30 protein-coding genes and 2 pseudogenes (1 of these 32 cut by a window edge) are annotated in these 40,729 nt (G+C 34.2%); 23 read left to right on the plus strand and 9 right to left on the minus strand.

What is annotated here, in order from left to right; translation table 11 throughout:
- Positions 1 to 255, minus strand: partial view of an ATP-binding protein gene (locus F6K23_RS00915; protein ID WP_293149626.1) — the 5' portion only. 336 nt of this gene lie to the left of the window's left edge; 255 of the gene's 591 nt are visible here — the first part of the coding sequence; the start codon lies at positions 253 to 255; the stop codon falls past the left edge of the window.
- Between the two features lie 1,714 nt (positions 256 to 1,969).
- Positions 1,970 to 3,610 carry a hypothetical protein gene (locus tag F6K23_RS00920; protein ID WP_293149628.1) on the minus strand — a complete coding sequence of 547 codons (1,641 nt, stop codon included), beginning with the start codon at positions 3,608 to 3,610 and terminating at the stop codon, positions 1,970 to 1,972.
- A 1,517-nt stretch (positions 3,611 to 5,127) separates the two neighbouring features.
- Between F6K23_RS00920 and F6K23_RS00925 the strand changes: the two genes are divergently transcribed.
- Entirely contained in the window at positions 5,128 to 5,754 is a 627-nt protein-coding gene (locus tag F6K23_RS00925) for a chorismate lyase (RefSeq protein WP_293149630.1), read from the plus strand.
- Between the two features lie 1,266 nt (positions 5,755 to 7,020).
- Here F6K23_RS00925 and purF read toward each other — a convergent pair.
- The gene (gene purF, locus F6K23_RS00930) at positions 7,021 to 8,502 is read right to left on the minus strand and encodes an amidophosphoribosyltransferase (RefSeq protein ID WP_293149632.1); all 1,482 of its coding nucleotides are present in this window, start codon (positions 8,500 to 8,502) and stop codon (positions 7,021 to 7,023) included.
- Between the two features lie 550 nt (positions 8,503 to 9,052).
- Here purF and F6K23_RS00935 point away from each other — a divergent pair.
- The 5 genes from F6K23_RS00935 (at position 9,053) to F6K23_RS00955 (ending at position 16,510) form a co-directional block, all read left to right on the plus strand.
- Positions 9,053 to 9,589, plus strand: coding sequence for a cyclic nucleotide-binding domain-containing protein (locus F6K23_RS00935; protein ID WP_293149634.1), 537 nt, complete (start codon positions 9,053 to 9,055; stop codon positions 9,587 to 9,589).
- A gap of 276 nt (positions 9,590 to 9,865) precedes the next feature.
- Complete coding sequence (ribD, locus tag F6K23_RS00940; protein WP_293149636.1) at positions 9,866 to 10,978, plus strand: bifunctional diaminohydroxyphosphoribosylaminopyrimidine deaminase/5-amino-6-(5-phosphoribosylamino)uracil reductase RibD; 1,113 nt, start codon at positions 9,866 to 9,868, stop codon at positions 10,976 to 10,978.
- A gap of 999 nt (positions 10,979 to 11,977) precedes the next feature.
- Positions 11,978 to 13,618 (plus strand): AAA-like domain-containing protein, encoded by a 1,641-nt coding sequence (locus F6K23_RS00945; RefSeq protein ID WP_293149638.1) that lies wholly within the window; start codon positions 11,978 to 11,980, stop codon positions 13,616 to 13,618.
- A 415-nt stretch (positions 13,619 to 14,033) separates the two neighbouring features.
- Positions 14,034 to 15,236, plus strand: a complete 1,203-nt coding sequence (locus F6K23_RS00950; RefSeq protein WP_293149640.1) for an RNA-guided endonuclease TnpB family protein — start codon at positions 14,034 to 14,036, stop codon at positions 15,234 to 15,236.
- A 419-nt stretch (positions 15,237 to 15,655) separates the two neighbouring features.
- Positions 15,656 to 16,510: a DUF6816 family protein gene (locus F6K23_RS00955; protein WP_293149642.1), complete on the plus strand. Its 855-nt coding sequence runs from the start codon at positions 15,656 to 15,658 to the stop codon at positions 16,508 to 16,510.
- Between the two features lie 123 nt (positions 16,511 to 16,633).
- On the opposite strand, the gene F6K23_RS00960 is transcribed toward F6K23_RS00955, so the two are convergent.
- On the minus strand, positions 16,634 to 16,843 hold the full coding sequence (locus F6K23_RS00960; protein WP_293149644.1) for a hypothetical protein: 210 nt from the start codon (positions 16,841 to 16,843) through the stop codon (positions 16,634 to 16,636).
- 742 nt (positions 16,844 to 17,585) lie between these two features.
- Here F6K23_RS00960 and F6K23_RS00965 point away from each other — a divergent pair.
- On the plus strand, positions 17,586 to 17,735 hold the full coding sequence (locus tag F6K23_RS00965; RefSeq protein ID WP_161564986.1) for a hypothetical protein: 150 nt from the start codon (positions 17,586 to 17,588) through the stop codon (positions 17,733 to 17,735).
- A gap of 620 nt (positions 17,736 to 18,355) precedes the next feature.
- Here the strand turns inward: F6K23_RS00965 and F6K23_RS00970 are convergent.
- Positions 18,356 to 18,445 (minus strand): annotated as a pseudogene (locus F6K23_RS00970) (PD-(D/E)XK nuclease family transposase); the annotation flags it as partial.
- Between the two features lie 1,203 nt (positions 18,446 to 19,648).
- Between F6K23_RS00970 and F6K23_RS00975 the strand changes: the two are divergent.
- Positions 19,649 to 20,275 (plus strand): PEP-CTERM sorting domain-containing protein, encoded by a 627-nt coding sequence (locus tag F6K23_RS00975; protein ID WP_293149648.1) that lies wholly within the window; start codon positions 19,649 to 19,651, stop codon positions 20,273 to 20,275.
- Positions 20,276 to 20,346: 71 nt separating this feature from the next.
- Here F6K23_RS00975 and shc read toward each other — a convergent pair whose 3' ends face one another.
- Entirely contained in the window at positions 20,347 to 22,245 is a 1,899-nt protein-coding gene (gene shc, locus F6K23_RS00980) for a squalene--hopene cyclase (RefSeq protein ID WP_293149650.1), read from the minus strand.
- Between the two features lie 1,159 nt (positions 22,246 to 23,404).
- Here shc and F6K23_RS00985 point away from each other — a divergent pair.
- Together F6K23_RS00985 and F6K23_RS00990 are read left to right on the plus strand one after the other, a co-directional pair.
- Positions 23,405 to 23,734, plus strand: coding sequence for an endonuclease/exonuclease/phosphatase family protein (locus tag F6K23_RS00985; protein WP_293149652.1), 330 nt, complete (start codon positions 23,405 to 23,407; stop codon positions 23,732 to 23,734).
- A gap of 84 nt (positions 23,735 to 23,818) precedes the next feature.
- On the plus strand, positions 23,819 to 24,112 hold the full coding sequence (locus F6K23_RS00990) for a hypothetical protein (protein WP_293149654.1): 294 nt from the start codon (positions 23,819 to 23,821) through the stop codon (positions 24,110 to 24,112).
- A gap of 1,745 nt (positions 24,113 to 25,857) precedes the next feature.
- On the opposite strand, the gene F6K23_RS41340 is transcribed toward F6K23_RS00990, so the two are convergent.
- Together F6K23_RS41340 and F6K23_RS41345 are read right to left on the minus strand one after the other, a co-directional pair.
- Positions 25,858 to 26,277, minus strand: a complete 420-nt coding sequence (locus F6K23_RS41340; RefSeq protein WP_293155157.1) for a transposase — start codon at positions 26,275 to 26,277, stop codon at positions 25,858 to 25,860.
- 46 nt (positions 26,278 to 26,323) lie between these two features.
- Positions 26,324 to 27,145: an RNA-guided endonuclease InsQ/TnpB family protein gene (locus tag F6K23_RS41345; RefSeq protein WP_367267573.1), complete on the minus strand. Its 822-nt coding sequence runs from the start codon at positions 27,143 to 27,145 to the stop codon at positions 26,324 to 26,326.
- A 678-nt stretch (positions 27,146 to 27,823) separates the two neighbouring features.
- Here F6K23_RS41345 and F6K23_RS01005 point away from each other — a divergent pair.
- Complete coding sequence (locus F6K23_RS01005; RefSeq protein ID WP_293149656.1) at positions 27,824 to 28,414, plus strand: TetR/AcrR family transcriptional regulator; 591 nt, start codon at positions 27,824 to 27,826, stop codon at positions 28,412 to 28,414.
- Between the two features lie 849 nt (positions 28,415 to 29,263).
- Here the strand turns inward: F6K23_RS01005 and F6K23_RS01010 are convergent.
- Complete coding sequence (locus F6K23_RS01010) at positions 29,264 to 29,797, minus strand: Dps family protein (RefSeq protein ID WP_293149658.1); 534 nt, start codon at positions 29,795 to 29,797, stop codon at positions 29,264 to 29,266.
- A 279-nt stretch (positions 29,798 to 30,076) separates the two neighbouring features.
- Between F6K23_RS01010 and F6K23_RS01015 the strand changes: the two genes are divergently transcribed.
- The 12 genes and pseudogenes from F6K23_RS01015 to F6K23_RS01070 all read left to right on the plus strand — a co-directional run.
- On the plus strand, positions 30,077 to 30,322 hold the full coding sequence (locus tag F6K23_RS01015; protein ID WP_287274330.1) for an Asr1405/Asl0597 family protein: 246 nt from the start codon (positions 30,077 to 30,079) through the stop codon (positions 30,320 to 30,322).
- Positions 30,323 to 30,628: 306 nt separating this feature from the next.
- Positions 30,629 to 31,282 (plus strand): (2Fe-2S) ferredoxin domain-containing protein, encoded by a 654-nt coding sequence (locus F6K23_RS01020; protein ID WP_293149660.1) that lies wholly within the window; start codon positions 30,629 to 30,631, stop codon positions 31,280 to 31,282.
- Positions 31,283 to 31,652: 370 nt separating this feature from the next.
- Positions 31,653 to 32,654, plus strand: coding sequence for a UDP-glucose 4-epimerase GalE (galE, locus tag F6K23_RS01025; protein ID WP_293149662.1), 1,002 nt, complete (start codon positions 31,653 to 31,655; stop codon positions 32,652 to 32,654).
- A gap of 391 nt (positions 32,655 to 33,045) precedes the next feature.
- Positions 33,046 to 33,180: a hypothetical protein gene (locus tag F6K23_RS01030; protein WP_293149663.1), complete on the plus strand. Its 135-nt coding sequence runs from the start codon at positions 33,046 to 33,048 to the stop codon at positions 33,178 to 33,180.
- A 3-nt stretch (positions 33,181 to 33,183) separates the two neighbouring features.
- Complete coding sequence (locus tag F6K23_RS01035) at positions 33,184 to 33,537, plus strand: hypothetical protein (protein ID WP_293149665.1); 354 nt, start codon at positions 33,184 to 33,186, stop codon at positions 33,535 to 33,537.
- A 156-nt stretch (positions 33,538 to 33,693) separates the two neighbouring features.
- Positions 33,694 to 34,398 (plus strand): hypothetical protein, encoded by a 705-nt coding sequence (locus F6K23_RS01040; RefSeq protein WP_293149667.1) that lies wholly within the window; start codon positions 33,694 to 33,696, stop codon positions 34,396 to 34,398.
- Positions 34,399 to 34,412: 14 nt separating this feature from the next.
- A complete protein-coding gene (locus tag F6K23_RS01045; protein ID WP_293149669.1) occupies positions 34,413 to 36,119 on the plus strand; it encodes an asparagine synthetase B in 1,707 nt (568 codons plus the stop codon).
- A 535-nt stretch (positions 36,120 to 36,654) separates the two neighbouring features.
- Positions 36,655 to 36,921 (plus strand): hypothetical protein, encoded by a 267-nt coding sequence (locus tag F6K23_RS01050; protein ID WP_293149671.1) that lies wholly within the window; start codon positions 36,655 to 36,657, stop codon positions 36,919 to 36,921.
- On the plus strand, positions 36,918 to 37,427 hold the full coding sequence (locus F6K23_RS01055; protein WP_293149673.1) for a hypothetical protein: 510 nt from the start codon (positions 36,918 to 36,920) through the stop codon (positions 37,425 to 37,427). Before F6K23_RS01050 ends, F6K23_RS01055 begins: the two co-directional genes overlap by 4 nt.
- Before the next feature lie 408 nt (positions 37,428 to 37,835).
- Positions 37,836 to 39,041 carry a decarboxylase gene (locus F6K23_RS01060; protein WP_293149675.1) on the plus strand — a complete coding sequence of 402 codons (1,206 nt, stop codon included), beginning with the start codon at positions 37,836 to 37,838 and terminating at the stop codon, positions 39,039 to 39,041.
- A gap of 11 nt (positions 39,042 to 39,052) precedes the next feature.
- The gene (locus tag F6K23_RS01065; protein WP_293149677.1) at positions 39,053 to 40,390 is read left to right on the plus strand and encodes a hypothetical protein; all 1,338 of its coding nucleotides are present in this window, start codon (positions 39,053 to 39,055) and stop codon (positions 40,388 to 40,390) included.
- 66 nt (positions 40,391 to 40,456) lie between these two features.
- A pseudogene (locus tag F6K23_RS01070) lies at positions 40,457 to 40,729 on the plus strand (hypothetical protein); the annotation flags it as partial.

The following is a 40,729-nucleotide window of genomic DNA, read 5'->3' on the forward strand; positions in this document are numbered from 1 at the left end:
GATTGAGAAAAAAGCTACATAAGGAGTAATACCATTAATTTCTTCTGTTTCACTTAAACTAATGCCATTATCAAAATATATAAATCCTTTTTCTTGTAAAAGTGGGTATATTTGAATGTTAGAAGCATTGGCATCATAAGAATTAGAGATTAATTCACGAATAACTTCACATGGATCTTTGCGGTTAATAGAAGGTTCAGAAAGAATATGATTATAAGAAATAACAGGATATTTTGGTTGTCTGACTTCTAACATATTAATTTGTATTGATTGACTATTCTAATAATATATTGGTTAAGTATAAATTAGGATATTAGGAAAAAATTATGGCTGTAGAAAACTACTATATTCCTGTTGTTGATTTAGGATTATTTTTACTATAGTAGGGAACAGAGAACAGGGAACAGGGAACAGCAGGAAAAACATTTCTATGTCTTACCGAAAAATTGTGGGTATGCGCCTCCCCTTTTAAGGGGATAATAAAAAAAAGTTTCATTATTAGTCAATCCTCTTCTTTTCAAGGAGAGGTAATTACTCATTATTCATTATTCATTATTAATTGTTGAAGCTTCATCATCAGTCTATGTCAAACACCAACTCGTTCGTGTGTTATAAAACCAAACTCATTTCTAAGTTGCGTAGAATAATATTTTAATCAGGGTTGACTGTAGATCGAGATAGACAAGTTAATAAATTTCATAATTCTGTGCAGCTTTACATAAAATTGGTATAACATTCAATACCTAATACCTGAGACGTCACACCTCACACCTCACACCAATTTGAAAAAAGAATGCTACAAAAAAAGGCTGAAAATTATGCCTAAAAAGAACTTGTCTAATCCTATATATAAGTCACCTATTTCGATTGTTTTTCGTTTTTTCCCGATCTGTTTATTCCAACTTCGGTCTTCCTTCTTACAACTTCGGTGCTGATACTATTTGTAACAAACACTTATCATGCTTGGCATAATACCTAACACCTAATTCTGTGCAGCTTCACATCAAATTGGTATAAGGGACTTCTAAGTGAAAAATATCCCATTGCACTGAATTTAGGAGAACAACAAGTAGAGAATAAAGGGAGTCCAAGAGTTGGATAATTTATTTTTTGCTATTCCCTAACAGGATTATCTGTTAATTGTATTTCTAGTAAAAATACGGGCAATTTTGTTTCTGTAATTTATTTTGAGACAATTTATTATAGTAGTCGAAGGAAAGGGCGCGGACATATCAAAAGCTTAAAACTCAGGCAACGCAAGATTTTTCCTTTTTCCAACTTCAGTCCTTCCTTCTTCCTTCTGCTGTAATACTAGAAATTGCTCCCTAATATCTCAAACAAAAATCAGCGGTCGCTATTCTACATAAGTTAAAAAAACTATCGCCTAATCATAGTTAAATCTGGTGTAAATTTTGATTTTTCCAATAGGGTTCAGTTAATAATTTTTAGGATAAACCTGTGGCATAAAAAGCATATTTTTACCGAAAAATTGTGGGTATGCGCCTCCCCTTTTAAGGGGATAATAAAAAAAAGTTTCATTATTAGTCAATCCTCTTCTTTTCCAGGAGAGGTAATTATTCATTATTCATTATTCATTATTAATTGTTGAACTTGCTTATCAGATTAATTGTTGTTTTATCTAAACTGTATTGATTTATATTCAACCCAATTATGTAACTTTTTTTATGTACCTAATGTAGGATGGCGGAAATAACTGACCAGTTACAAAATCCTAAAACAATTACAAATCAAAAATGATTGACTTTCAGATGTGCGTCTTACATTCTGGAGGTGATGTGTGCGGAACCATTTCCGCACTTTAAAAGCGCCGTAGGAGACCTCGCCAATTAGTACTCGCTTTTAAATGCATGACTTTTAACTTCCGGGTAGCGACACTAATTGATTTTATCTACTATCAGTCCACAACCTAAAACCTAACACCTAACACCTAATACCTTATTTATGGATTCTAACTATACAATTTAGTTTCCAATTCTTGCAAAATTTGCTTTTTATCCTGACTACCTTTTAAGATTCCAAAAATATCTAATTTATGCTCTAATTTTCTTTCTCTACTATCGCCAATTACCCAACTAACTTGATTAATAGCATTCATAATTCCACTATAAGCAACTGCTCCAGAAAAATTTCCCTCCTCAGTAATTCCTAATTTAATTTTCTCCTGATTACTCATTTCCAATGTAGAGGCGATCGCTACTAAACCAACAGCTCCAATTAAAGCTTTTCCTCCTTTTAATACTTTTACTCCTGCTAATACTCCAACACCACCACTCACCACCGCATCATCTGCTTCTTCGATTAACATTCCTTTCTGAATGGCAATATTCCCGAAACTATTTGTAGTTTTTGCTGGATTTTCTGCCTGTTTGACAAACTGTTCTACTTTCTTGAATTTGTTAAAAACTGAGTAAAATTCTTCTCGTTCTAGTCTTTCTAATTCTATTTCTATTTCAAAATATCTTTCTCTTAAAAGTTGATAGACAATTTTGCATATTCTCGGAATTTTTCCCTGCATAATTATCCCATCTAAACTTTCTGAAATCAAATTATCTGCCACTTTTGCACCTTCTTTAATCTGCTGATAGAAGGATAAATATTTCCGACGCTGATTATCATTTATTTCTGGGCTATTGTAAATTAAATCTACAATTAACATATCTATTCTTAACCCAGTTGATGTGGCACTTGCCAATAAATATTTATCTTTCAGCTCAGAGGCGATCGCTGAATTTAAAATCATCGCATTTAACTGTTGAAAATTTTCTAATTTAGGCAAAGGATCTTCTGCTTTAATATATTGATAAATACTCTTAATTTGATATTTTTCAGTTTCACTTAAATTGGCAAATTCTAAAACTTCTTCTACACTTTTATCAATACCTATCCACCGGGAATTTTCACTAGCAATTGTATAGCGTAAACCAATCAAAGAATCTATATTTGAAGAGTTAACAATAAAATCCAATAGATTGAGTGCTGCTAAATCATAAACATATAAACCAGTATTAATTCTGTTATAAGCTTCTAAACACCTAGTTTTACTTCTTTCATAAATTGATGAATGAATTATCAAATTATTCATCCGACGGTCTAGATTTAATTCGGGATTATAAAAAGTATGTAAAACTAGAAAGGCGTCATTTCCTTGTAAACCGCATTTTTTTAATCGTAAAGTAGAGCCTTCAGTACTATTGGTGCGAATTTTCACGTTATAGCTTTTACCTGATTTAAGAGTAACTTTTTGAGTACCTCCCTGACTCGCAACCTGATAAGCAACAAAGATATGATATATTTCTTCTTGTTCTAAATCATTTTCTATTTCTGGCGATGATTCAGAAGATGATTCAGAATTAGTTTTTTGTTTTCCCAAAACATATTCTTTAGCAGTTTCTCTCAAATAATTACCAACATCTGATGTTTTATTACCGATCATTTCTTCTATTTCTGAAGCTTTACTTTTAGCAGTTTCGGAAGCTTTTTCACTGATTGACTGCCCGGCTTTAGATACTTTTTTACCAAGATTTTCTCTAACTGTTGATGCCTTGTTAGTCATTGATTTCCATAAGGATGATGGTTGTTTTTTATTCATAATTTTGATTATTTATAAATTATCTCTCTTGTCTCATACTTAATATCTGAGCAACTAATAGTACAGGGTTCAGTACTAAGTTATACTCAAAGAATATGTAACATTTTAGGATTTAATCGCTGTCAGTCTTTTTTTCTTATACCAAATTTAGACCTAGTCATACCAATTATTAAAAATTATCCTATACTTATGTGAAGTAAGCATTCAGTGGTCAGCCATCAGCTAGCCTCCTCCGGAGGAACTGCGTTAACAGCTATTGATTTCAATTTAGGATAGAAGCTTGATTAATTGTCTTACTATAAAAGTTGTCTTCCTTGCCCTTAAAGTCAGTCGTTAATTTAAACACTGTCCTTAAGAAGAGAGTCTTGTTGCTGATAGCTGACAGCTAATAGCTGTTTGCGCAGCATTCCGCAGGAAATGCTTACTATGTGACACTTCAGTTATTAAGTAATAAGTAAGGTTCAGTAATGTTTTGAGCAATTATTTGTATGAAGTAAAGATATATTATTCGTTATTTACCTACTCCCTACTCTAAAAAATATGTAGCAAAAATGCGTTAAATTTGGTATTACTTACATCTTAATCTGTGTTTTATATCTATAGTAGAAAATTTTATCTCTTGCAGATGTTATAAATATTAATTTTTTTTTATCTTTTTTCATAGACTTATCTTTTAATATTCCCTGTTATTTTGGGTGCATCTCATATTTGCAAAAATACTTTTTTCCTATATATTCCCTATTCCCTATTCCCTATTCCCTGTTGCTTTCCGGAGCTGTTGCTTTCCGGAGCTGTTGCCTAAAAGCGATAAATTTTTGGCTTTATTAATGCATTGAGATGCACCCGTTATTTTATGAAGTTGTTACCTTATAGACAAATTTTTATGAAATTGGTATTAGCGCTATATTTTATTCATATACCCAGTAATTTAATTTTTGTTTACTAATAGTATGAAATATAGCAAAAATATTTCTTGAACTTTAACTTGCTTGACTTGTTTTACAGCATGATATGAATGTGCAGCATTATCTAGGAAAGGAAGAAACAAAAAGCCAATACTAGAAAGTTTTTATCTTCCATTAATACTTCTTAAAGGAATGGCTTGAAGTCCCCCATAAAAGATTTAGAGGCAGTTTAAATACTCCTCTAAATTGATCTACCTCTACCAAAAGACTTTCCATACGCAAACCCTAATTAGGGCTTGCTGATTAAATCTAAAAGCATTGATATATAAAGATATTAGCCAAGGCGTGTACTAAAAAAGTGCAAGGTTTTTGCTCCCTTAAGCTGAAAATGTAAGGATTTTGAGCAGACAAGAGAAAAATCTCAGAACAATTGTTCCAACTACATCCTCTGCAATTCCTCATTCCTCCTGAATTCAGAATTCTGACTTCTGACTCCTACCCTCACCCATAAGACTTCCATAAGCAAACCCTAATTATTTTGATGCTAGTAGAAAGAATTGAGTCGGGACGCTATGATCGAAATAACTAAGTTAAGTTTTGTAAAGAAAAAAATTGACTGCTATTTCACCCAAAAATCCTATTATACAACCCAAGCCTTGGTACTCCCTAGCTCCCTTATGGCAAGGAGGAGAAGAAGTAGTTCGCCAAGGTCTACCCCATTCCCAACTTTCACCTGCATGGCAAATATTACTACTTGGAGATGGCTCTCCCACTCGTCACTTGCAACTTTTGACAACTGAACCCACAGAAGTTGATGTAATTGATATGTGTCCCATTGGCATGAATCTTGATAATGCCCCTGACTTAATTCATGTTGTACCTGGCCCTAGACTGCGACGACAGGTATGGTTGAGAACAACTTCAGGACAAAGGCTAGCTTATGCTGCTTCCTGGTGGGAAGCGAGTCATGTGGATGAGTATTTGCAAAATCGGTCTTTGCCTATCTGGGCTAGTTTAGCTCGTTTGCGGACTGAATTATATCGAGATGTCCAGGGAATTTATTATGGTCATTCTAGAGAATTAGAGTTAGCTTTTGGCGAGTTAGGACCATTTTGGGGGCGACATTACCTATTTTGGCATCATGGCCAACCACTGACATTAATTTATGAAGTGTTTTCACCTTATCTTAAGAAATATTTGGGACAAACAAACGTGACGGATACAGATTCTCAAAAGTAATAGTTGTTAATTTTTTGATCGCCATAAATATTAAGAATCGACAAATTTTGGATGAATTTAGATGTACAAATAGGATCATCTATTTCTACTTATTTCTGAAGTTTAGCTTTGACTTTGAAAGCGTAACTCCTCCGTAGGAGGCACTCATAAATTATTATGGTTCGACCTTAATCTGATATCAAGTCTCATTAATTAGCCATAATAAAAATGTTCTTCTTTTGAGAGAGAATATTTTTTCGGTGCGGAATGTGCAGAAAACAAATTTTCCCTTGTTCCCTACTCCCTAAATTTTTCCGAAGTGGTTATTCAAACAGACATGATACTAGACTTTGTCAGATAGTATAAAAAAACCGGGCATGAGAAGTTTTGTTCAAAATTTTTTTTAATTCACACTCTAAAAGTCTGGGTTTTAGGTCAGGGATTTTTCGATAAAGTTGCAAAAATTTGATCAAATAGTTCTGTTTTGTATCAAGTAGGAGCGTTAAAGATGAATTGAAAAATAGTGGTGTGTCAAAAGAATTTTAACGGATGATAAACTATCAAAAATTTTGATTGATCGGCTTTTCAATTTTGAAATACCCATCATTTTTATTTTGACGGAGCAATATAATTAATAAACAGATTTGGTATATAGTCATTTCAGTTTAGATTGAGACGATAGTTTCTTACTGTGAAAGAGTTTCAGCTAAAAAAGTGTCTCATCCTTAAGTTAAACAACTATAAATTATGATGCTTATGCGCTAAATATTACTTTAGAGCTGATTCCTAAACTTAGTTGAAACTCTTATGTAATCTAACTCTCAGGGATTCAGGCATTACTGAACTATAACTTTCAAAGCCCAAGTATAGTAAGGAACTTAGCCTCTTAATATTTACTTTATAAATCAGCTCTTAAACTTAGACACCCACACGATAATCTTGAAAAAGGTGTGGGTATCTCATACAAAAAGTTTTTATTATTCAGTAATCAATCATCAAAGATTATCACAGTTTGCCATTAAACGAATTGTAATTACAGTAAGTAGTCAGTAATTAGAATATCGGTAGTATAGGACTACAATTATCATTAATTGTTAGGTCTTTGACTGTTTTTCATATTATTTTTTTTGCTACATCATTTAATTGAAGATATATTCAGTATTTATCCTCTGGTTTCCTACTATCTTAACCACAATTGAGACCGGCAAAAATGAATAACATTACTCACTATTTTGTGAATACCAAAATTCTACTTAAGCTATACACAAACCACTGTATTTCACCATTTTAAACTTGGACAGGATTTTCTAGAACAAGTTTAGAACGCTTCAATTTGTCTGGCAAAGGAATAGGATAGTCACCAGTAAAACAGGCAGAACAAAAAGTCTTAGGATCTTCATCCGTTGTTCTTAACATCCCCTCCCAACTCAAGTATGCCAGAGAATCAACACCTATTTGTTCAGCAATTTCTGCAACTGATTTTGTTGCTCCAATTAATTGCTCCTGGTTATCTGTATCGATGCCATAAAAACAGGGATGAGTAACTGGTGGAGAAGAAATTCTCATGTGAACTTCTGTTGCGCCAGAATCTCGCAAAGCTTTAACGATTTTTTTACTGGTGTTGCCACGCACAATGGAATCGTCAACCATAATAATTCGCTTACCTTCTAGTACATCTTTGAGAGGGTTAAGTTTCATTCGGATACCTGATTCTCTCATGTGTTGAGTGGGCTGAATAAAGGTACGGCCAACATAGCGATTTTTAATTAATCCCTCAGCATAGGGAATACCTGATTCTTGAGAAAAACCTATAGCTGCTGGAATACCAGAATCAGGAACACCTATTACCATATCTGCCTCTACTAAAGATTCCCTTGCTAACTGGCGTCCTATTTTCAGTCTGTAGCTGTATAAACTACCACCTTCCATTATACTGTCAGGGCGGGCAAAGTAAATCATTTCAAAAATACATAGCTTCCTTTGTGGTTTCTGATTCCAATGGAAGGAAGCCATACCTTCTTCTGTAATCCAAACTAACTCTCCAGGTTCAACATCTCGAAGATATTCTGCACCAATAATATCTAAAGCACAGGTTTCTGAGGCAAGGACATATCTTTTTGGGTTGATATCTTCTAAAGTACCAATCACAAGGGGCCGTACTCCGTGGGGGTCGCGTACTCCCATCAGACCTTCTGGAGTACCAATGGTTAAACTGAAAGCTCCTTGACACAAATGAAAAGCACTAATAGCAGCTTCTAGCCAGCTTTTACCACTTTTAACTTCTGTGGCGATCGCTAATGCAATCATTTCTGAATCTGTAGTGCTCTTAAAGTTACATCCACGGTTGATTAGTTCTTTTTTTAATTCTTGTGTATTGACAAGATTACCATTATGTGCGATTGCTAAAGGTCCAAGAGGGGTCTCAACAAGAGCAGGTTGAGCATTAATAATCTGACTAGAGCCTGTAGTAGAGTAACGAGTATGACCAATTCCTATATTACCAGTCAACTGCTGTAAGATATACTCATTAAATACTTGAGATACTAGCCCCATTCCTTTATGTATGTAAACTCGATCGTCTTGAAAAGTAGCAATTCCTGCAGACTCTTGACCTCGATGCTGTAGTGCATATAAGCCAAAATAGGTGAGTTTAGTTACATCTTCTTCTGGGGCATAAATTCCGAAAACGCCACAAGCTTCTTCTGGTTTATCTATCTCAAGATAATTTTCTAAATTTTTCTCAGTAGTTGAAGGGTAGTTGTCAGTCATGGTTATATTTTAACTCCTTATCAGGATTATTAGTTTTTATAACTATTTTCAAAGTGGTAAATTATCTGGTCTAAGGATAGACTAGGAAAAAGTTAACCTCATCTTAAACTATAGTAACTAATTTTGTGAAGTATTGTAAACTAAATCGGTAAAATATTAAGCTCATCAAGGCGATCGATAACTTATCAAACCCTTCGATTTACAAAATTACTAGGAATGATGGTGGCATTATACTGGAGCTTGCTTAAGGCAAAAAAGTTTTCCTAGAGTTATTTAGTAATAATTGTTGCATCAAACAATTTCGCAAAAAGGTAAGGAAGAAAAAAGAATAAAAATCATGATAGAGATTAGGTAGGAAATATGATGATCAGCCTCTTAGTAGGTATAAATTTCCAAATTCCTTTTTATAGTATTATTTTTGATAATTGGTATTAATGTTGGTAAAATCTGTTTAGTAGGAATGAATCGCCGTTTCAGGTTTAATGTATTATGTCCAGTTAAATACTTAAGTTAAGTCATTTAGAAATATGTATTTTTAAACAAATATCCTATGAGTAAAGTGTTAGCTATTTTAGGGGAATTGAGCAATCATGACATTGATTGGATGATTGCTAATGGTAGTAAGGAAAAAATTACTACTAACACTATATTAATCCATGAAGGTCAACCAATTGATGCTCTTTATATTGTACTTGATGGCACAATGAAAGCTTATGTAGCTGGTGTTGGAAATCAAGAAATAGGTATTATTACTTCTGGTGAAATTTTGGGAGAGATGTCTTTTGTAGATGGTCGATTACCATCTGCTACTGTAAAGGCGATAGAAAATACTTTAATTCTGTCTATCTCTAAACAAAAATTAAATGAAAAATTAGAGCAAGATGTATTATTTTCTCTCAGATTTTATCGAGCAATTACTAAGTTTTTATCGAATCGATTACGCGGTACTGTAACCCGCTTTAGTGAACATAAAGATTTACTTTATCAAGATAGTTATGGGAATAATAATACTGAAATATTAGTAGACAATAGTGCGGTAGCTAAGTCTAGATTTGAAGCATTAATGGAGCGTCTCAAGAGTAGTTAAAGAAGCACCTCAGCGGTCAGCTTTTCCTGCGGAATGCGGAGCTAACAGCAATCAGCAGATTTTTTTTGAGACGCCCTCGTTTGCGGAGCATTAATGACCCTCTTTCTTCATTAGACATCTCCAATAATAAAAAATAAATTAATTATCCCACTCTGATTCATTAATTCTTTCCCCCTACTCCCTACTCCCTACTCCCTACTCCCTACTCCCTACTCCCTACTCCCTTTTTTCTGGAAATGTCTATTTAATTTGTACTTTGAAGCTAAAAATTTGAAGATGTCAGAATTTGATCGAGGTGAAAATCAACAAAAATTCGATCGGGTAATCATGGGTTATTGTCTAGAGTTGGCCCAACAAGCTTTAGGTAAAACTGCCCCTAATCCCATGGTAGGTTGTGCGATCGCTCAAAATGGCCAAATTATAGGAACAGGGTTTCATCCTGGTGCAGGTCATCCTCATGCAGAAGTTTTTGCTCTCAAGGAGGCAGGTGAAAAAGCAAAAGGAGCTACTGTCTATGTGAGTTTAGAACCATGTAATCACTATGGACGCACGCCACCTTGTACGGAAGCTTTAATTGCAGCAGGTGTGGCAAAGGTTGTGGTTGGAATGATCGATCCAAATCCTTTGGTTGCAGGTAGTGGTATTGCAAAATTACGAGAAGCTGGTATTCAAGTGGTGGTTGGAGTGTTAGAAGCTGAATGTCGTCAACTAAATGAAGCTTTTATTCACCGAATACTCCACCAAAAACCTTTTGGAATTTTGAAATATGCCATGACTCTTGATGGCAAAATTGCTACTACTACAGGTCATAGTGCATGGGTTACATCACCGGTAGCGCGGAGTGAAGTACATAAGTTACGGGTTGCTTGTGATGCGGTGATTATTGGAGGGAATACGGTGCGTCGAGATAATCCACTTTTGACGAGTCGCGGCAGTAAAGTTGATAATCCTTTGCGGGTGGTTATGAGTCGCAGTCTAGATTTGCCTACAGAGGCTAATTTATGGAATGTTGATGAAGCTAATACTTTAGTGTTTACGGAGGTAGAGTCTAATCGAGAATTTCAGCAATATTTGAGGCAAAAAGGGGTTGAAGTAGTAGAAGTTTCATCATTGACTCCGGCAAAGGTGATGGAAAATCTCTACAATCGCGGATTTCTTTCCGTACTTTGGGAATGCGGGGGAACTTTGGCAGCAAGGGCGATCGCTGATGGTGCGGTGCAGAAAATATTGGCTTTTATTGCTCCTAAAATTATTGGTGGGCAAACAGCACCTTCACCTGTGGGAGATTTAGGATTAATTAAAATGACAGAAGCTGTGGAGTTAGAGAATGTGAGTATTCGTGCTGTTGGTTGTGACTATTTATTCACAGGTTATATTATATTCGATTGAATACTAATACTTTGATGGAAGCAAGACAGGAGAAAACAGGGGAAGGTTGAAAAGAGTTTATTCATGATAAATTCTTATTCAAACATTTTGATGATTGATATTAAAGTATTTCAACAATTAATAATTAATTATTAATAATTAATTATTACCTCTCCTTGAAAAGAAGAGGATTGACTAATAATGAAAAATTTTTCTTCTCTTGGTTGATTGGATATGGCTCCTTGTAGAGCGACAGCTCGCGGCGCAGCCAAGGAGAGAGTTTAAACCTTAATTATTCGGCAATATCATCTCCGGATAATTAGTGAGAAAAAAAACTTCTCCTTTTCTTCCTCTTTATTCTTGCTTCTTTATTCTTTATTTCCTCCTGACTCCTGACTCCTAACTCCTCCGTCGTTTATTTATAAGTATTCAACCGGACATGATATAAATCCTCAATTTTCCGGTGATATTAGTATTATTAAGTATTTAGTAATAAAGAAAGATATATAAGTAGATATTGAGGCAAGTTTATGATTTAAATACGAAATAAAATAATATTATTTTTATACAAATAAAATCAACCTTAGATTTGGAGCTTGTAGAGAATATGCATAGAATTTATGAACTAGAAAACAATGGTAGGAATTAAAAAAAATTAATCTATTTTTTGATTTTTCACGACTTATTTTAAATAGCTATATCTGAATATAAATTAGAGCGGTTTTCAGGAAGATGGAATACGCAGTAAAAATTATAACTCTTGTATAGACCCTCTATAGAACTGTAGTCTAATAAAGCGAAAACTGCTTTGAAGAAGGAGACAGGAGACAGGAGACAGGAGACAGGAGACAGGAGACAGGAGACAGGAGACAGGAGACAGGAGGAAAATTACTTATGGATAGTCTTCGACAAGCCGCTCCGCGTCTACGCTCCCCCAAGTAATTTTGAACACCCCCGTTGACGGTGGGGTATTAAACCCACAAAGAAAATGATAAATGTATACATAATCTTTTAAATCTGATGACATATATTCCTAAATTAAAAAGTATAGATCCCAGGCCAGATCATCCAGGAACACCTATAGCACTTAACTCCAGATTTTATATCGAGCGACCACCTTGCGAAGAACGTGCATATCAAGAAATTGCTACTCCAGGTAGTTTGATTAGGATTAGAGGGCCTAGACAAATGGGAAAAACTTCTTTCCTACTACGATTGATTAACTACACTAAAACTTTAGATTACCGAATCATAACTATAGATTTTTTAGAGACTGATACAGCAGTTTTTGAGAGTACAGAAAAATTTTTACGTTGGTTTTGTATTAATCTTACTAGAAAGCTAAAATCTACTTCTAATATAGATGATTATTGGGACGAAGATATAGGATATAAGGTATGTTGTACGATTTTTGTTGAAGAACTATTACATGAAATTGATACTCCTGTAGTGTTAATTTTTAAAGAAGTTAATTGCGTCTTTAAATATACTAAAATCACTCAGGATTTTTTACCATTATTACGATTTTGGCATGAACAAGCTCGGATAGTAGAAATTTGGAAAAAACTACGATTAGTGTTAGTTCATGCTACTGAAATATATGTTTCATTAAGTGTGAATCAATCGCCATTTAATCTTGGTTTAGCCATTAGATTATCTGAATTTACACTAGAACAAGTTAAAGATTTTGCTCAACGTTATGGACTGAAGTTGCCAGCAGAACAAATACAAGAATTGATGAATTTAGTAGGCGGGCATCCCTATTTAGTACATCTGGCTTTAGATAATTTATATCATCACAATTTAACTTTTGAAGAATTATTAAGAGATGCTCCTACTCAAAGAGGAATTTATAGTGATTATTTACGCAGTTTATGGATGGTATTGCAAAAACAACCAAAACTGGCAGCTAAATTTACACAGCTAATTATAGAACCAACGAATATTCAATTGGAACCGATGATTACTTATCAACTAGAAAATTTAGGATTAGTCAAAATAGATGGAAATATTTGTGTTCCTTGCTGTAAGTTATATTCTCTCTATTTTCAAGGGCAAAAATTAGGGCATACAAGTGATAAAACTGTGGAAGAAAAAACCAAAAATCAAGATTATCAAAATCCACAAGTTTTTACAAATATTAATTCTGTTAAAATGAGTAACCATGATTTTTTTAACTTCTACACTAAGATTGAATGGGATAATATAGTTGCTGAAAATTATCCGATTGCTTTGATATTAGGTGAAATAGATAATTATAAAGATTATAAAAATCAATATGGAACTAAATTTAGTCATAATTGTTTACAAGTTATATCAAAAAAAATATCTCTAATTTTGCAGGATATTCACAATGTACATTTCAACAAGGAAAACGAACAATTTATAATGATTTTGCCGAAAATAGATGGTGGAAAAGCAATAGAAATTGCTGAAATAATTATCCGAGAAATTAAAGAATTGACATTATCTCCTGACAGAGATATGTGGACTAATTTCCCTAACTCTATAGTAACTATGAGTATGGGAATTGCTTGTACAATTCCCAGGGAAAATGAACCTAGTAGTCTGTTTTTAGCAGCAGAAGAAGCTCTTTTTGAATCTCAAGAACAAGGAGATTCTGTTACTTTGAGTTCATTTTTAAATTATCAAAATTCTTGAGTATCAAAAGATCGATAGTTTATTTATGTCAATCTATAGATACCAGCCTTCTAAGCAATAATCCTTTTTAAATTTTAAATTTTAAATTTTAGGTGTTAGGTTTTAGGTGTTGGGTGTTGGGTACTTAGTTTTATGCCAATTTTATGTTAGGTGGCACAGAATTATGGAATTTATTAACTTGCCTATCTCTATCTACAGTCAACTCTGATTCAAATATTATTCTATGCAACTTAGAAATAAATTTGGCATCAAACAGGAAAGATTTTCTTGTACTGTAGTTGATATGACTCAAATCAGCATTCTAAAATTTTACCAGAAAATTGGGTTTAAAGCCTCGCCCTTCTAGGGCGACTTTTTAGTAGTTGATTTTATTTCAAGAAATATGTTATAATATTGTTAGTTTAATAGTCAAATTATGAAAGCTAGATTTAAGTATCGTATCTATCCAACACCGGGACAAAAACACCGATTAGCAAAGCTATTTGGTTGTGTCCGTGTGGTTTGGAACGATAGTCTAGCTTGTTGCCAACAAAAGTATACATCAGGAGAAAAGAAACCCACTAATTCTGAACTACAAAAACAGTTTATCACATCTGCTAAAAAGACTGAATACAGAGAATGGCTATCAGAAGTTTCTGCTATACCATTGCAGCAATCTTTGAATGATTTAAACCAGGCTTATCAAAACTTTTTCAGTTCGACAAAAGGCAAGAGAAAAGGTAGACCTGTTAAACCTCCTAAATTTAAAAGTAGAAAGTCGCTCGCAACTGCTAGGTTTACAAAGGTAGGATTTAAAATTGGTCAAGATAAAGTTTATTTGGCTAAGATTGGAAAGCTGAAAATTGTATGGTCAAGAGAGTTACCTGCTGCTCCATCATCAGTAACAGTAATCAAAGATTCAGCTCATAGATATTTCTTGAGTTTTGTAGTAGAAATACAACCAGAAATCTTACCTCAGACTGATAATTCAGTAGGTATAGATTTAGGCATTTCTACCTTTGCTACATTGAGTGATGGTACAAAGGTTGATGCTCCTAAGCCACTTAAGAAACGAATTAAAAAATTAAGAAAGTTAAGTAAGTCATTATCTCATAAAACTAAAGGCTCTAAAAGGTATGAAAAAGCACGGGTTAGAGTAGCTAAATTACATGCAAAACTGAAAGATACAAGAACAGACTTTCTACATAAATTATCCACTGAAATAATTCGTGAAAACCAAACAGTTGTTTTAGAGGATTTGAATGTATCTGGTATGATTAGAAACCGCAAATTATCCAGAGCAATATCAGATTTAGGCTGGAGAACCTTCAGAACATTTTTAGAAGGAAAAGCAGAAAAATATGGTCGTGATTTCAGAGTCATTAGTCGTTGGGAGGCAACATCTCAAACCTGCTCTAGCTGTGGATTCAAAGGTGGAAAGTTAGACCTTCAAGTGCGAGAATGGGAGTGTCTCAACTGTGGTGCAAAACACGATAGAGACCATAATGCAGCAATAAATATATTAGTCGCGGGCGGGCAGTCCGAGACATTAAACGGACGTGGAGGCAAGTATAAGACTAACGTCAAGCTAGCAGCAGCCAGTGAAACGTCAACTCACCGAAGAGCTATGGTTCAGTAGGAATCTCCGCGCCTTCAGGCCGGAGAGGATGTCAAAAGCTTTATCTCTTCCAGAACTTTATTAAATTAGTATTAGTTAGGAAAACTCAATTTAAAATTTTGCTGTAATCACCAATAAAGAATTTATGATTTACAGAATTTAAGTGATTTGATCGAAGAATTGTTAAAAGTACAATTGAGAGGATGTTTTAAAAGTGAGAGGATATTGTCAGAAAGCTCACAAAGTTGATACTGATATTTGTAGATAACAACACCTTAAAATGTAGCAAAACTTTTGAGATTTGGTTTATGTATTTTGGCTTGAGGAACGATATTCGCAGCAACTATCCAACAAAAAGGCTGAAGACTTGATTCAATCAAACATCTCAAATAGAAATGGTATACTAAGAAATTATTCAAAAAGTAATTTCGACTATAATAATGCACAAATCTAGAAAAAATCATCAAAAATTCTGCCAAGTAATTTGGAGTTTATATTTAATTACAATTATTTTGCTTCGGGCTAATAATGCAATAGCAGGAACACTGAGTTCCAGAATTGATGATTTTCCTAACTGGGAAAATAAACCATCAATTAGCAGTGCGAAAGAAGATTTAATTTATCCAAAATGGATGGCAGGAAATTGGAATGTTAAAAGTACTTTAATAGATATGGTTGCACCATTAGCACCAGAAATTGTTACGCCAGGATTTGAAAATAATCGTAAATATTTGCATAAATCAGTAAATTTTAAAGTTAGATTTATTAAGTTGGAGCAAAACTTGAATATTGAAGGAATATCCCAACAAAAATTAATTAATTTGCCTATATATTGGTCTACTGAAAAATTAGACTTACCTCCAAAAGCAGTTATTGCAGATCGAGAATTTAACGGATTAAATATTGGCAAAGCACTTTTGGGCGATGATGCAATTTTATCTGTAAATATTGACCAAAATAATCCTAATCGTCAGACAACTATTTTGCGAGATAATCTAGAGCTAGTTTCAGTTATTACCAACAGGGCAAACGAACAATTAAACCCAGATAATTTTATTACCTGCGAAATAACTCAGCAACTATTTCAGGGTGAGACTATGATTTACTTAAATGAGGTAGAAACAACTACAGATTATCATCACATTCTCGATGAAAATCAAGGAGAAATAATTGAAGCAAATCAGATAACTGCTATTTATTTATCACCTCAAGACCCTGATTATTTTGTGGCAGGTAATTATCCCGTAGCTTTGTATCGTTATCAGTTAGAATTATTGCCTTTGCTAGAGGAATAATATCATTTCTCAAAAATTTTTCTACATTTCATTGAGTAGAGGAGTAGGGGAGTGGGGGAGAAGTAAGCATAATAATTAACGCGCTCCTAGAGTGCTAATTATCAAAAAATGATTTGGCTGGTGTTAATTACTTAGGGTTTGCTGATTAAATCTAAAAGCACTGAGAAATAAATGTTTTAGCCTTTTTAGAGCGAAAAAAAGTGCAAAATTTTCAGCTTGAGTAACTAAAAAGTTAGGATAAAAGGCAGACAAGCACAGAAAGATACAGGTACAATTATTCCTCCTACTTTCTCTGTCTCCCCACACTTCCCACACTTCCCACACTTCCCACACTCTGATTTTTTCAGCAAACCCTACTTAATCATTGCAAGCTCTTTACAAAAATTGTAGTTCTTAGCTTGTGTTTGATTTTTCTGAATACCACGATAATTTTGCGCGATCGCCTCTTGAAGTTGAAATTAACAATTTTGATTGGCGATTGCTCTAAGAACAAAATTATAGATCGACCATTATCTGGACATTTCTGACATATTTTATCTTGAAGAGAATTGTTTTACCCTATAAAAAAGAAATTTGTCAATGGCTATAATTGCTTAAGCACCAATACCTATTCAAAATTTGTTTTTTTGAGATTTATTCAACCGTGGAGAAAGTATAAATTTTTGCACCCTATATTGACGAAAAATAGAAGGTTGTAGCTTTTTCTAGATAAAATTTCTTATTTTTAAATACAACATTGGCACAATAAACTATGTATCTAGATGATACCAAATCGCTGAAATAACGCAAGTCCGTGAAATATTTTGTAATAATTAGCTAAAACAAGAGATTTTTTTGATAAGCAGAAAAAATTATAAGAGTTAATTTTATTGTTTAAATTTATATTTTGGCGTTATGGCGGGAAACTGTTTTTTGATTTTAGTAATGGAATGCTAATCTTACTTTTGACTTTTGACTTTTAATTTCCGTGAAATGGTAGAAGAGGGCAATCGCGACTCCTGTAGGAAAGTGAAGATTTGAGAGTTATTTTGAGTTGTCATAAATTAGAGATTTTTTCAGGAAATAAGGGAAGCAAATGGAAAATATCTCTAACAAAATGCGCCGACAAAGAAAGATTTTTGGCAACTGGTCTAAATCTCAATTAACTCATAAAAAAAAGAGATGTTTAATAATAAATTTGCGATCGCCACTGTCACAAAACCAGATTAGAAAACCACATACATAATAGAGAGGTGAAATTAAGTCTTGAATTAGGACAAATACTCTCTAATAAATACATTTATTCTTGAGTAATTAAATGAGTTTTGTTTATTGGTCAGCTCTCTCAAGATTTTGGGAGAGTATTTTATCCATAATTTGAGTAATTTTGGAATTGATTTAGAAATTACCGAAAAATTGGGTTTAAAGCCTCCCCCTTTTAGGGGGACTTTATGTTATTATGGAAACAGCGGAAAGGTATTCAACCGCTCTAAAAACCTATAGCTACTTAACTGTAGCATTTGCACCTTGAAAACTGCGGTCAGACCCCGCGTCGCCGTCAGGCGCAAGGGAATGCTGACCAAGAGAAGAGTTATGGGGTTTTGTACAGTAATGCTTGTACTTAGGAATTGCTCTAAGCAACAAGTACCAGAGAACCAAAATTTTTGTTTGAGGTTTGAACTGTACCGTAGGGCATACGGGAACAGGCTCTTGGAATAGAGCAAACGCTTGGGGAGAGAACCATCTCTGGGCTAAGTATCGCAAGGTAATTAGTTTAAGTGGACTCAGTGAACCAAGAATCCTGGTTTCAGGAGAATCTCCGCGCCTAACAGCCGGAGAGTATGTCAATTTCTTTGGCTTCTGATGATTCAGAAAGCTAATTAAAATCTCTTTGCTTTGTTCCGATCCAAATATTTTTTTAAAGGCATAATCGACTTTTGGGTTAATAAATCTCATAATACTTTTGATACAGTTAATCTCAGAAGTTATGAAAAATATTGTAGCTATAGAAGGCAAAGGTTAGTATAATATAGAAATTTTAACAAAAAATAAGTTCCAAATAGCATCAAAAGCTTATACAGTAAAGGTTTTACATCTAATCAGGATTTTTGTTGATATATCTAGGTTTGAGCCATTTTTAGCCTGTTCATATATTACCTAGAAATTATGGTCTGAAGCCTCCTCTTTTAAGGGAATAAAAAAGAGAATATTCTATATTTCAAGCCTCCTTATTGCAGAGGTACTGATAACTAATAACTGATAACTGAAATTACCCTTGCCCCTATTGGGTTTGAAGCCATTTTTACTGTAAAAAATATCAAAGTACCGTTAGAGTCCTGGCTGAGTTTTGTGAAGATTTGATGAAGACAAGCCTTTCTGATTTCTGGAAATCTACTATAAGTTTTACTTATGATTATAAAGTATCTCCGTTGTTATAAGGTTTTTTTTCTTCATATCAAATTGAGCATTTAACAAAAATCTAAATTATTTTGTGATTAACATTGTTACTATATAGCGCTTCTCAGGGGGTAGAAAAGTTTATTGGTTGATCTGGAATTTAGAAGTATTTGAAAAACTAATATATTTACTATATAAAGATTCAGTAAAGATGCTGATTTGTTATTGTTTTATTTTTTTGTTGGCACTATTGTCAACTTATAACTAATGATACTTAGTGGAACTTAGACATTTTCTGGGAGAAAAACTGTCTGAAAGTCATTCTAGACAAGGGAATTACGTCAATGACCTAAAAATTGCTGAAACCCTTGGTAGTTAAGGATTTATACCTTTTAGACCTAAAAACCTCTGCCTGTCTATGTTTGAGCCTATTTTCTATTGCTGTTTTGTTTGAGTCCCATTAAACATTTTGTCGGCTAGAAAGTTTATCAAAGTTAGTCTAGGCATGAGAAGGACGTCAAAGACCGAAAAATTGTTGTTAGCTCCGCATTCCGTGGGAAAACACCGATTATTCCTAGATTTATCAATTTTTGACCTAAAATACTCTCCCTGTATAGATTTGATGCCATTTTTTGCCTGAATTTTATCTAAGTCCCACTAAGTAATTCTTGAGTCAAACATTTTTTGAGGTTTTTCATAGGAAAACTTATGAAACAATTTTCTTTATTAAAAAAGTTGCTTCCAGTCGGAATTAGTCTGGGAATGCTTTCTGTTCCTCTCTCTCTGGTGGTATCTCCTTCAGCAAGAGCAGCCACTTTTACTCCTGGTGAGTGTGGCCGACTAACTGGTTCTGAGATCCCTATGGGATCTATTACTTGTTTTGATAAAACTTTTAGTAATTTTGAACTTATTGCCGAGTTCGACATACCTGCTGGTGCTCAAATTATAATCGGAGTAGCTAGTGATGGAGAAACATTTGAGCTTGAATTAGATCCCGGTCAAACTTTAGGTTCATTCATAGGTACAGCTACTTATGATGTTACAATCGCCAACCCTGACTTTTTCTTTGATCAAGTAGGTCTTAATAGTGATGTAACTTCTGGCGGAGTTGAAGCACAGGTGACAGATGGGTCTGGTGGAACTGGCAATCTACTACTTGAGCTAGTAAGTTCTGATGGAAATTCAGTTACCCCAACGCCTATTCTTGGTCCAACGATGTATCAGTTTATCAGTGTTATGAATACAGTCTCCATTCCAGAGGGTGGCACTTTCGATGGCTTCAAGAACACCTTCACGCAAAAAAGGGTAACACCAGAACCTGGCACTATCCTCGGACTCCTCGCTGTTGGAGGTTTGGGTTTAGGTCTGAAGCGCAAGAAGCAAGCTTAGAAAAAGTTAATTGGGCTATAGACAAGAGGTAAAGTTGAGCGATTCCCTTTGCTGAGTGGTAAGATAATCGCTCAACCACTTAACAAATTCTCATACTTTCCTAAAGCCATCAAAGGAAAATACTGCGGATAAAAATGATATTTAATATAAAAATGACAGGGAAAACCAGTACCAGTAAACTCCGATTCCAACCAACTCCCATCATCCTTCTGAGTCGATACCAAAAAATCAACACCCCCATCAATAGCCTCCCTAGCAAAATTACCAGTCGCCTCCCCCGCAGCTAATAACCCAATCAACGCCCAAGCAGTTTGAGAAGCTGTACTTTTTCCCTTCCCTTTCAACGACGGATCGTTATAACTCCGACAACTCTCTCCCCATCCCCCATCCGAATTTTGACAACCAACCAACCAAGTCGCCGCTCTCTCAATAAAAACTCGATGACTTTCCCCTGCCACAACAGTCAAAGCCGAAATTACTCCACTCGTACCATATATATAGTTAACTCCCCATCGACCAAACCAACAACCTTCCCCTTCCTGCTCCCTTTCCAAATAAGCGATCGCCCGTTTCACCCGCCAACTATCCATAGACAACCTACAACAACCAACCATTTCCAACACCCGCGCCGTCACATCCGCCGTATTCGGGTCAATCATGGCCTTTAAATCTCCATAGGGGATACCATTCAACCAGTCTTGGTCATTATCCACATCAAAAGCCGCCCAACCCCCAGGTTGACATTGCATCGAAGCTACCCATTCCATAGCACGAGCGATCGCCTGACTTTTCAACTCCTTATCAGGCAACTCCACAGCATCCAAAGCCATAACCACCACCGCCGTATCATCTATATCTGGATAAAAACGATTGATAAATTCAAATGCCCAACCCCCCGGTTTACCCAATTTATTCTTAACTGCCCAGTCACCATAATCCAAAATTTGCTGTTGCAACAACCATTCCCCAGCTTTAACTACTGCTGGATGACTAGAAGGAATACCAGAATCAACCAATGAACGTATTACCCAAGCGGTATCCCAAACAGGAGAAACACAAGGTTGTACCCAATAACTATCCTCAGTTTCTATACCAAACCTATCTATAGCCTCCAACCCCCGCACCACCACAGGGTCTGCCACATCATATTCCAAACACCGCAATGCCAACATAGAATTTAACATTGCCGGAATAATACCTCCCCAGTCACCCGTAACTTCTTGCCTTGACAAAATCCATTTTTCTGCTGCTTTTAAACCCTCTTCTCGCAAAGGCATCAAGTTAAAATTTTCTGCAAATTTAAAAGCTTTATCTAACCCCAAAAATAAATCTGTCAGATCGTATTGACGAGGTAATTCAAAACTAGCATTGTTAATCCCTTCGGCATAAAGTTCATCCAGATTAATTGTGGGGTTGACGGAAAAAATCGGCTTTTTATCAAACACAATTAATAGTGGAACAGTACTACTTCTTGCCCAACTTGACATTTCATAAATAGTAAATGGAAAATCTTCAGGAAGTAACATTATGCTAGGAGGAATAGAAGGAATACCCTGCCAGTTGTAGCATCCAATTAAAGCCAGATGTAATTTCGTGAAAATTCTACTGCAACTAATACCTCCTTTTTTAATAATAAAATCTTGTGCTTTAAGCATGATTGGATCTGTTTTTGCAACACCTAATAATCTCAAACCCATATAAGCTTCAACAGAAGTGCTTAAGTCTCCCCCATCCCCATAAAATAATTCCCAACCACCATGTTCTCGTTGTTGGGAAATTAGATAATTTTTTGCTTTATCAAGAGGTCTTTTCTTGTCAGTTTGCCAAATTTTATGTAGTAAAACTATTTCTGCTGTTATTGTTACATTTGATTCTAATTCATCCCACCAGTACCCTTGTGGTTTTTGCAGATTCAATAGATATTCTTGACTAGCTAAAATTGATTTTTTAACTTTGTTTTTTTCTGTCATTTTTCCCAAAAATTAATTTTTTTATTACTATCTTTAAAGTCATAATTTACTAAATAAATTATGCCTATTTATTCTCGATTATATTGAAGCATTTTGATAGAATATAAATGAAAATTTAAGAATTTTGACTAATTAGGGAACCTTATCTAAAATTTATTGTCAGAAGATAACTAGATTCTGTATAGATAGATCGGCCTCACAGTGTTGCTGTCGCTCTCTGAGAGGCTTTCCTTGTGATGTTTATCATCAAATTTGTATGTTAAGTTGATGTCAATGATTTTTCAAATCATACTTGACTAGCTATGTAGTAATCTTAAATAAATTGTAGGGTTTTAAAATAACAATTAACTAAGATAAACCTAATATATTTGAAATCATACCTAGTATTTATATTAGTAATTTTTTGATTTATCACGTTATTTATAACCTTTGAGCATAAGCTTGCAACTAAAAATATAATTGCGATAGTTGAATTTTTTATTGCGAGATTTTCGTTGATTTTTAAGTGTTAGTTTTTAGGTGTTAGGAAGCAAATTTTTCCAGAGCATTACTGCGAACTAACTTTTGTTTAAAAACCCACAGTCACGCACGCTGAAAACAAACTTGTTGAAGTTAATCAGAAAAAGTTAGATTTTAGGTAGTGCGTTCAATAATTAATAATTAATAATTCACAATTAATAATTAATAATTACCTCTCTTTAAAACCTATCACTTACCCATAAGTCTTGAAACCCTTGTGGGGAATAGGGGAGAAAGGAGAAAAAATTATAGTCGCTAAGTAAAACTACTGAAGTTGTCAAAAAAAAGTATGGAAAAATACATTTTTTCTCCCGAAAAAGCTGAGCCAAGACTTACCCATAACTCGTCTCTAAAGTCAAGCTTTATGTTAAGAAAGATGTGGGTAATGGATAGCTTTAAAACGGATAGAATACGAATAAGATTTGGTGGTGGTACATAGTAATGGTAGAGAGAGTGTGGGGAGTCTGGGAAGAAATTAAAAAATATATATCTTCACTATTACTATGCAGGACAACCTAAGATTTTTTCTTTATGTCTGCTTCAAAGTCTTTATTTCTTCAAAGAAGAGGCTTTCAAGTTTAATTATTCCCTAAGCTTTTTTTATCTACCACCTACCACCTATCAACTACTACCTAAAATCATGGTAATCAAAATTATTACTTTTAATATTCGATATGATAAACCAGACCCTGGAAATCATCGATGGGAAGTCAGAAAAAATGCTGTAGCTAGCCTAATTTATGAATATGCTCCAGATATAATTGGCACTCAAGAACTTAAAGTAAATCAGTTATTAGATTTACAGCAATTATTGCCTAATTATTGCTGTCTTGGAGCTGATAGAAGAGGTACAGGTAATGATGAACACTGTGCAATATTTTATCAGAAAGATAGATTAAATTGTCTCGACCATGGAGATTTTTGGCTGAGTGAAACACCAGATGTACCAGGTAGTATTACTTCTAGTTAGGGAAATCATTTACCCAGAATGGCTAGTTAGGCAAGATTTAATATTGTTGAAAATTATCGGCAAATAGTTATTATTAATACGCACTTGGATTATGACAGTAAAAAAGCTAGAGAATTAGGTGCTAAATTAATCTTCGATTTCCTACAAACAGAAAAGTTAAATCCTGACAAACAATCATTGATTTTTGTCACGGCAGATCTTAACGATCAACCAGGATCGAGTGCACGAAATACTTTTTTAAATCCTTTTAAAAATGGATTGTTTTTATTAGATGTTTTATCTGGTTTAAAATTAAGTAAGCAGATAACTTATAACAATTTTACAGACAAAGCTTTTTTGCCCATTGATACTATTTATTTTATTATGACAGTAGATTAAATTTGCACAGTGTGAAAGTAGAGAATAAAAAATATGATGGAATACTTCCTTAAGACCATTTTCCAGTAGTAGCAGAATTTAATTAATCTAGATATCAATATAAATATTAACTTGTTTTCTTAAAACTTACATAGTGGTTTTACCAAAGATAAAACATATAGTCATAATTACAAAGATTATTTTTTGATTATGTGTTCTATTTGAATAGATTAAACCAATTTGACAAATGTTTGCTACAAATAGTTAAGTGACTGCTTAGGAATCAGAACTCAGATAGGGGAACCGTCGGTAGGGCGATGTACAGAATAAATATATTAAGTATCATTTATGAGCTAGAATACCTCTTCTTAGTCCTTCGTAGTATCTGATATCAAGTATTTTAACTCTCCTAATTATTCGTAACATTCTTTTTTTTAATTGGTATGAGATAAAATTTCATTAATTAGACGTAATAAAAAAGCTCTTCTCCATTCTCTCAATCGTCTTCTTCTCCTACTCCTTGCTCTAGTCACCCTCACAACCTTTTTGATTTGTGAGTATTTTAAAGATACATAATATTACCAATTGATAATTGATAATTGATCAAGATTTAAAACCTATTATTTTCAGAAGAAAAAGTCAACAATTTCTTCGGCTATATCAATTTTCTTCCTTTTAGGCAAAAGTAACTATTAATTCTTCATACTTCAATTATCAATTATTGAACATCTCCATTAGATGCTAAAATGCTAGTCAACAAGTTTGATCCAACCACGGCGGACGTTATAAAATAACCTATTAATAATAGCATACTCATCATCATTCAGATAACCCTCTAATAAGATTTTCTGAATCTGCATACGTTCCTTGGGAGTAAGAACACTGGAACACATTACTTGAGTAAATAATTCTTCAAGTGCTTTTCTTGTTGATGATATATTGAGTAATTTCATAGAAATTAATAAACTAATGAGTAACCAAAACTGTCATTTTTATTATTAGGTATTTTGCAATTAAATCAAGTGATTCAAGTAATGTTTATTTCATAATTGTTGTCAACTCAATTTGTAGTTAATATCATCTCAAAATGTGAGTATATTTTTGTTTTTTTGTGATTGGTGTCACTTATATATAATCCAGCTAATTACAGCACTTTTGAGGATAGTGAGGTACAGTTTAATACTCATCTCTAATATCTAATATCATGTCCAGTTGAATACTTATAAATAAACTAGTGCAGAATGGCGGAAATAACTGACCAGTTACAACATCCTAAAAGCCTTACCAATCAATACTTCTGACTTCTGACTTCTGACTTGGTGACTTCCGCGTAGCGGCACTAGGGAGGAGTCAGGAGTCAGGAGGTAAGAAAGAATAACAAAGAAGAAGGAAAAAGCAATAAGCAATAAGAGCTGATTTATAAAGTAAATATTAAAAGGATAAATACTTTACAGTGTAAGGGTTTGACACTATCTAAACCCCAAGGTCATAACTTTGGAAAAACCCATGCTAGAAAGAGATTTCAGCTCAGTTTACAAATCAGCTCTAGGGAAGAGGAAGAAAAGGAGAAAGTTTTTTTGGTCGCGTAAGCGGAACGGAGTTCTATCGTTAATTATCCGGACATGATATAGTCTCTATTCCCTAAACTCGTAAAACTTTTTTCCTCATCAACTCCAAAACTGCTGTAGTTATCGTACTATTGACATACTCCCGGCATCAAATCAGAGTAACGCAATGCGGGATTCTCATCATTGATGATTCTACGCTCATAGAGACAACTTAAAGAGCGAAATATTGCTATTACTAATCCAGAGGTCGGACTCTCCCGTAGCTTTTGGGTCTCCCCCAGATTCCGAGTGCCCCTCGGTACTGTTGACTATTGCTCCTAACATCTCTAAACCTTTAGCTAAAATGTTCTTTGCTGCGTTATGGTCACGGTCTGCTATATAACCACAATGAGGACATTTGTGAGTCCTAACAGACAACGATTTTTTAACAGTTTGACCACAAGAAGAACAATTTTGAGATGTGAAATGTGGAGGTACTGCTATGCAAGCAATTCCATGGGACTTAGCATAATATTCCAGCCATTCGGTGAACTGATACCAACTTGCATCAGATATAGATTTAGCTAAGTGATGATTTTTAACTAGGTTAGCAATCTTCAAATCCTCGTAGACTACCAAGTCGTGAGATTGGATTAACGCCCTTGCAGTCTTTACTGCATGGTCTTTACGCAGTAAAGCTGATTTTGAGATGCTGCCTGGCTAATTGCTTTCTGGCTTTATGGTAGTTATTTGACTGTGGCTTTTTACCTTTCTCGTGGCGACGTGATACTCTCTTTTGTAGCTTTTTTAGTCGTTTTTCTGAGGAACTCAAATACTTAGGATTTTCTACAACATCACCATTACTATCAGTATAGAAAGCGTTTAAACCTAAATCTATTCCTACTACATTGCCTTCAAAATTATGAGTTTCTTTTCTCTCTACATTTACTAAAAATTGACAATAATAACTATCTGCACGTCTAACAACTCTAACTCTACTTATTTGTTGTTGTGAATACCAGACTAAATCACGGCTTGTCCATAACTCAAATACACCTGCTTTAAAACCATCTTTAAACTCAATTTTCTTTCTGTCTGGGGATAGCTTATAACCAGTTGTTTTATACTCTATTGAACGGGTGAACTTCTTGAATTTAGGATAACCTCTCTTGGTGCGCGTTCCCTTGCGACTGTCGTCGTCGCGGGGTCGCACCGCCTTTTTACCTGGTAATTTCAGTCTACAATTTTTGTAGAATCGTTGTATTGATTGCCATGCTCTATCGGCTGATGCAAGTCTAGCTTGAGAGTTTAGTTTTTTGACCCAAGGAAAATTATTATCCTTTGCTAATACAGCACAAAGCTTTTGTAAGTCGTTGCGTTTGACGTTTTTATTATCTATCCAATAACGTAAGCAACTGTTTCTGATAAATTGACCTGTGAGAATCATTTCATCTAAAACTTTGTACTGATGTTGACTGCCTTTTAATTTGGCTTCAATTACTAGCAAAGATATTATTAATTCCTCGACTACATCTATTGTTATAGCTAAATTTACCCAAAATGTCTACTAGATAAACTATTAATATTTGTGTATAATTATGACATCGTTTGCGTTTGCGCAGCATCCCGTAGGGAAGCATTCCGTAGGAAATCATAATTATACACGCACCATTCATCCAGGCGCGCTCATTAAAAATTATAGCGCTGGCCATAAGAGTGATTCTAGGTAAAATCAAAAATTATTTTGGTTTAGGGATTGGGGAGTAAGAGAATGCTTCGGCCACTCTAGTCTATCTATTTGAAAACCACTGTAGCAGTCCAAGCAAAGAGCCCGGACATATTAAAAACTTAAAATTCAGACAACGCAAGATGTTTTCAACTTTAGTCCATCCTTCTTCCTTCTCCTATATAGCGCTGTGCGCAGGCAACAGCTCCGGAAGGCAACAGCTCATCTGGGGGAATAAATTGCTAATAATATAAGACTTTTAGCTATTTGGCCCCTCCTGCAATTTGTAAATATACCAGCGCTCATTGCTATATTTAAAGCGATCGCTATTTTTCTCCCCTGGCCTATTCTGCTGAGAGTCGATCAAGACAAAAAAATGTTACTTAAACCTTTACTGCTTAGTTTAAGTTGTAGTAAGGTCAATATTGTATTGTGGTTAAAAAAACGAAGGTTTTCCTCATGACTCGTGGACCGAACAAACAATTTGACCCAGAAGTTGTTTTGGCTAAGGCAATGGAAGTGTTTTGGGCGCGGGGTTATGAAGCAGCTAGTTTATCCGAACTCCTAAAAAATATGGGTATAAACAAAAAAAGCCTATATGACACCTTCGGTAATAAGCGATCGCTATTTCTCAAAGCTCTGGATTATTATGGCCAAACCACGATTCGCTCATTAAAAGAGGAATTAGCTACAACTGCTTCCCCTTTAGAGAATCTAAAACAAATCCTGTTCAAGTGGCAAAGGCAACATGGTCAACCAGGCAGTTATGGCTGTATGCTAGGAACAAACATTGCGGACTTCAATACTGATGATGTAGAGATAGCTCAATTGTTTCGCGCCTACCTGCGACACTTAGAAGATGTCTTTTGCCAAGTACTTCAACAAGCTCAAGCAGTCGGAGAATTAAGCCCTAATGCCAATCCACGAGATTTAGCAAGGATGCTACTTTGTACAACTCAAGGCATGGCCATAATTGGTAGAATTCTTGAAGATGAAACACTACTAGCAAGCACAGTTCAATCGACTTTAGCTTACCTAGAGGCTAGTTAATTTTTTTTGTTAAAATCTTGACTAATTGGTTTAAACTAAATCAATTATTATTTCTAAAGAAAAATATACTATCTCCGGTTGAATACTGATAAAATTGAAAATATAGGGTGATAAATATTCTCTGATCATCATGATCAATTAGCCTTAATTTCTCAGCTATCCATTACCCACATCATTTCTTAACATAAAGCTTGACTTTAGAGACGAGTTATGTGTAAGTCTTAGCTCGGCTTTTTCGGGAGAAAAAATGTCTTTTTCCATACATTTTTTGAAAACTTCAGTAGTTTTACTTAGCTACTATGATTTTTTCTCCTTTCTCCCCTGCTCCCTGATCCCCACAAGGGTTTTAAGACTTATGGGTAAGGGATAGGTTTCTCCGGGGGGTTAAAGAGATAAAAAGATAAAAATTTATTCTGGTTGTTCAACTGGAAATAATATAACATCTTTTTCTAACTTCTATTTATAAATCAGTAACCAATTTTACAAAAATTAAATTTTATTCAGAGTAGTTGCAATATTTTTGCAACAGAAGTATACTTTGAATTAGTAACTAACTACTTATCTACTTACCTAGTTATCCAGCAAAAAAAATTTGACAGAGAGAATGGGTGTATCTCTCTGCCAGTAATATTCTTGTATTTTATATCTGAGTGAAAGTTTTGTAGGCAATTAAAGTTTGAGAAGTTGAATTTCTGAAGCTTTGCTTGCAAATACCTACTAAAATAGAGTTTTTTGCTAGTGTATAAAGAATCTTTGACAACAAAAGTTTAGGTGTTGCATCTACCAGCTTCTTTTGTATAGTTCATTTTCTAGGAAATTCTTGAATTGCTACCTAATAAGTATGTGAACCTAGTTCAAGACTACTAATGTGTCTGGAGCTAGGAAGTGGTCTAAGTGATATGCGCGCTCTTCAGTTTTGAGTAGAATTTGCTCATAGAGGTAGCGAGTAGCGCGATCGCCTAAGCTTTCAGCTTGTGCAGCAAGACGACGCAGAAGTTTAATAACTTCTTGTTCTGCTCCTAGATCCTGTTCGACCATAGCTCTAGAGTTAAAACTTCCATCTTCTTCAGGAGTAAAGCAGCACATTTCAGCCAACTTAGCAAAGCTAGCAACTGGAACGCCACCTAGACCATTTAAACGTTCAGCCAAGTCATGGACATGACCTCTTACATCATCATAACTTTCTTGAAAGAACTCATGGAGTTGATAGAACTCTGCTCCTTCGACAACAAAATGATGTTTCTCATATTGGAGATATAAAGCTTGGAAACTGGCCAAAGCTATATTCATACCCTCACATATGGGTTCAGTAACACTTTTTTCTAATCCAATTGGGTTATCGGCAATCTGACCAAATACTTGTACTGGAGTTGCTGTAGCCATCTTATGTATTCTCCTTTCAATTAACCTAATTTATTGCTAGTTATCTAGCTTTGTTTATTGCTAACAGTTTTAAGTCTACCACAGTTAATAGGAGAGTCAACCTGAGCCAAGATCGCAGATAGAATATATTCTAAGTTAGCAAATTTTTTTGATAAAACTATTGAGAAAATTTAGCAGCTATTGTATAGTCAAAAGTATAGTTACTCTGGTAGAAACACATCAGAACTACTAGAGGTCTTAACGGTAAATTTAGTGCTAATATATTGCAATTGAAAAAAAATGAGTACATTCAACCAGAGGCCAGACACTAAGGAAATTTTACAAATAAGCTCGGTAGACCGATGGGAAGTCTATAAACGCTTACAAGAATTGGATATTCATTGTTGGTGTGAAGCAGAAAAGCCATTGCGGGTACAGCTCAAAAACACAAATGAAGCTACCCAATTAGAAAGTGTTTTAAAACAATTCACAGCTAATCGTTGCGAATTGGTGCAATTGTTACAACGCTGTTGGCAAGTTAGCTAATATCCTGAATTAATACCATAAATTAGAGAGGGGCAAAAGTAATGTATTTATCTGTAGAGATACAAAGCTTTTAGTAATACCATTTCACTTAAAAAATGTCACAAATAGTTGGTAACTGATGAAGTCAAATAATAAGCTGAAATTCCTGTAGAGTAGAGGTTTTAAGTACTTAAAATATCAATTTTGACTTCTGAATTTTGACTTTTGACTTTAGTGAAACTGTATAAGTATTTAAACCTTCCCCTAGCCACATAGATGACCATGACCTAACAAAAATAACCAACAATGTCTAAATCCAAGAAGCAAATGACAAAATTTATCTTAGAAGGACAAATCCAAGAAGTTACCGTTAAAGACGGCTACAAACTGAAATATATTAATGTAGAAACACCAGGGGGTAATAATTATACAGTTAAACTTGCCAAGCCTTTACGGAAGATTTTTGCCTCAGTATTAATACCAGGTTTAGGAGTAAAAGTAACTGGAGAAAGAACAGTTTATCGGAAAACTGGTGAAGAAGAATTGAAGGCTTTAAAAATTATACCAGATTTTAGCAATAACGCAATAACACCATGTAAAAATCATAGTGTGGAATTAGTTGAAACTTTATCTAGCCAACTAAAAGAGCAGAAGTTATCTGAAACTGAACATACTTGTAGTAAATCTCCACAAAAAATCACTGGAACTAATTCTAAGTGTGCAGCGAAGAAAGCTCAGATTTTAGTGTGCCAAAAATCAGATTGTCAAAAACGGGGTGCAGGCAAAGTTTGTAAAGCATTATCAGAAGTATTAAACGATCGCGGCTTACAAGACCATGTGACAATTAAGAAGACTGGATGTCTGAAAAAGTGTAAAGCAGGACCTAATCTAGTAATTATGCCTAACAAAGCCCGTTATAGCCGGATTAGTTCATCAGAAATTCCTGATGTTATTGAAAAACATTTTAGTTTAGAAGCATAACACAAAAGATTGCTAATTTGTAGTAAGTTTCTCTGGTTCCAATCTCTTGTTGGGGATTGGAAATATTTTGCTGTTTATTTGTAATATAAGGATTAAAATAGTGTAGGGTAAAGACAAAAAAGTTATTTCATGCCTACCGAATATTAATTTCAGGGAAGCTACTAATACCGTTTCACGGAAGTCAGAAGTCAGAAGTCAGAAGTCAGAAGTTAGAAGTTAGAAGTCAGAAGTTAGATTTGATCGGCTAAAGACTTTGGCAATACAATAGTTTCAGGCAATTATTTGACATTAAAAGGAGCGAAACTATTTGTGACATCCTTAAAGTGAATTGGTATAACTAAATTAATAGCAATTAAGGAAGACTAAAAAAGTGTCACAAACTAAGCCAACTATTTTAGTGACTGGGGGAGCAGGATATATTGGCTCTCATGCAGTGCAGGCCCTACAAACTGCAGGTTATGAAGTGGTAATTCTGGATAATCTTGTCTATGGACATCGGGATATAGTAGAAAATGTCCTGAAAGTAGAGATGATTGTGGGAGATACCAGCGATCGCTCTCTATTAGACAAGATTTTTGCCACTCACAATATAGCAGCAGTCATGCATTTTGCTGCATATATTTTTGTTGGAGAGTCAGTTAAAGATCCCCAAAAATATTATCATAATAATGTAGTAGGTACGCTGACATTATTAGAAGCAATGTTGGCAGCATCTGTGAAAAAATTTGTATTTTCCTCAACTGCTGCTATTTACGGGGAACCACAGACTAGTCCTATCCCTGAAGACCACCCCAAAAATCCGATCAACCCTTATGGGGCGAGTAAATTGATGGTAGAGCAAATACTTTCGGACTTTGAGGTTGCTTATGATTTTAAGTCTGTTTGTTTTCGCTATTTTAACGCAGCAGGGGCGCATCCTAATGCTTTAACTGGAGAAGATCATAATCCGGAAACCCATCTAATTCCACTGGTTTTATTGGCAGCATTAGGTAAACGAGATGCTATATCAATTTTTGGTACAGATTATTCTACCCATGATGGTACTTGTATTCGCGATTATATTCATGTATGTGATTTAGCGGATGCTCATGTGTTGGGGTTAGAATATTTATTGAATGGTGGTGATAGTGAAGTATTTAATCTAGGTAATGGTAATGGGTTTTCTGTCAGGGAAGTGATAGAAACGGTTAAGAAAGTAACTGGAAAAGATTTTCAAGTAATAGAATGCGATCGCCGACCAGGAGATGCACCTATTTTGGTAGGAAGTAGCGATAAAGTAAGGAAAGTATTAGGTTGGTCTCCTAAATATCCAGAGGTGCAAGATATTGTTACTCACGCTTGGCAATGGCATCAGCAGCGACATGGGAAATGAAAGTTAAAAGTTAAAAGTCAAAAGTCAAAAGTAAGAATAATAGTATATTCGTTGTTTCAACTCATCTTAAAGTTAAAAGTCAAAAGTCAAAAGGCAAAAGTAAGAATAATAGTATAGTCGTGGTTACAACTCATCTTAAAGTAAAAAGTCAAAAGGCAAAAGTAAGAATAATAGTATAGTCGTGGTTACAACTCATCTTAATGATGGAGGTTATTTGTTTGCCTTTATATATTATAGCTTTGTATCAGAAAGCTGATTTTTTACCCAAATGAAAGTCGTTGTTGCGCTTGAGTTCTCCCAAATATATTTAGGGGGCATTCAGCGCAACTACAAACAAATACATTTTTGATAATTCAATTGCTGCATATTTGAATTGAGAAAAATAAAACCAATGGTTATTCCAGATATTCCTGATGGTTGGAAATATGTTATTAGCTCTTTAGTTGGTGGAAGCATCGCGATATTTTTCACTTTCTTAAACAATCGTCATCAACTCAGTAAAGATACCAAGATTTGGGAAAAATAAAAATTGTGGGAAGGTTATCAAAAGTGTATTTCTAATTTAAACTTAATTGATAGTTTATGGACGAATTTGAGCGCAGAAAGCGGAATCAATTATGTTTTGAAAATAGAAGAAAGAGAAAAATTTTTTACCCGATATTCAGAAATACTACCTTATTTATATTGGATAATATATAATTCTCCAAATCCCCAATCAGAAGAAATAAAAGCATTGAAAGAAATCATCGGGGAAGAGGAAATAAAAACAACATTTCAGATGAAAAAACTCTATTTTTTAATTTCTAATCCTAAACTTTTAAATCCCATGAAACAAGAACTTACTAAGTTAATGGTTAATGACCCTAGACTTTCAAAATCATAAGTAATATTTAAAACTTTTTCCACATAATTAATATAGTTTAACTATTAGACATCTCCAATAATCAAAAATAAAATCAATTATCATACATAAATCATCAATTATTTCCCCCTACTTCCTACTCCCTACTCCCTACTCCCTCTTTTCTAGAGATGTCTATTGAAAACTATACTTATAAATAGTTATTTTGCTTCTTTTTCTGTGCGTTATAATTTTCCTCACTTAATATCTATGACAGAAGAACGACTGACACAAGCACAATTTACTCAACTGGTGGCAGAAGTTGAACAATTATCTAGACAGCGCGACGAAGAAATTGACCGAGAGCAGATGGAGCAGATTTTACAAGAGCTAAATTTGCCTACTGACTTGGTAGATGAGGCAATGATGCAACTGCGAAGGCGAGAAGCACTGGCACTAGAGGAAAAGCGGAATAAATTGATTAGTGTAGGGGTGCTTGGGTTGCTAGTAGTTATAGCTGCTAGTTTCTTATGGTTTCAAACTCAAAAACAAGTATTAAATAATGTCTATGCTAATTCAGGGCAAAGTCAGTTGACATTAGAAACAAATAGTGGTATAGAAATGCTAATTGTGGTTGATAGTCAACAAAATCCAGAGGTATTTTATCGGGTAACTTTGCAAGATGCACCAGTAGGAAAAAAACTTTCTTTAGGGTGCAAGTGGATTAATCCTAATGGTGAAATTAGTCATCAAAATAGTTATCAAACTAAAGAGATTAATAGGGAAATTTGGCCTACTTATTGTAGGTATCAATTTAATCCTGTTTCACCTGCGGGAAATTGGCAAGTGGAGATGTATTTAGGCGATCGCCTTCTCAGTCAAACTGAGTTTACAGTTAAGTAAAATTTTGTGATTAAGTGCAATATCAATTTATTGGTTATTGGGGATATGGTTCCCCACTAGAATTAAATACTATTCTCACCAAGCTAACTGAGGAAAAAAAGACAAAAGTGTTGAATTTTCATCAGGGAATAACTTTTGCTGGAATTAGTTATATTGGTGGGGAAGAAATGAAATTAGCTAGGGGTGAGACTTTAATTGCTTCTCTATCTGCCTCTGGTTTATCTGATAGTATTGATGCTTGGGTAAAGTTAGAAAATAACCAATTAATTTTAGGTAGGGAACCTTTTGGAAGAGTGCCTTTATATTGGACAAAAATAGAAAAAGTTATTTGGTTTGCTTCTCAATTCAAGTTATTATTACCTATTATTTCTGAGCCATCTATTAGTATTCCTGGATTTTATGGTTATACTTGTTTCTCTTATGTACCAACACCACTCACTCCAGTAGAGAATATTTTTGCAGTACCAGCAGGAACAGAACAAATTTTTTTGGAGCCAGAAATACAAATTCAACGTCGTTATGACTGGCGAGAAAATCCCGTACAAATTGAAGATAAAAATGACGCAATTAAACAGTTACAAACCATACTTAAAAATGCGATTTATCGGCAAATTATTGACTTACCCTCTGAACCTGTAGGAATTTTTCTTTCAGGAGGTTTAGATTCTTCAATAGTTGCAGCTTTATTAGTACAAGCTGGGATAAAAGTGCGTGCATATACCCTAGATTTCGGTAAAAATAGTTTTCCAGAATGGGAATATGCAGAAAAAGTTGCTCAACATTTAGATATACCTTTCGTGAAATTATCTGTAACTCCAAAGCTGATAAAAAATGCTTTATTAGATACAGTTAAGGCTTTAGATTTACCTTTTGGTGATGGAGTGACAGTACCTTTATATTTATTATGTCAAACTGCAGCTCAAGAAGTATCTGTAATTTTCAACGGCGAAGGAGGAGATCAATTATTTGGTGGGTGGACGAATAAACCAATTATTGCTGCTGCTGTTTACAATAGACAAGAAAATTTCATTCAACAATATTTCCATACTTTTCATAAATTATGGGGTTATGAACAGAAAATTTTTCAACCAGAATTTTATGAAAAAGTACAAAATATCTCAGCAGAAAAGTGGGTAGAATTTGCTTTAGATGACACTTTTTGTACAGGATTAATCCATAAATTACGTCGTGCTAGCTTGACTTTAAAAGGGGCACAAAATATTCATCCTAGGGCGACAAATTTGGCATTTAGTAATGGGTTAGTTGTGCGGTCTCCTTTTTCTGATTTAGCTTTAGCTCAGTGGACTTTTCAAGTACCAGGAGAATTTAATTTAAAAGGTTCAAACGAAAAATATATATTGAAAAAAGCGGTAGAGTCTTGGTTACCACCGGAAGTTGTTTGGCGAGAAAAAAGGGGGATGGGAGTACCTTTAAGTTATTGGTGCTTAAATGAATTATGGTCAGAAATTAGGCAATGGTTAAACCCAGAAGTTTTACAAGCAGAAGGTAGATTTATTTCGGATTTAGCTATTACGATAATTCAAGGAAAATTAGGGGGACAAATTAGGAGTAGGCGCGTGGGTGAAATTCTCTGGTTATTAATGATTTGGGAAATTTGGCGAGTAACAATTTTAGGAGAATCTACTATTAGTAATTCTGGGTATAATCCTTTATTATTACCGCCTTGGTGGTGGAAGTGGGTTGAGCAGGTTAAAAGTTAAATTTGATCTGATAAAAATTTTCAAGAATTTAGAATTTAGAATTTAGAATTTAGAATTACCGAATTATTAATTTTTAATTATTAATAATTAAATAATTCTGGTTGAAAGCCTCCCCTTTTAAGGGGAAAAAAGCGGTCGAGGGATGGCGAGGTCCCGGAGCCATATCCAATCGACCAAGAGAAGAAATAATATTTCCTTATATTCAATTCCGTAGCGGTTAAAACCCGAGGTAATTATCAATGATCCATTATCAATTATCAATTAATGAACTCTTCTTTTCAAGGAGAGGATTGGGTTAAAAGGAATTTTGTTATTTTTTCTCCATGAATGGAGAGGCTTTATACCTTAATTTTTCGGTAAGTACTTAAGCAAAATTAATTACTTAATTTTATTCTCTGTAATTTTTACAAGATAAACTTTAGAGCTTTAGAGTATGTGTAATTATAGCAGTTGCCATTACTGTATTTGACATATCAAAAGCTTATAACTCAGACAACAAAAAATTTTTATTTTTTTCTTTTTACTTGAATGAATTATGATGAAAAATGAAATTGATATTATAGAAGAATCTTTCTACAATCATGATTTACTTGAGAATGAGTACATGAAACAACAGAAAGAAGAATATTTAGACTATAGGAATAATGATTTCCCAATTAACCCATATCGAAACTATTTAAAAATTCTGAAATACTTCCAAGAAATTAACAAATATAATCCCAGCCATGCAGCTTCTTTTGCAAAGAGAATAAAAAGCAATATAAAGACTGGAGAAGTTGCGAGGCCGTCATATCTGAAATGATTGTTTACCACAACTATATTCCACTAATTAGAGAAAGATTGGTCAAATCTTTATCATTAATAACCAATGAATGTGATGTTATAGTTGAGGGTTATGACAGCTCTAAATATTATCTCGAAGTTTTTTGTATAATGCCGAATTTTCAAGAAGATGAGGATGGAGTAATAAACATTCAGACTCATACACAAAAAGCATTGTCATCGGTAAGACAAAAATTCTTGAGAAAGGCTAATAAACAAAGACAATTTTCAACAAAAAGAGAGAATTTTGCAGTTATAGAATTAAATGACAGACGTATAGCTCGTGATTTTACAATTCTGTCTTCTTTATCTGATGGCTACAAAATAAAAATTGATATAGACAAAATGACAAATTTTGATGAAGGTTATGACTGGAAAACTTCAATCTTTGAATCTCCAGAAACTCGTTTTCTTAAGGGAATAATATGGTTTCACCAGGGAAATTACCAGGATAAAAAAATATTGATAAATCCTTTCTATAAATAATGATAAAGAGCTTATAACTAATAGCTGATACTAAATCCGGTTTACTTATGAAGGGAGAGAACAGGAAATGAGGAACACTGAAATTGAGAATTGATAAATCCTTTCTATAAATAATGATAAAGAGCTTATAGATAATAGCTGATACTAAATCCGGTTTACTTATGAAGGGAGAGAACAGGAAATGAGGAACACTGAAATTGAGAGGAGTAATAAATCTCTTTATATAAACTAGACTTGGTATAACGAACTATCACTGCTTGACCTATGGATAAATTATAATTTACTTTTCCAAACCAAATTTAGTATGATTAGTTGATACTAAAATATTAGCTAATGGCATACTCTCTACTGATAACATAGATTATGCTCTAAACTGCTCTACTTGTTTAGTTAACTATGGTAGAAAATATGCCAAATTTTGTTACTCCTTTTTCTCTGGAATTTGCCCACGAATTACTAGAAAATTATGGTTCTCCTCTCTATGTTTATGATGGCGATATTCTCAGAAAAACGATAAATCATATTACTGAATCTATTCCCTATCCCCACACAGAATTTCATTTTGCTAGCGTAACTAATGGTAATGTATCTTTACTAAAAATTTTTCAAAAGTATCAATGGGGTCTTCATGCTAATACACCGGGGGATGTTTTTCTGGGATTAAAAGCAGGTTTTTCCCCTAATAAAATTGTCTATAGCGGGAGTAATTTAAACGGTCAAGAATTTTCACGACTATTAAACTGGGAGGTAACTACTTTTAATTTAGATAGTGTCAGTCAACTACAGTTATTTTGTGACATATATATAGATAAGTTTGCCAGAGAAATTACGCCAAAATTGGGCTTGAGACTGAATTTACCAGAACTAACGGGAGAAAGTAGAATTGGTGTTCGACTAGAGAAATTTTCCCAGGCAATTCAAATTACAAAGTCAGTGGGTTTAGAGTTGAGTGGTTTACATTTTTATCGAGGTACTGGTACAAATGCTACGAAAGCTTTTACTCAAGTAATTGAACCAATATTAGCAACTGGTAAATTTTTACCCGACTGGGAATATTTAGATTTTGGTGGTGGTTTTGGTTATCCTTATAATCACAATGGGATAGCTTTTGACTGGCAAAATTTTGGCACGGATTTAACTGCAGCGATAGAAAAAGTAGGCAGAAAAATTAAATTAATTATTGAACCTGGTCGAGCTGCTATTGCTCGTTCAGGTACAGTATTAACTAAAGTTATTTCTGTGAAATGGCAGGGAAATAAACAAATAGTTGGAGTTGACACAACTGTGGCTAATTTATCTGTGCCATCCGTACATGGAGGTCATCGAGAAATTGTTAGTTTTCGGGAAATAAATAAATCAGATTTATATTTGACGGATGTTTGTGGCAATACAACTTATTCCCGTGATTATTTGGGTAAAAATTGTCAGTTACCTGCTTTAGAAAAAGAAGATATTTTAGCTATTTTGGATACGGGTGCTTATGGTTATGCAATGTCTTCTCATTTTTTACATAGACCTCGTCCTGCTGAAGTTTTGTTAGAAAAAAGTCAGCCTAGATTAATTCGTCAGAGAGAAGATTATAATGTTTTACTGAATGGTCAAATTTTTAGTTAGGAGTTATATATATGAAATGCGTAAAATGTCAAACAGATAATAATTTAAAAGAAAGAACAGAAACTGGGGGTAGATGTAAAAATTGTAATCATCCTTTTGCTTTTGACCCTAAAGCAGGAAGTAAATTTACAGATATATTTTTCAACAATTCTATTCAGACTATTTCCTCTGAAAATACCTTGTTTTTCACCCCTAAGCAATTGTGGTATTTGATAGAGAAGCGTTTACTTAATAAAAACAATATTAACCCATTTGGATGTTCAGCGTTTCTCATTATTTTCTTAGGATTTTTTAGTTTGGGTTTTAAACTAGAAATAAGAATATATTTATCTATAGTATTTTTAGTGTTAATATTACTTTTTACTTCTGGTAGTCAATCACAGGGTTATCAACCTAAAACCAGAAGAAGTTTTGCCAGAGCTATGCAAATTCTGGGAGGATTAATTCTAGTTGCTGTTTTAGTCTGGTTTTTTAAATTCTCCACCGTGAAAAATACAGCATTTTTCTTATTTTTTTTAGGTATTGGTTTAGGAATATTTGTAATTTATTTTGGTACGCGACAACTAAGTATTCAATATAAAATACCCCAGTCACTTCAGTTTAAGCAAAGTGAAATTACCCAATGGTTGAGTCGTTGGGAAGAAATTAATGGTGAGGTGACAAATGTTTTACCTCCTTCCAAAGAAATGAGTGAACCTATACAAATTAATTCTGAAGTTACAGCTTATAGTTTTGACAGAGTTATTGTGTGTGACACTGCCGAAATTGCTCAATTTTTAATAGCTAATAATTTCCACTTTGAAAATAACTGCGCCGTACTAAGTATTGATGGATATCCCCAGAATATTTTTAGTACAGTAATGCAAATGTTAACACAAAATCCAGATTTAAAAGTTTACGCTTTTCATAGTGCTACCCCCCGTGGAGTTACGATGATCGATGAACTGCGAAATAGTCCTAATTGGTTTGGCAGAAATAATCTAATTATTTATGATTTAGGATTATTACCACGTCATGTATTTGCTAGTAAAAATATGTGGATTATCAAGTCGGATGAATTAGCAAGACAAGCGCAACAAATACCTACAGCAGTTAAGTCAACTTTATCAACAAATGAATTACCATGGTTAGAGGCAGGATTTTATGTAGAATTAGAATCTTTTTCTCCCCGTAAATTACTACAAGTAGTTTCTCAAGGTATTGCTAAAACTCAAGCAGTAGCTAATGGTGATACTTCAGCTTCAGATAATAGTTTAGATTCTGGTGATAGTGGTGATGATGGGATAATTTTGATTGATGTTGATGATCATCGAAATGTAGGTTTTTTGGCATCTGATAGTTTTGGTTGATACAAGTTTCATCTAGTTAAGCTACAACTAATATAGAAATATCTTGATGTATTTGCTAGTAAAAATATGTGGATTATCAAGTCGGATGAATTAGCAAGACAAGCGCAACAAATACCTACAGCAGTTAAGTCAACTTTATCAACAAATGAATTACCATGGTTAGAGGCAGGATTTTATGTAGAATTAGAATCTTTTTCTCCCCGTAAATTACTACAAGTAGTTTCTCAAGGTATTGCTAAAACTCAAGCAGTAGCTAATGGTGATACTTCAGCTTCAGATAATAGTTTAGATTCTGGTGATAGTGGTGATGATGGGATAATTTTGATTGATGTTGATGAT

Origin of the sequence: Okeania sp. SIO2C9, assembly GCF_010672455.1 — a bacterium.
Lineage (GTDB): Bacteria > Cyanobacteriota > Cyanobacteriia > Cyanobacteriales > Microcoleaceae > Okeania.

Excerpts from the sequence above, each read along its gene's own strand:
- F6K23_RS00920 (WP_293149628.1), bottom strand. The coding sequence starts at position 3,610 with ATGAATAAAAAACAACCATCATCCTTATGGAAATCAATGACTAACAAG.
- purF (WP_293149632.1), bottom strand. The coding sequence starts at position 8,502 with ATGACTGACAACTACCCTTCAACTACTGAGAAAAATTTAGAAAATTAT.
- F6K23_RS00935 (WP_293149634.1), top strand. The coding sequence starts at position 9,053 with ATGAGTAAAGTGTTAGCTATTTTAGGGGAATTGAGCAATCATGACATT.
- ribD (WP_293149636.1), top strand. The coding sequence starts at position 9,866 with ATGTCAGAATTTGATCGAGGTGAAAATCAACAAAAATTCGATCGGGTA.
- F6K23_RS00945 (WP_293149638.1), top strand. The coding sequence starts at position 11,978 with ATGACATATATTCCTAAATTAAAAAGTATAGATCCCAGGCCAGATCAT.
- F6K23_RS00950 (WP_293149640.1), top strand. The coding sequence starts at position 14,034 with ATGAAAGCTAGATTTAAGTATCGTATCTATCCAACACCGGGACAAAAA.
- F6K23_RS00955 (WP_293149642.1), top strand. The coding sequence starts at position 15,656 with ATGCACAAATCTAGAAAAAATCATCAAAAATTCTGCCAAGTAATTTGG.
- F6K23_RS00965 (WP_161564986.1), top strand. The coding sequence starts at position 17,586 with ATGGAAAATATCTCTAACAAAATGCGCCGACAAAGAAAGATTTTTGGC.
- F6K23_RS00975 (WP_293149648.1), top strand. The coding sequence starts at position 19,649 with ATGCTTTCTGTTCCTCTCTCTCTGGTGGTATCTCCTTCAGCAAGAGCA.
- shc (WP_293149650.1), bottom strand. The coding sequence starts at position 22,245 with ATGACAGAAAAAAACAAAGTTAAAAAATCAATTTTAGCTAGTCAAGAA.
- F6K23_RS00985 (WP_293149652.1), top strand. The coding sequence starts at position 23,405 with ATGGTAATCAAAATTATTACTTTTAATATTCGATATGATAAACCAGAC.
- F6K23_RS01005 (WP_293149656.1), top strand. The coding sequence starts at position 27,824 with ATGACTCGTGGACCGAACAAACAATTTGACCCAGAAGTTGTTTTGGCT.
- F6K23_RS01010 (WP_293149658.1), bottom strand. The coding sequence starts at position 29,797 with ATGGCTACAGCAACTCCAGTACAAGTATTTGGTCAGATTGCCGATAAC.
- F6K23_RS01015 (WP_287274330.1), top strand. The coding sequence starts at position 30,077 with ATGAGTACATTCAACCAGAGGCCAGACACTAAGGAAATTTTACAAATA.
- F6K23_RS01020 (WP_293149660.1), top strand. The coding sequence starts at position 30,629 with ATGACAAAATTTATCTTAGAAGGACAAATCCAAGAAGTTACCGTTAAA.
- F6K23_RS01030 (WP_293149663.1), top strand. The coding sequence starts at position 33,046 with ATGGTTATTCCAGATATTCCTGATGGTTGGAAATATGTTATTAGCTCT.
- F6K23_RS01050 (WP_293149671.1), top strand. The coding sequence starts at position 36,655 with ATGATGAAAAATGAAATTGATATTATAGAAGAATCTTTCTACAATCAT.
- F6K23_RS01055 (WP_293149673.1), top strand. The coding sequence starts at position 36,918 with ATGATTGTTTACCACAACTATATTCCACTAATTAGAGAAAGATTGGTC.
- F6K23_RS01060 (WP_293149675.1), top strand. The coding sequence starts at position 37,836 with ATGCCAAATTTTGTTACTCCTTTTTCTCTGGAATTTGCCCACGAATTA.
- F6K23_RS01065 (WP_293149677.1), top strand. The coding sequence starts at position 39,053 with ATGAAATGCGTAAAATGTCAAACAGATAATAATTTAAAAGAAAGAACA.